Source organism: Salmonella sp. 32070601201500089SM (assembly GCF_017573605.1).
In the GTDB taxonomy this organism is placed as follows: domain Bacteria; phylum Pseudomonadota; class Gammaproteobacteria; order Enterobacterales; family Enterobacteriaceae; genus Salmonella; species Salmonella enterica.
Map to the genome: position 1 here is coordinate 342,551 of NZ_JAGETK010000002.1, position 57,671 is coordinate 400,221.

The window sequence follows — 57,671 nt, forward strand, 5'->3', positions numbered from 1 at the left end:
TGAAAATCATGAAGATTGTCGGTTTGATCGCGTTGATTGTCTGCGCGTTAAATCGATTCTCCCATTTTTTCTGAACAGGGGTAGTGAAAGCGCCGTTACGGCGCTTTCGGCTCGTCAATACCCAGATATTCGCAGGCGCGACGGCGCACGTCATCGACGCGCTGCATATCATTAGACAGCAGCGCCGCGTCGAAATCGGTAATAATCTCCCCCAGCATTTCGCGCTCATCGCCTAACGCGCGTGACCACTGCTCCTCTAACTGTGCTTTAAACGTCCGGTTAATCAGCATATCGCGGGGATAAATTTTCAGCGCCAGCAGCCGCTCGCGGCTGGCGTCGATTTGCTGCGTCGTCAGTGAGGTGGCATTGTGACTGATGATTCTGGATTCACTCTTGCCGTCTTCCAGCAGCACGTCAACTTCCAGCAGACCATTAATATCGTAGCTAAAACGAATATCAATGGCCTGAATGTGCCCGTTCGGCTTCAGCATGACGTCAAAAGAATCAATCAGGATATTATTTTTCACCTTATGGCTTTCGCCCTGGTATACCCTGACGCAAATAGAGTCCTGCTCAGGGTGCATGGTGGAGTACGTTTCCACTTTTGACACCGGAACGGTGGTATTGCGTTCAATGATGGGCGAGAAAATACCAGGCACTCCCTGTCGGTTGACTTCCACGCCCAGCGAGTAGGGGCAGATATCCGTGAGGATCACCTCTTCAACGTCTTCATGGCGCAGGCGACAGGCGGCCTGAGTTGCGGCGCCAAGCGCCACGATGGTGCTGGGATCGTAACTTTGATAGGGCAATTTACCGAATAAGCGCACCGCGATGCGTTGCACCAGCGGCATCTGTGACGCGCCGCCGACCAGCACCAGGCTGTCAATTTGCTCCGGTTTGAGTCGGGAGTCGCGCAGCGCCTGCTCAATGGGCGTGCGCAGCCGGTTGAGCAACGGTAGCCACAGGGCTTCCAGCTCATCGTCATAAAACGTGCTTTCCAGAACGCTCTCCTGATAAAGCCAGCTCATGCGCAGCGGGGAGCTGCTGGCGCATTTTGCGGCTTCAACACAGGCATACAGCGCAGCCAGATCGCTATCCGTCAGCGCTGATTTATCGAGGTTCCAGCGTTTCAGCACTTCATCAAGCAACAAATGCGTGAAATCTTCGCCGCCGAGGTAGTTATCGCCAGCGGAGGCGTGAACTTCGATAATCGGCGTAGCGTATTCCAGAACGGTCACATCAAAGGTTCCGCCCCCCAGATCGAAAACCAGCGAACGGCTATTTTGCTGCGTATGCAGGCCATAAGCCATTGCCGCCGCCGTGGGTTCATTGATCAAGCGCACGGCGTTTAACCCCGCAAGCTCAGCGGCAAGGCGTGTATGCTTACGCTGCTCATCGCTGAAATAAGCCGGAACCGAGATCACGACATCCTTGATTGGCTGCTGAAGGTAGTCTTCCGCATCTTCTTTCAGCGAGCGTAAAACCAGCGAAGATAATTCCGGCGCATTAAACGACTCTTCACCCAAATGCCAGTGAGTATTACTGCCCATTGTGCGTTTAAATAAGGCAGCGGTTTTATCTGGATGAGATGTTTTACGGGCTGCGGCAGGTTTTCCCACCAGAATTTGTTTATTTTCATCCATACTAATTATGGATGGTGTTAAATATTCACCAAATTTATTAGGTATTAATTGTGCGGCTCCGTCTTGCCAGACGGCGATTAAACTATTAGTGGTGCCGAGATCGATACCAATCGCTAACGTTGCATTATCCATTGCGTTTAATTTATCGGGAAAGAGAGTTTATAGAATAAAGAACACCAGCCTCTGGCGTGGTGATCTTTATCAATGTCACGCCTGGCGAAAGTATTCATCCATAATGTTCGTCAACTCCGGGCGCTCGCCGTCATCATTGATGGCGAAATCGAGGAAAAAAGCATCGGCTTGTGGCGTGCGTTTTTGGGCCAGTAAACGAAACGCCAGCGGGTAGTGGCAGGCATAACCGGGTGCGCGAGTCAGAAAACGGACAAAATCAATCAACAAGGGAGAATGGGTATAAAACAGCGCGCGTAACAGTACGGCGGGAAATCCCTCTTCGGTGATCCCTTGCGCCATGATTTTATTGAGGCCGGCTTCGCTCAGATCGCCTGCGGCAATAATATCTGCACAGGCCGCAAGATCGGGATAATGCGTTGCGCAGTTAGCCAATGCGTTCGGCCAGTTGACGCGGGTATAACGTCCGTCATGGCGAGTAAAGTAATCCTCCCAAAGGGATGGCGGTAGTTTTTCGTACTGTATTTTCAGGGGGATGCGGCGCTGAAACTGGGCTTCTTCCAGGCGCGCGCCGTCATAAAATCGCAGATATTGCTGTCGCGTCTCGTAGCATGACATCGCCACCGGCTGGCTGATGACCCAGGTTTTCACGGGCCGGCCTTCCAGCGCGGCGGCGGTGGCTTTATGGTGACCATCAAGCAGGACGCAAAGCCAGGTGTCATTCATATACCAGGCCAGCGCGTGGCTCTCTGGCTTATCGCGGTAATACCCGGCGCGTTGTGGGTTAAATCGCGATGGGGGCTGGCCTGGCAGTAAAAAACAGGGTTCGCCGGACTGGTAGTGATAGTCCACGTCAGCAATCCACTGCCCTGTGGTCGCGGGATTCGGTTGTTTTTCGTTACCCACCGCCCAGAAAAAATGTCCGTTGCCATCTGTGGGATAAAGTTCGCGTTCCTCCAGTCGGTAATAGCCATCGGCAAAGAGTGAAAACAGCGGCGTCAGGGCGGTAAATGCTTCGTTCAACCCGACTCCTGGCTGATTCCACTCGGCAAGTGAGGATAAAAACTCCGCGGCGCCTTCATCATCATTGCTAAAACCAGCATAAACAAATTCTGCGCAGGTTGGGCACCAGGCTTCAGTGTAAAAACGAATCAGCGGCGAGCCATGCCAGGAGAGCGTATGAATACCGGCGTCAGAGTCGGGATCGTGGATAACGCAGGGACGAAGCAATGCTTTTCCGTTACGTACTGAAAACGTAATATGGGCTACGTCGTGCTGTAGCAGGCTGATTTCAGGTCTATTGTTACGCCAAAACATCGCTGTTCATCCCTGGATTCTACTTTGCGCTTTATGCGTAGTATTGCAGCCGTTCCGCCAGCAAATCGACAAATCCCTGGCGGTCTACATCGACCATCACCGTCGCATTCGGCTTATTCCCCGTCAGGAAATAATAATCCACCACCGTCATCCCCTGGGTGTATTTCCCCTGGGTTTCCACGCCAACCCAACGCTCAACGGTGGTGAAAATCTCGGGTTTCAGCAGCCAGGCGATAGTGCACGGGTCGTGCAGCGGCGCGCCGATAAATCCCCATTTTTCGTCTTTGTGATATTCAAAGAAGAAGTCGAGTAGTTCAGCCACGATCGTCGAAATTGGATTGCCGATGTCGCGGAAACGCTCGATATCGGCGGCGTGAATCTGCGCCTTATGGGTGACGTCCAGCCCGGCCATCACCACCGGAATGCCTGACTGGAAGACAATTTCTGCCGCTTCCGGGTCGACGTAAATATTAAATTCCGCAGCGGGCGTCCAGTTACCCAATCCCATTGCGCCGCCCATGATCACAATGCGGGCGATTTTCGTATGCAGTTCCGGATGGCTATTCAGCAGCAGCGCCACGTTGGTCTGTGGGCCAGTAGAGACGATGGTGACCGGCTGTGAGCTCTCGCGCAGTGTTTTTGCTATCAGCTCAACGGCAGTGCCGCTTTGCGGGGCGAATGACGGCTCGGGCAGCGCCGGGCCGTCGAGGCCGCTTTCGCCGTGAACGTTATCGGCGATAATCAGTCCGCGCATGAGAGGTTTCACCGCGCCGCCCGCCACCGGAATATCCGGGCGTTTGAGCAGTGTCAGCATCCGCAGCACGTTGCGCAGGGTCTTCTCCGGCGTCTGGTTACCGGCGGAAGAGGTGATCGCTTTCACTTCCAGTTCAGGGGAGGCGAGGGCGAGAACGAGGGCGATCGCGTCATCATGACCCGGATCGCAATCAATAATAATGGGCAGTGCCATTGTGGCTCCTTGTAAGCGGTACTTTGTGACAAGGTTAACGCCCGGCTGGATACGTTTCGAGAAGCGAAGAAGTAAAGCGTGAGATAGCGCGCACTCTGACGTGCGCGCCGGGAAGATTAGTGCAGGATTTTCGCAAGGAAGTCTTTTGCGCGATCGGAACTGGGGTTAGCGAAGAACTCCTCTTTTGGCGAATCTTCGACGATTTTACCTTCATCCATAAAGATCACCCGGTTAGCCACTTTACGGGCAAAGCCCATTTCGTGCGTCACCACCATCATGGTCATCCCTTCGTTCGCCAGCTCGACCATTACGTCCAGTACCTCGTTGATCATTTCCGGATCGAGCGCGGAAGTCGGTTCATCGAATAACATGGCGATAGGGTCCATACATAGCGCACGGGCTATCGCCACGCGCTGCTGCTGACCGCCGGAAAGCTGCGCCGGGAACTTGTTGGCATGTGCAGACAGGCCAACGCGCTCCAGCAGCTTCAGGCCTTTATCGCGGGCGGCGGCCTTATCGCGTTTCAGTACTTTCACCTGCGCCAGCGTCAGGTTTTCGATGATCGACAGGTGGGGAAACAGCTCGAAGTGCTGGAATACCATGCCCACGCGGGAACGCAGTTTCGCCAGATCGGTTTTTTTGTCGTTCACAATAATGCCGTTAACGGTAATTTCGCCTTTTTGCACCGGCTCCAGACCATTGACGGTCTTAATCAGCGTGGATTTACCGGAACCCGATGGCCCGCAGACTACCACCACCTCACCTTTTTTCACTTCTGTTGAACAATCGGTCAGCACCTGAAAGTGACCATACCATTTTGAAACATTTTTCAGGGTAATCATTAAACTGTCCTTTTCTTCAAATAGCTGACCAGCAACGACGCGCTCAGGCTGATAACAAAATAAACGGCGCCGGCGAACAGAATCATTTCGACCTGAGTACCGTCACGCTCGCCGATAGTCGACGCGGTGCGGAAGAAGTCCGCCAGGCTGAGTACATAAACTAAAGAGGTGTCCTGAAATAGCACGATGCCCTGCGTAAGCAACAGCGGCACCATCGCCCGAAACGCCTGCGGCAGAATAATGAGCTTCATCGACTGCCAGTGGGTCATCCCCAGCGCCAGCGCGGCGCTGGACTGCCCGCGGGAAATACTTTGAATACCGGCGCGAATAATCTCGGAATAGTAGGCCGCTTCAAACATGGAGAATGCCACCATCGCGGAGATCAGGCGGATATCGGTTTTCGGCGATAGTCCCAGCACGTTTTGCAGAAAGCCGGGTACAATCAGATAGAACCACAGCAAGACCATCACCAACGGGATGGAACGGAAAACGTTAACATACGCTTTAGCAAACCAGGCGATAGGGGCAAAGCTTGAGAGGCGCATGACGGCCAGAATGGTTCCCCAGACTATCCCCACGATAACGGCGGTGACGGTGATCTTCAGCGTGATGACCAACCCGGCCAGTAGGTAAGGCAGTGAGGGGATAATCGAACTCCAGTCAAATTCGTACATTATTTGCTCCCCACGTTGCCCGGCAGGCGGACTTTGCGTTCAACCAGGCTCATGACCAGCATGATAACGGCGTTAATCAGCACATAGGCCAGCGTAATGGCGGTGAAGGATTCCCAGGCGTGCGCCGAGTAATCCAACAGTTTGCCTGCCTGCGCCGCCATATCCACCAGGCCGATGGTTGAGGCAATAGCCGAGTTTTTCACCAGGTTCATCATCTCTGACGTCATTGGCGGTACGATAACGCGATAGGCATTCGGCAGCAGGACATAGCGATAAGCCTGCGGCAGCGTTAGCCCCATCGCCAGCGCCGCGTTCTTCTGCCCGCGAGGCAGAGACTGAATCGCGGCGCGCACCTGTTCGCAAACGCGGGCGGCGGTAAACAGTCCCAGACAGATCATTGAGGAGAGGAAAAACTGAATATTGGGATCGAGTTCCGCCTTAAACCACATGCCAAGATCTTCCGGCAACAGTTCAGGCACCACCAGGTACCAGGTGAAGAATTGCACGATCAGCGGCACATTACGGAACAGTTCTACGTACAACGTGCCCAGTCCGGAGAGGAAACGGTTGGGAACGGTACGTAAAATGCCGAAAATAGATCCTACCAGGAAAGCGATAATCCAGGCGGTAATCGAAAGGGCGACGGTGACCTGAAAACCACTCCATAGCCAGCCGAGATAGGTGGTATTGCCGAAGGGGGCTTCCTGTAAAAAAATACCCCAGTTCCAGTCTATTGACATACATCTACTCCGAAAAAAAAGGGTAGCAGCGCTACCCTCGAAGATTGTTGCCCGGCGATTTGCGGCTTCAGGCCCGATGGGGAACGACCATCAGGCTTATAGTCTGTCCGTGCTGAGCGACAATCGAGAGGACAGGAGTCCCGTCCCATTTAGTTTTAGTTAGTTAAGCGCTTTATCATTCGGTGCTTTGAACAGGGCTTTCATCTCGTCAGACAACTCGAAATTCATGTTCAGGTTTTTCGGTGGGATCGGATTTTTAAACCACTTATCAAACCACTTTTCCGCTTCGCCGGAGGTTTGCGCCTGGGCGATGGTATCGTCCATCAGCTTTTTAAACTCAGGGTCGTTTTTACGCAGCATACAGCCGTAGGCTTCCTGGGACTGCGGTTTACCGACAATCTCCCAGTTATCCGGTTTCTTGGCTTTGGCGCGCTCGCCGGCCAGCAGCGCGTCATCCATCATAAAGGCGACGGCGCGACCGCTTTCCAGGGTGCGGAACGAGTCACCGTGGTCTTTCGCGCTAATAATACGCATCCCCATCTTTTGCTCTTCGTTAAGCTTATGCAGCAGAATTTCAGAGGTCGTCCCGGAGGTGACGACGACCGCTTTGCCTTTCAGATCCGGGAAATCTTTAATATCGCCGCCTTTTTTAGTCAGCAGTCGCGTCCCGACGACGAAAATCGTATCGGAGAAGGCGGCCTGTTTCTGGCGCTCAAGGTTGTTAGTCGTTGAACCACATTCAAAATCGAAGGTTCCGTTTTGCAACAGCGGAATACGGTTTTGCGAGGTGATCGGGATCAGCTTCACCTGCAGATCGGGCTTGTTAAGTTTCTTTTTTACCGCTTCCACAATGGCGTTGGAGTAGTCCTGGGAATAGCCGACCACTTTCTGCTGGTTGTCGTAATAAGAAAAGGGCACAGAAGATTCGCGATGCCCGACGACGATCACGCCATTTTTAGCGATCTTGTCCAGGGTGCTACCAGCGGCAGGCGCGCCATCTTCTGCGTGCGCAAGGCCCGCAGACAGTCCCATGACCAGCATTGCTGTGGTTAGCTTACGTAATTGCATATCCAACTCCTTTATCATCTGCGCCGTCGACGCATTGATAGCTATTGTGATGTTGTTATTGCCTGCAACTTGCGCGTGCAGTGTTATGTGTGTTTGTTAACATTTAGTGTGGCTTGTTGTAAATATTTTGCTGCGATATTGTTTATTTTTGCGAAGTGCGCCGCACCGTTCAGAGGCAAAAATCCTACATTGCACCGTTCAGGTGCTACCGATGATCGATTTTGGTGCGACCAGGTTGCACAAGCAGCCAGAACAGGTTTGCCATGTTTAACAAAGCAATAGACGTGCCAGAATGGGGGAAAAAGGAGGATTTTCAGGCCGGATAAATGAAGCGCTATCCGGCCTGGGGAGAGATTATTTCCGTCGTTGTCGCAGACTCATCACTACCGCGCCAAAAGCAAACAGCGCGGTCAGTACCCATAGCGGCCAGTTGCCGGTACGGGCATAGGGAGTTAACCCCGTGGTTGGCGTGACATTGGTGGTCAGTACCTGGCGTGTGAACTGCGGGATCATCGCCTGAATTTCGCCCTGCGGGCCAATCACCGCCGTAATACCGTTATTAGTACTGCGCAGCAACGGACGCGCCAGCTCCAGCGAACGCATCCGCGCCATCTGGAAATGTTGCCACGGGCCAATGGACTTACCAAACCAGGCGTCGTTAGAAATCGTCAGCAGATAGTCGGTGTCCGGGCGGAAGTTATCCCGCACCTGTTCGCCAAGAATAATTTCATAGCAGATTGCCGCCGTCAGCTTATAGTCGTGCGCATGTAACTGCGGCTGGATATAAGGGCCGCGGCTAAAGGAGGACATGGGCAGATCGAAGAACGGCGCCAGCGGACGCAGGATAGACTCCAGCGGAACGAACTCGCCAAAGGGCACAAGGTGATTTTTATTGTAGCGATTGGGCGAGTCATAACTGTATGGATTATCCTTGCCCAACGTAATAATCGTATTGTAGGTGTCGTATCGATTCTGTTTATTGAGACGCGCATCGACAATACCGGTGATCAGCGTGCTATTTTTTTCGCGTAACATCTCGTCCAGCGAACGAAGGAAAGGCTGCTGATTGATTTCGAGATCCGGAATCGCCGACTCAGGCCAGATAATAATCTGTGATTTGCCTAACTCTGGGCGAGTTTCGTTGAGATAAATTTTTAGCGTATTCAGTAGCTGGTTTTCGTCCCACTTCAGCGACTGCGGAATATCGCCCTGCACCAGCGATACCTGGGTCGCTTTGGTAGGTTCCAGCGTAAACCACTGGATATAACGTAGCGGAAAGGGCAAAGCAAACAGAATCACGGCGACAGCCAGCGGACGCCAGTTCCGCGTCGCCAGTGCCAGCGCTAACAGGCCGCTGACCATCATCAGCAGGAAGTTGATCGCTTCGACGCCCATTACCGGCGCCAGGCCTTTTAGCGGGCCATCGACCTGACTATAGCCAAATTGCAGCCAGGGGAAGCCGGTCAGCACCCAGCCGCGTAAAAATTCGGTGATTTGCCATATTGCAGGCGCGGCGATAGCGACGCGCAGCCAGTTGGTTTTTGGCCACAGGCGCGACAAAATCCCGGCAAACAGTCCGGTATACAGCGAGAGATAAGCTGCAAGCAGCACCACCAGAAAAACGTTAACCGGGCCCGGCATGCCGCCAAACTGCGCGATACTGACATAAACCCAGTTAATCCCGCTACCGAAAAGTCCGAGTCCCCAGCAATAGCCGATGGCGGCAGACTGGAGCGGGCGGCGATTAAACGTTAAGGCCTGCAGCCCGATAAGCGACACTATCGCTGCGGGCCAGACGTCATACGGAGAGAAAGCCAGTGTTCCGCAGGCGCCGAATAATAACGCCAGCAGCAGGCGAATACGCTGGCGTTCAATTAACGAGGCAAATGCCATTTTTAGTCCACTATTGCTGTTATTCGTCCAGTTTTGGCTGGGGCGAGTCATCCGGGATCCTGACATGCACCTGAATAATACGACGACTATCGGCCATCGCCACTTTGAACTGGTAACCATCAATGTCAATGGTTTCGCCGCGGGCCGGTAAATGGCCGAACGCCTGCATCACCAGCCCGCCGATGGTATCGACCTCTTCATCGCTGAAGTGGGTGCCGAAAGCGTCATTGAAGTCTTCAATCGACGCCAGCGCGCGAATCGTCCAGGTATGGCGGCTAAGCTGACGGAAGTCGATATCGTCTTCTTCGTCATACTCATCTTCAATTTCACCGACAATCAGTTCGAGGATGTCTTCGATAGTCACAAGGCCGGAAACGCCGCCAAACTCATCGATAACGATGGCCATATGGTAGCGCTGGGAGCGGAATTCCTTGAGCATACGGTCAACCCGTTTGCTTTCCGGTACGACAACCGCGGTGCGTAACACTTTGTCCATGCTGAAGGCTTCGGCATCGCTGCGCATAAACGGCAGCAAATCTTTGGCCATCAGAATCCCTTCAATGTGATCTTTATCTTCGCTGATCACCGGAAAACGCGAGTGGGCGGACTCGATGATAACATCGAGACATTCGTCCAGCGTCTGGTTGCGTTTCAGGGTAATCATCTGGGAGCGCGGGATCATAATATCGCGAACGCGCTGGTCGGCGATGTCCATTACGCCTTCGAGCATATCGCGCGTATCTTCATCGATAAGCTCGTTCTGCCCGGAATCACGGATCAGCGCCAGCAACTCATCACGGTTTTTAGGTTCACCGTGGAAAAGCTGGCTGAGTAGCAGGGAAAAAAATCCCTTTTTACTGTTTACTGTGTCACTACTGTGTGAATTGTCGTCGCTCATGGCGTCGTATGGGTTCTCATGTTAGTTAATACAAAGCTCGTCATGCGTATACTCAGCTGTGACGGCATGTTTTGCCTGATGGCGCTACGCTTATCAGGGCTACAAAAGGCATGAATGTAGGCCGGATAAGGCGCAAGCGCCGCCATCCGGCAAGCTACTATTCTGCAATCTTCTCGGCAATGTACGGATCCTCATAGCCCATAGCAAGCATAATCTCCGTTTCGAGAGACTCCATCTCTTCCGCTTCGTCATCGTCGATATGATCGTAACCCAGCAAATGCAGGCTACCGTGCACGACCATGTGCGCCCAGTGCGCTTCCAGCGGCTTGCTCTGTTCCTGCGCTTCCTGCTCCACGACCTGACGGCAAATAATCAGATCGCCCAGTAGCGGCATTTCAATACCGGGGGGCGCTTCAAACGGGAAGGAGAGAACATTAGTGGGTTTATCTTTCCCGCGGTACGTCAGATTAAGGTCGTGGCTTTCGGTCTCATCCACCAGACGGATTGTGACTTCCGCCTCTTCCTGAAACTGCGGAATAACGCCGTCCAGCCAGCGTTGAAACTGAGCTTCATCCGGCAGGCCCGCGTGGTTTTCACAGGCCAACTGTAAATCGAGGATCACCTGGCTCATTTCTGTTCCTGCTCCTGGGCTTCACGCTTACGCTCTGCCGCCAACGCCGCTTTGCGTTTTTGTTCGGCCTCTTCCCAGGCTTCATAGGCGTTAACAATGCGGGCAACGACCGGATGGCGCACCACGTCTTCGCTGTGGAAGAAGTTGAAACTGATTTCATCGACTTCCGCCAGCACTTCAATGGCATGACGCAAGCCGGATTTGGTGTTGCGTGGCAGGTCAATCTGCGTCACGTCGCCGGTGATCACCGCTTTCGAGTTAAAGCCGATACGCGTCAGGAACATCTTCATCTGTTCGATAGTGGTGTTCTGGCTTTCATCCAGAATGATAAAGGCGTCGTTTAATGTGCGTCCGCGCATATAGGCCAGCGGCGCGACTTCAATCACATTGCGTTCAATCAGCTTCTCGACTTTTTCAAAGCCGAGCATTTCGAACAGCGCGTCATACAGCGGACGCAGGTACGGGTCCACCTTCTGACTTAAATCGCCTGGCAGAAAGCCGAGTTTTTCGCCCGCTTCCACCGCCGGACGGGTCAGTAGAATACGGCGAATCTCCTGGCGCTCCAGGGCGTCTACCGCAGCGGCGACCGCAAGATACGTTTTACCGGTACCCGCCGGGCCGACGCCAAAGGTAATATCATGATCGAGAATATTGGCGATGTACTGCGCCTGGTTCGGGGTACGCGGTTTAATCACGCCGCGCTTGGTTTTGATATTAATAGCTTTGCCATAGTCAGGCACGCTTTCCGCGCTCTGTTCCAGCACCCGCGCTTCTTTGATCGCCAGATGAATTTGTTCCGGTTCGATATCCTGAGTCTGGCCGCGCATCGGTGCGGTATCGACATACAGACTTCGCAAAATATCTGTCGCCGCGGTCACGCAAATCGGACGACCGGTCAGTTTAAAGTGATTGTCACGGCGGTTGATTTCAATACCGAGACGACGTTCGAGCTGTTTAATATTGTCATCAAACGGCCCGCAAAGGCTCAACAGACGGGCGTTGTCTGCGGGCTCAAGGGTAATTTCGCGAGTGTCTATATTCAAACTGTTCCTCTTGTGTCTGTATCGCCGGACGCTGAACATTTACCGGCATCTAAGGAAATTATTCACGCCATAGGGAAAAGGCGCAAGCATTGCAATGAAGATGGGGATGAAGAGAGAAAATTGCAAGGCCCGTCGGGCGACAGGCCATGACCAGGAAGCCCGACAGGCGTAGCGCCATCGGGCATTATTGCCTTTTCAGCAGGGTTAAGGCTGGTAGAATCCTACGCCCAGCTCATTTTCTTTACGGGTACGGGCAATGACGGACTCCGGCGTTTCGGCGACGCGCAGCCCCATTTCATCTTCGGTACGCACCACTTTTCCGCGCAGGGAGTTCGGATAGACGTCAGTAATTTCCACATCGACAAACTTACCAATCATCTCCGGCGTGCCTTCAAAGTTCACCACCCGATTGTTTTCGGTACGGCCAGACAGTTCCATAATGTTTTTACGTGACGTGCCTTCCACCAGAATGCGCTGTGTCGTGCCGAGCATACGGCGGCTCCATGCCATCGCCTGCTGATTGATACGCTCTTGCAGAATATACAGACGCTGCTTCTTCTCTTCTTCCGGTACGTCATCAACCATATCGGCAGCCGGCGTTCCCGGACGCGCAGAGAAGATAAAGCTGTAGCTCATATCAAAGTTGACGTCAGCGATAAGCTTCATGGTTTTTTCGAAATCATCGGTAGTTTCGCCAGGGAATCCGACGATAAAGTCAGAGCTTATCTGAATGTCCGGCCGCGCCGCGCGCAGTTTACGGATGATTGCTTTATATTCCAGCGCAGTGTGGGTGCGCCCCATCAGATTCAACACGCGATCGGAACCGCTCTGTACCGGCAGATGCAGGAAACTGACCAGTTCCGGCGTATCGCGGTACACCTCGATAATATCGTCGGTGAACTCAATCGGATGGCTGGTGGTAAAGCGAATACGGTCAATGCCGTCGATGGCGGCAACCAGACGCAGCAGATCGGCAAAGGTACCGGTGGTGCCGTCGTAGTTTTCTCCGCGCCAGGCGTTAACGTTCTGGCCCAGCAGGTTGACCTCACGCACGCCCTGCGCCGCTAACTGGGCGATTTCGAACAGGATATCGTCTGAGGGACGGCTGACTTCTTCACCGCGGGTATACGGTACCACGCAGTAAGTACAATATTTATTGCAGCCTTCCATGATAGAAACGAAAGCGGTCGGGCCTTCGGCGCGCGGTTCCGGCAAACGGTCGAACTTCTCGATTTCCGGGAAGCTGATATCGACCACCGGGCTGCGGTCGCCACGCACGGAGTTAATCATCTCCGGTAGGCGGTGTAAGGTTTGCGGGCCAAAAATAATGTCGACGTAATGGGCGCGTTGACGAATGTGCTCGCCTTCCTGGGAAGCCACGCAGCCGCCGACGCCGATAATCAGATCGGGATTTTTCTCTTTTAACAGTCTCCAGCGACCTAATTGATGGAAGACTTTTTCCTGAGCCTTCTCGCGGATTGAGCAGGTATTCAACAGCAGCACATCCGCCTCTTCCGCCACGTCGGTCAGTTGATAGCCGTGGGTGGCGTCCAGCAGATCGGCCATCTTCGATGAATCGTACTCGTTCATCTGACAGCCCCAGGTTTTAATATGGAGTTTTTTAGTCATCGACTTGCTCTTGCGAAATAGTGGCTGAAAAGCAGGGCGCATAGTGTAATGCTTTGGCGCGGTTGTGACCAGTATGACTGACGTCAGCCCTAATGGGTAAAAAATCCTGTAAACTTGTCTAAAACGTAACAGGATGAATGACCATGACAAATCAACCAACGGAAATTGCCATTGTCGGCGGGGGAATGGTCGGCGGCGCGCTGGCGCTGGGTCTGGCGCAGCAAGGGTTTACGGTGATGGTAATAGAACATGCCGCGCCTGCGCCGTTTGTGGCGGACAGCCAGCCTGACGTGCGGATTTCGGCCATTAGCGCGGCATCCGTGGCGCTGCTCAAGGGACTGGGCGTTTGGGAGGCGGTGCAGGGGATGCGTAGCCATCCTTATCGGCGACTGGAGACCTGGGAGTGGGAAAACGCCCATGTGGTGTTCGACGCCGCTGAACTCAAGCTGCCGCTGTTAGGCTATATGGTAGAGAACAACGTCCTGCAACAGGCGCTATGGCAGGCGCTGGAAGCGCACCCCGGCGTGACGCTGCGCGTTCCGGCTTCACTGGCGGCATTGCAACGCCGCCACGATGGTTATGCGCTGGAACTGGCCGACGGCGAATGTATCACGCCGAAGTTAGTGATTGGCGCCGACGGCGCGAATTCGCAGGTTCGGCAAATGGCGGGAATTGGCATTCATGCCTGGCAATATGCGCAGTCGTGTATGCTTATCACCGTCAAGTGTGAAAATGCGCCAGGCGACAGCACCTGGCAGCAGTTTACGCCAACGGGGCCGCGCGCTTTTTTGCCGCTGTTCGACGATTGGGCGTCGCTGGTGTGGTATGACGCTCCGGCACGTATTCGCCAGCTGCAGGGTTTATCGATGACGCAATTGCAGGTGGAAATTAACCAGCACTTTCCGGCGCGTCTGGGGGCGGTGATGCCTGTCGCGGCGGGCGCGTTTCCGCTAACCCGTCGTCACGCGTTGCAGTATGCGCAACCGGGGCTGGCGCTGGTAGGCGACGCGGCGCATACCATTCATCCGCTGGCCGGGCAGGGCGTCAACCTGGGGTATCGGGATGTTGATGCGTTGATTGATGTGCTGGCGAGTGCCCGTAGCTATGGCGAGTCCTGGGCCAGCCATTCGGTGTTGAAACGCTATCAGACGCGGCGCATGGCAGATAATTTTATGATGCAAAGTGGAATGGATCTGTTCTATGCCGGGTTCAGCAATGAACTGCCGCCGCTGCGTATTTTACGCAATATGGGGCTGATGGCGGCGCAGCGCGCAGGCGTGCTAAAACGTCAGGCGCTGAAGTATGCGTTGGGATTGTAACCCGCTGAATGCCTTACCCGGTTTGTAAAAACGCTCAATTGCAGGTCGGGTAAGCGTATTGACATCTTACTTTACTGCAAATAAAGCACATAAACCTAATTTCCCTTTGAAATCAATTTCATACCAAGGTGATGCCATTTCAATTGTGCATACGTTGTATTGGCAACGTACTACTTTATGTAGCATCAGTAATGTGGAACTCATTGATTTTACAAGAATCGCCAGAGTGATTAATGCGGCGAGAATCCGATACCACGTCAGTGTTGCATGTTGGACATCAAACCACAGAATATAAAAAGTGATGATGTGAAGAATGACTTTGCTGGACAGGGCGCGAATATAGAATCCACGCAGCGCCGTTTTCGAGGAAAACGCGACATTAATCAGCGCGCTTTGTTTTTCTTGCACAGGGATCCCTGGCAGATACACTATCCATTCCGCACTATTCTGGCGTAGCATGACCGCCTTTTTCTGGTGCAGTATATGTAGCCTCATTGACACTGCCACGGGGTAAACCAGACCCAAAATAATCAACCAGGCGGCGCTGGCCGTGATATCAATGAAGGTGAAAGCGCAGAGCAAGACGACCATAAAAAATGTTAATGGCTGCAAAAAGAGATACCAACAAAACTGGTAATTCATTGTGAGGTTACCGAACGCTCCCTGTAAGGCTTTATCATAGCGTTTTACTGATAGCAGGGCATTGAGGGGGAAACCTCTTTCGGAATTTATAAACGCAGAAAAGCAAAAAGCTCGCCGAAGCGAGCTTTTTAAAAGTGGCTGGGGTACGAGGATTCGAACCTCGGAATGCCGGAATCAGAATCCGGTGCCTTACCGCTTGGCGATACCCCAATTGTCGTACTTCTTGCGCTCATTAGCAGAGCGTCTTTAAAACTGGCTGGGGTACGAGGATTCGAACCTCGGAATGCCGGAATCAGAATCCGGTGCCTTACCGCTTGGCGATACCCCAACAAATTATTTTCGAACCGGTCGAATACCTCGACGCGTTCTGAATATGGTGGCTACGACGGGATTCGAACCTGTGACCCCATCATTATGAGTGATGTGCTCTAACCAACTGAGCTACGTAGCCAGATGATTTCTTCGATGGCTGGGGTACCTGGATTCGAACCAGGGAATGCCGGTATCAAAAACCGGTGCCTTACCGCTTGGCGATACCCCAATACCGTCGCGGTGAACTGCAAACTCGAAGAAATATGGCTGGGGTACCTGGATTCGAACCAGGGAATGCCGGTATCAAAAACCGGTGCCTTACCGCTTGGCGATACCCCATCCGTACAACGCTTATCGGTGAATGGTGCGGGAGGCGAGACTTGAACTCGCACACCTTGCGGCGCCAGAACCTAAATCTGGTGCGTCTACCAATTTCGCCACTCCCGCAAAAAAGATGGTGGCTACGACGGGATTCGAACCTGTGACCCCATCATTATGAGTGATGTGCTCTAACCAACTGAGCTACGTAGCCATCTTTTTTTCGCGTTACCTTATCGGCGTTGCGGGGCGCATTATGCGTATTGAGCCTTGAAGCGTCAACCTCTTTTTCATCGAAAAACGTCGGAAAGTGTCTGTTTGGTTAGGTTGCGAACAGCGTGGCGCAATATTCGGCAATTATTGGTTATTAATCGTTTTTCCGAAAGTGGGTTGCTATAAAAAAAGAGCCCCTAAGGGCTCTTTCGTCATCGTTAATTTACTGGTACGCCGACTGATGCACGCCGACCGCGCGGCCTGACGGGTCATCCATCGTTTTGAATGCTTCATCCCACTCAATGGCTTTGGCGGAAGAACAGGCCACGGACGGGCCGCCGGGTACGCATTCCGCGGCGCTCGGCACCGGGAACAATTCTTCAAAAATTTCCCGGTACAAGTACGCCTCTTTAGACGACGGCGTGTTGTATGGAAAGCGGAAGCGGGCGGTTTCCAGTTGTTGATCGGAAATCTGTTTCGCCGCCACCTCTTTCAGCGTATCAATCCAGCTGTAACCTACGCCGTCAGAGAATTGCTCTTTCTGACGCCACGCGACGCTTGCTGGCAGATAAGACTCGAAGCACTCGCGCAGCACGTGTTTTTCCATCTTGCCGTTGCCGCACATTTTATCCTGTGGGTTGATACGCATCGCCACGTCGAGGAATTTTTTATCCAGGAACGGTACGCGCGCTTCCACGCCCCAGGCGGACATCGCTTTGTTGGCGCGGGCGCAGTCATACATATGCAGCGCCTGTAGCTTACGGACCGTCTCTTCATGTAACTCTTTGGCGTTCGGCGCTTTATGGAAGTACAGGTAGCCGCCAAACACCTCATCGGAACCTTCGCCGGAGAGCACCATTTTGATGCCCATCGCTTTGATCTTACGCGACATCAGATACATCGGCGTTGAGGCGCGGATAGTGGTCACGTCATAGGTTTCAATGTGGTAGATAACATCACGAATGGCATCAAGGCCTTCCTGCACGGTGAAGTGAATTTCATGGTGCACGGTGCCGAGGTGGTTAGCCACTTCCTGGGCCGCCTTCAGGTCAGGCGAACCTTCCAGACCGACCGCAAAAGAGTGCAACTGTGGCCACCAGGCTTCGGAGCGCTCCTGATCTTCGACGCGACGGGCGGCGAATTTTTTGGTGATTGCCGAAATAACCGACGAGTCCAGACCGCCGGAGAGCAGCACGCCATAAGGGACGTCGGACATCAGGTGGCTTTTCACGGATTCTTCCAGCGCCTGGCGCAGCGCGTTTTTGTCGGTAACGTTGTCTTTTACCGCATCGAACTCAAACCAGTCGCGCTGATAGTACTGACGAATTTCGCCGTCTTTGCTCCACAGGTAGCTGCCCGCCGGGAACTCTTTAATGGTGCGGCAGACCGGGGTCAGCGCTTTCATTTCTGACGCTACGTAGAAGTTGCCGAATTCGTCATAGCCCATATAGAGCGGAATAATACCGATATGGTCACGACCAATCAGATAAGCGTCTTTTTCGCTGTCATACAGGGCGAAGGCGAACATCCCCTGTAAATCGTCAAGGAAATCCGGCCCTTTTTCCTGATACAGCGCGAGAATAACTTCGCAGTCGGAGCCTGTCTGGAACGCGTAACGATCGCCATACTCCGCGCGTAACGTTTGATGGTTATAAATTTCACCGTTCACCGCCAGCACGTGGGTTTTTCTGGCGTTATACAGGGGCTGGGCGCCGGCGTTAACATCAACAATCGACAAACGTTCATGTGCGAGAATCGCGTTATCGCAAGCGTAGATGCCGGACCAGTCCGGGCCGCGATGGCGCATCAGGCGTGACAGTTCAAGGGCTTTTTTACGCAGTTCCGCTGCATCTGTTTTGATATCGAATACGCCGAAAATAGAACACATAGCCTTCTCCGTTAATCTGTTGCGTCGTACTTTTTGTGTTTGCTTGACTAAAAAATGCCGCAAAGGCGTGGAAGGCGCAAGGGGATTACGGTCTGAAAAATGAAAAATGCAATCGTCATTGTTGATTAGTGAAAAATGATTACATATTGCGCGGATTTATTGATGGATCTTCAGTTTTATCGTGGATTAATTGAATTATGTTTTTCCTGATGGCGTTTCGCTTATCAGACCTACAATGTTGTTCGAACCGTAGGCCTGAAAGCTATGCGTCATCAGGCAGGGGACAGGTTTAGATAACGTCGATCTCAGCGACGGAAGGGTAAATCCAGCTTGGGCGGAACGGCATACTGTCAATATCATTGATTGTTGATACGCCTGAAAGCACCAGAATGGTCTCCAGACCGGCCTGGAATCCTGCCAGAATGTCGGTGCGCAGGTTGTCGCCGACGATAACGGTCTCTTCCGAGTGCGCCTGCATTTTGTTTAACGCCGCGCGGATGATCCACGGGCTGGGTTTGCCGACATAAAACGGCTTCCGGCCGGAAATTTTTTCAATGCCTGCGCACAGCGCGCCGCAGGCCGGATAAAAGCCGCGACCGTGGGTATCCGGGTTGGTGGCGATAAAGCGCGCGCCATTGGCGACGAAAAATGCCGCTTTATGCATCATGTCCCAGTTGTAGGAGCGGGTCTCTCCAACGATGACAAAATCAGGGTTCACATCGGTAATGGTAAAACCCGCTTTATAGAGCTCGTGAATAAGCGCGCCTTCGCCCACGACATACGCTTTCTTACCTTCCTGACGGCGCAGAAAATCGGCTGTCGCCATTGCTGACGTATAAAACACGCTGTCCGGCACGTTAACGCCAGCGGTAGCAAAACGGTTCGCCAGATCCTGGCCGGTTTGCGACGGGTAATTGGTCAGCAGCACCAGCGGCAGACCTTTTTCCAGAATCCCCGTCAGAAATTCCGCCGCACCGGGTACGGCTACGTTGTCGTGCATCAGCACGCCGTCGATATCGCAGATTACATTCTTGATGGTCATGAACTACCCAGGGAATTTGTGAATAATCCGATACTATAAGAGCGCATCAACTTTCCAGCAAACGTTGCAGCAATGTTCCGTTGAGCATGGCGCGTTTAACTAAGGCAAATGCGCCGATAGCAGAACGGTGATCCAGCGTGGAGCGTACCACCGGCAAATTTTTGCGAAATGCCTTTAACGCCTGAGTATTGATACAGCTTTCGATAGCGGGCAACAGGACTTTATCGGCTTCAATGATCTCGCCGGCAATGACGATTTTTTGCGGATTAAACAGGTTGATAGCAATGGCGATCGTTTTGCCCAAATGGCGACCAACATGCTCAATGACTTCCGAGGCTAGGCTGTCACCCCGGTTTGCCGCCTTACAGATGGTTTTAATCGTGCAGTCGTCAAGCGGAACACGGCTTTGATACCCTTGTTTAAGCAAATTCAGCACCCGTTGTTCAATCGCCGCATTGGCGGCAATGGTTTCCAGACAGCCGAAATTACCGCAGTGGCAGCGCTCGCCCAACGGCTCCACCTGAATATGCCCAATTTCGCCGACGTTGCCGTTACGGCCAATGAAGATGCGTCCGTTGGAGATAATCCCGGCGCCTGTACCACGATGAACGCGCACCAGAATCGAGTCCTCGCAATCCTGACTGGCGCCGAAGTAGTGTTCCGCCAGCGCCAGGCTACGGATATCGTGTCCCACGAAACAGGTAACGTGAAACCGTTTTTCCAGCGCTTCGACCAGTCCCCAGTTTTCAACCTGAATGTGCGGCATGTAACGAATCACGCCGCTTTCCGGATCGACAAGCCCTGGCAGGATCACCGAGATAGCGATCAATTCACGAATTTTACGCTGACAGCTATCAATAAAGACGGCGATGGTGTTGAGCAGCGCATGTTCCAGCGTCTCCTGGGTGCGCTCCGGTAGCGGATAATGCTCCTCAGCGACCACTTTACTGCTCAGATCGTAGAGCGTTAAAGTGGTGTCATGACGGCCCAGGCGAACGCCAATGGCATGGAAGTTACGGGTTTCCGTGACGATAGAGATAGCGCGGCGGCCTCCGGTAGAGGCCTGCTGATCGACTTCTTTGATCAGCCCGCGTTCAATGAGTTGACGCGTAATTTTCGTTACGCTGGCGGGAGCAAGCTGGCTTTGCTCGGCAATTTGTATGCGCGAGATAGGACCATGTTGGTCAATCAGGCGGTAAACGGCCGCGCTGTTAAGCTGTTTTACGAGATCAACGTTACCTATCTGAGCTTGTCCGCCTGGTGTCATATTCTCACTTACTCAAGTCAACGACCTCGTCACCATTAACGATGGTCTTGATAATTTTAAAATCGTGGGTGAACGCGGTCAGGTTGGCGACTTTACCCGGCGCAATGCTACCGAGATGTTTATCAACGCCGATAGCGCGAGCCGGATAGAGCGTTGCCATGCGCAGCACTTCATCCAGCGCGATGCCGCAATGCGCGACCAGGTTGCGTACGCCTTCAATCATGGTTAAGGACGAACCGCTCAACGTACCGTTTTCATCCACACACAGTCCATTGCGGTAGTATATTGTTTTACCTGCGAAAATGAACTGCTCAATATTGGCCCCCGCCGGTGCGGTGGCGTCTGTCACCAGACAAAGTTTGTCGCCTTTAAGGCGTTTGGCATTGCGAATGTTGGCGTAGTCGACATGCAGACCATCGGCGATAACGCCGCAATAAATATCCGCTTCGTCCAGAACAGCGCCAGCAAGGCCCGGCTCACGCCCTGTAATGTACGGCATCGCGTTAAACAGGTGAGTCGCAAAAGTAATCCCGGCGCGGAAGCCTGCTTTCGCCTCTTTTAACGTCGCGTTGGAGTGACCTGCGGAAACCACAATGCCCGCATTCGCCAGTTTAGCGATTACGTCAGCAGGCACCATTTCCGGCGCGAGAGTGACTTTGGTGATGACGTCGGCATTATCGCATAAGAAATCGACCAGCGCAGCGTCTGGTTTACGCACGAAATCAGGATTATGGGTGCCTTTTTTTACCAGATTAAGCCAGGGGCCTTCCAGGTGGAGACCCAGCGCCTGGTGCGGATGTTTTTCCAGGTATTCGCGCATGACGCGAATGCCCTGTTTCATCAATTCGTCGCTGGTAGTGATAAGCGTTGGCAGAAAGTTAGTACAGCCCGATTTTTCATTGGCTTTCTGCATAATTTCCAGCGTTTCAACGCTGACGGCTTCTGCGGTATCGTTAAACTGCACGCCGCCGCAGCCGTTTAGCTGCACATCAATAAAACCGGGGGAGAGAATGGCCCCATTCAATGAGCGTTGTTCTATTCCCGGCGGCAGTTCGGCCATCGGACAAACGCGGTCAATCAGGCCATTAGCGACAACAAGCGCATGGTCATCAAGAATTTCGTGACCGGTAAAGATCCGGCCCTGGGTTAAAGCATACATTCCGACCCCCGATATCAAAAATTTACCGCCCCGCATTGACTGGCGGGGCGGAGACAACATTACAGACCTTTAATATTTTCTGCTTCTAATTCATTGAAATATTTCAATGTTTTAACTTTAAGTTCCATTGTGGACGGCTCATCGCATACCACAACCGCTTTCGGATGGAGTTGCAGGCAGCTAATGGTCCACATGTGGTTGACGTTGCCTTCAACCGCCGCCTGCAGCGCCTGGGCTTTCTGATGGCCCAGCACCAGAATCATCACTTCTTCCGCATCCAGCAGCGTGCCTACGCCTACCGTCAGCGCGTATTTCGGCACCTGGTTTACGTCACCGTCAAAGAAGCGGGAGTTCGCTACGCGAGTATCATGGGTTAACGTTTTGATACGGGTACGGGAAGCCAGGGAAGACGCCGGTTCGTTAAAGGCGATGTGACCGTCGTTGCCGACGCCGCCCATAAACAGATGGATTTTACCGTAAGAACGAATTTTTTCTTCATATTGACGGCATTCCGCATCGATATCCGGTGCGTTACCGTTGAGAAGATTGATGTTTTCTGCTGGAATATCAACGTGATCGAAAAAGTTACGATGCATAAAGCTGTGGTAGCTTTCCGGGTGCTCTTTCGGCAGGCCAACATATTCGTCCATATTAAAGGTGACCACATGCTTAAAGCTGACCTCGCCCGCTTTGTGCATCTCAACCAGCGCTTTGTACGCCGTTAGCGGCGTGCCGCCGGTAGGCAGTCCAAGGACAAACGGACGATCGGCGGTCGGTTTGAACGCATTAATACGGTTAACGATATGGCGAGCGGCCCATTTGCCAACCTGTTCTGCGGTACTCAGGGGGATCAGTCTCATTCTTCACCTCGATAATCAATGTCAAAATTTGGCGGATCGTATTAAGCGTAACCTGGATATCCAGGGTTCGTGTTCAATCCGTCCTGATTTTTTGAATCATAAAATAAGTTTTCCGTGTTAGCCAGTGGATGGTGGGGGTGATTACGATATTTAGTGATTATAATCACAAAAAACACCCGTTTAATTTGCGAGGCGAATTAATTTTCCACACACTCTGCAGAAGATGATCTCACCGTTCGATTACAGAACATCACGTTTTTAACGTTTGCAGCACAATAAAAAACGGCTTCAAAGAAGCCATATCGGCGTCTCGTAGGGGGAATAAGATGAATATTTTAGGTTTTTTCCAGCGGCTGGGTAGGGCGTTGCAGCTCCCTATCGCCGTGTTGCCGGTGGCAGCGTTGTTGCTGCGATTCGGCCAACCAGATTTGCTGAATATGCCGTTTATCGCGCAAGCGGGCGGGTCTATTTTCGATAACCTGGCGCTGGTTTTCGCTATCGGCGTGGCCTCCAGTTGGTCTAAAGATAGCGCGGGCGCGGCAGCACTGGCGGGAGCCGTGGGTTACTTCGTCATGACCAAAGCGATGGTGACGATTAACCCGGAAATCAACATGGGCGTGCTGGCGGGGATTATTACCGGTCTGGTCGGCGGCGCGGTTTATAATCGTTGGTCTGGTATCAAACTGCCTGATTTTCTCAGTTTCTTCGGTGGAAAACGTTTTGTGCCGATCGCAACGGGCTTTTTCTGTCTGGTGCTGGCCGCTATTTTCGGTTACGTCTGGCCGCCGGTACAGCATGGCATCCATGCGGGCGGTGAATGGATCGTTTCCGCAGGCGCGCTGGGTTCCGGTATCTTTGGCTTCATCAACCGTCTGCTGATCCCCACCGGTCTGCATCAGGTACTGAACACCATCGCCTGGTTCCAGATTGGCGAATTCACCAATGCCGCAGGCACTGTATTCCACGGCGACATCAACCGCTTCTATGCTGGCGACGGCACGGCGGGGATGTTTATGTCCGGCTTCTTCCCGATCATGATGTTTGGTCTGCCGGGCGCCGCTCTGGCGATGTATTTCGCCGCGCCGAAAGAACGTCGTCCGATGGTGGGCGGTATGCTGCTGTCTGTCGCGATCACCGCGTTTCTGACCGGCGTAACCGAGCCGCTGGAATTCCTGTTTATGTTCCTGGCGCCGCTGCTGTACCTCCTGCACGCCATTTTGACTGGTATCAGCCTGTTCGTCGCGACGTTGCTGGGTATCCATGCGGGCTTCTCTTTCTCGGCAGGCGCGATCGACTATGTTCTGATGTATAACCTGCCAGCGGCCAGCAATAACGTCTGGATGTTGCTGGTGATGGGCGTTGTATTCTTTATCATCTACTTCCTGCTGTTCAGCGCGGTTATTCGTATGTTTAACCTGAAAACGCCGGGCCGCGAAGATAAAGTTGATGAGATGGTAACGGAAGAAGCCAACAGCAACACCGAAGAAGGGTTAACGCAACTGGCGACCAGCTATATTGCTGCGGTTGGCGGTACGGACAACCTGAAAGCGATCGATGCGTGTATTACCCGTCTGCGCCTGACCGTGAATGACTCTGCTCGCGTTAACGATGCGGCCTGCAAACGCCTCGGCGCTTCCGGGGTGGTTAAACTGAACAAACAGACCATTCAGGTTATTGTCGGCGCGAAAGCAGAATCGATTGGCGATGAAATGAAGAAAGTGGTGGCGCGGGGGCCGGTCGCGGCAGCGTCTGCTGATGCGGCTCACGTTGCAACACCTGCTCCGGCGGCCAAACCCCAGGCGGTGCCGAATGCGGTGACTATCGCTGAACTGGTCTCTCCGATTACCGGTGAGGTAGTGGCGCTGGATCAGGTACCGGATGAAGCTTTCGCCAGCAAAGCGGTCGGCGACGGCGTGGCGGTGAAACCCACCGATAAAACCGTGGTTTCTCCGGCGGCGGGTACTATCGTGAAAATCTTCAACACTAACCACGCGTTCTGTCTGGAAACCGAAAAAGGCGCGGAGATCGTTGTCCATATGGGTATCGATACCGTCGCGCTGAACGGTCAGGGCTTTAAGCGTCTGGTAGAAGAGGGTGCGGAAGTCACGGCGGGTCAGCCGGTGCTGGAACTGGATCTGGACTTCCTGAATGCCAATGCGCGTTCCATGATAAGCCCGGTTGTTTGCAGCAACAGCGATGACTTCAGCGCTCTGGTCATCAAAGCGGATGGTCACGTGGTGGCGGGTCAAACGCCACTGTACGAGATCAAGAGCAAATAATCGCTTCTTGGCCGGATAAGGCGTAAGACGCCATCCGGCGATATCACAGAAAACATAAGCGGCAGAGGGGAACCTTCGCCGCTTTTTTTTACCGCAATTAGCCCCAATATTTTCTGCAAAGCCACTTTTTAAGTAACTAAAGGTTGTCAGTCTGTCCGGCTTATAAGATCATATGCCGTTATACGTTGTTTACGCTTTGAGGAATCCACGATGAGTGAGGCTGAAGCCCGCCCGACTAACTTTATTCGTCAGATTATTGATGAAGATCTGGCGAGTGGTAAACATACCACTGTCCATACCCGTTTTCCGCCGGAGCCGAATGGCTATCTGCACATCGGCCACGCGAAATCTATCTGCCTGAACTTTGGCATCGCGCAAGATTATCAGGGCCAGTGCAACCTGCGTTTCGATGACACCAACCCGGTAAAAGAAGATATCGAGTACGTTGATTCGATCAAAAACGACGTCGAGTGGTTAGGCTTTCACTGGTCTGGCGATATTCGCTACTCCTCCGATTACTTTGACCAACTGCACGCCTATGCGGTCGAGCTAATCAATAAAGGCCTGGCCTACGTTGATGAGCTGACGCCGGAGCAGATCCGTGAATACCGCGGTACGCTGACCGCGCCGGGTAAAAACAGCCCGTTCCGCGATCGCAGCGTGGAAGAGAACCTCGCGCTATTTGAAAAAATGCGTACCGGCGGTTTTGAAGAGGGTAAAGCCTGTCTGCGCGCTAAAATCGACATGGCGTCGCCGTTTATCGTGATGCGCGATCCGGTGCTGTACCGCATTAAATTTGCTGAACACCACCAGACCGGCAACAAGTGGTGCATCTACCCGATGTACGACTTTACTCACTGCATCAGCGATGCGCTGGAAGGCATTACTCATTCTCTGTGTACGCTGGAGTTCCAGGATAACCGTCGTCTGTACGACTGGGTGCTGGACAACATCACCATTCCGGTTCACCCGCGCCAGTACGAATTCTCGCGCCTGAATCTGGAATACACCGTGATGTCCAAGCGTAAGCTGAACCTGCTGGTGACCGACAAACACGTCGAAGGTTGGGACGATCCGCGTATGCCGACTATTTCCGGTCTGCGCCGTCGCGGCTATACCGCAGCTTCTATTCGTGAGTTCTGCAAACGCATCGGCGTCACCAAGCAGGACAACACCATTGAGATGGCGTCGCTGGAATCCTGCATTCGCGAAGATCTGAACGAAAACGCGCCGCGCGCGATGGCGGTAATCGATCCGGTAAAACTGGTTATCGAAAACTACCCGCAGGGCGAGAGCGAAATGGTTACCATGCCTAACCATCCGAATAAACCGGAGATGGGCAGCCGTGAAGTGCCGTTTAGCGGTGAGATCTGGATCGATCGCGCAGATTTCCGCGAAGAAGCGAACAAACAGTACAAGCGTCTGGTGATGGGCAAAGAAGTGCGTCTGCGTAATGCCTACGTCATTAAAGCGGAGCGCGTAGAGAAGGATGCCGAAGGGAATATCACCACCATCTTCTGTACCTATGATGCCGATACGCTGAGTAAAGATCCGGCTGACGGGCGTAAAGTGAAAGGCGTAATCCACTGGGTTAGCGCAGCACATGCGCTGCCGATTGAAATTCGTCTCTACGACCGTCTGTTCAGCGTGCCGAATCCGGGCGCCGCGGAGGACTTCCTGTCTGTTATCAACCCCGAATCATTAGTGATTAAGCTGGGGTATGGCGAGCCGTCGCTGAAAGCGGCGGTAGCAGGAAAAGCTTTCCAGTTTGAACGTGAAGGCTACTTCTGCCTCGACAGCCGCTATGCAACGGCCGATAAGCTGGTCTTTAACCACACCGTGGGCCTGCGTGATACCTGGGCGAAAGCGGGCGAATAAGCACTGCGCCAACAGGCGAATGCTGTAAAAATACCTTGTCAACGCCGCGTTTTGCGGCGTTTTTTCTCTGCATTTCCAAGAGCCTATCCCATTAGGGCTATTTTACTTGCCATTTTGGACCTGGGCAGTGCTCGCCAAAACGCGTTAGCGTTTTGAACGCCGCTAGCGGCGGCCCGAAGGGCGAGCGTAGCGAGTCAAACCTCACGTACTACGTGTACGCTCCGGTTTTTGCGCGCTGTCCGTGTCCAAACTGGCTGCGCCAATAACGCCTGGTGGGATAGGCTCTAAGTCGATTCTCTTTTTTGCGAGGCGAATTAATTATTCTCTGAAAATTATTGATCTGATAAATGATTATTAATCTAAATGTTATAAGCGTCAGGTCAACAGGAGACAATTATTTTCATGCCTATGGAAAACAAGTCAATTTTCTTTCTGGCGGTCTGCTTCCCCCACCAGCAGTCGAATGTAACAGAAAGCAATTAAATATGTGCGGTTGCTCATATTATTACATACTGGTTACAGAAAGAGATTGATAATTCGCATCGCGAAAAATAGTCTATTTAACGTAGTAAATGAGGTTTCTCAGCGCTACTTTTTATTTTTATTTTTTCGCTGTTCGCTTTTGTCGGCAGCAATTTATACGTCAAAGAGGATTAACTTATGCGTACGTTTAGTGGCAAACGTAGTACGCTGGCTCTGGCTATCGCCGGTATCACAGCAATGTCGGGGTGGATCGTTGTTCCGCAGGCGCAAGCCTCCGGCTTTTTCGACGACTCCACGTTAACGGGCGGCATCTATTATTGGCAGCGTGAACGCGATCGCAAAGATGTGACCGACGGCGACAAATATAAAACTAACCTTTCTCATGCGACCTGGAATGCTAACCTGGATTTTCAGTCTGGTTACGCTGCGGATATGTTCGGTCTGGATATCGCGGCGTTTACCGCGATTGAAATGGCAGAAAACGGCGACAGCGGTCATCCAAACGAAATTGCCTTCTCGAAAAAGAATAAAGGCTACGACGAAGACTATTCCGGCGATAAGAGCGGTATCAGTCTTTATAAAGCCGCAGCGAAATTTAAATATGGCCCGGTCTGGGCGCGCGCCGGTTATATTCAGCCTACCGGTCAGACGCTGTTAGCACCGCACTGGAGTTTTATGCCGGGTACCTATCAGGGTGCGGAAGCCGGCGCCAGTTTTGACTATGGCGATGCGGGCGCGTTAAGTTTTTCCTACATGTGGACTAACGAATATAAAGCGCCGTGGCATACCGAAATGGATAAGTTTTATCAGGCGGATAAAAAAACCAATGTGGACTACCTCCACTCCATCGGCGCGAAGTACGACTTCAAAAATGATCTGGTGCTGGAAGCGGCGTTTGGTCAGTCCGAAGGCTATGTCGATCAATATTTCGCAAAGGCCAGCTATAAATTTGATTTAGGCGGCAATCCGTTCACCACCAGTTACCAGTTCTACGGCGCGCGCGACAAAGTAGACGATCGCAGCGTGAATGATATTTACGACGGTACGGCCTGGCTGCAGGCGTTGACCTTCGGCTACAAAGTCGCGGAAGTGGTTGACCTGCGTCTGGAAGGCACCTGGGTGAAAGCGGACGGTCAGCAGGGCTATTTTCTGCAACGTATGACGCCAACCTACGCCTCTTCAAACGGTCGTCTGGATATCTGGTGGGATAACCGCTCCGACTTTAACGCTAACGGTGAAAAGGCGGTTTTCTTCGGCGCGATGTATGACCTGAAAAACTGGAATCTGCCGGGCTGGGCTGTGGGTGCGTCTTACGTTTACGCCTGGGATGCTAAACCGGCAACCTGGCAAAGTAACCCGGATGCTTACTACGACAAAAACCGCACTATCGAAGAGTCCTCATACAGTCTGGATGCGGTTTATACCCTGCAGGAGGGGCGTGCCAAAGGCACCATGTTCAAACTGCACTTTACCGAATATGACAACCACTCCAATATTCCAAGCTGGGGCGGTGGTTACGGCAACATCTTCCAGGATGAGCGTGACGTGAAATTTATCGTTATTGCTCCATTCACTATTTTCTGATGTCAGATGCGGCAGGCTGCCGGCCTGCCGCGCTGTTGAGGAACGACCTATGAAAAAAATTTTACTCATCGCCAGCATGACCGCCGGTTTGACGGCCTGCGCGTCATCACCCGCGCCGGAAGAAGATAGCCGGCTGAAAGAGGCGTACAGCGCCTGTATCAATACCGCACAGGGCTCGCCTGAGAAGATAGAGGCCTGCCAAAGCGTACTGAATGTCCTTAAAAAAGACCGCAAACATCAGCAATTTGCTAACGAAGAAAGCGTGCGGGTACTGGACTATCAGCAGTGCATTCAGGCGACGCGCACGGGTAAAGATCAGGCGGTCAAGGCTGACTGCGACAAGGTCTGGCAGGAAATTCGCAGTCATAATAACGTGCAATAAAAACCTGCCTTGCCACCCACGGGCGAATGTTTTCCGCCCGTGGTTTTTTCAGGCTTTATTTTCTGCCGCGATATAGCCGCGACTCAGACGTACAAACAGCATCGCCGTCGCGGCAAGTCCACATAATGCCGCGCACATCAGCCACCAGCCGGGCGAGCTTTTGTCGCCGGTTAACTTTACCAGCGCGGTAGAGATGGCCGGCGTCAGGCCGCCAAAAATCGCCGTCGCCAGGCTAAAGGCCAGCGAGAAACCAACGGTACGCACATAGACTGGCATCACTTCGGTTAACGCCGCGACCATTGCGCCGTTATACATGCCAAAAAAGAAAGAGAACCACAGCAGTACCAGCGTCATGCGGGTAAAGTCGGGCGCGGCGGTCAGCCATTGCATGACGGGCCAGGTGGTGATCAGCGCCAGCAACGTAATGCCCATTAATACGGCGCGACGGCCAATCCGGTCGGAAATCGCGCCGCCAATGGGTAACCAGATAAAATTGGACACCCCCACCAACATGGTGACGATCAAACTGTCCCGCGCGCTGAGATTAAGCACGGTTCTGCCATAGGTCGGCGTATAAACGGTGATAAAATAAAACGTTGTGGTGGTCATCGCCACCAGCAGCGTTCCGGCCGTAATAATGCGCCAGTTTTTGGCGATAGTTGCAAAAATTTCCCTGGTGTCGGGGCGATGCTTGCGTTGTAAAAACGCCTCTGTTTCTTGTAATGAACGACGTAAAACAAAAATCAGCGGAATGATCATACAGCCGATAAAGAACGGAATTCGCCAGCCCCACTCCGATATCGCGTCGTGTCCCAGCGTGATATTCAGGCTATAACCAATCAACGCGGCAACAACGATCGCGACCTGCTGACTGGCGGATTGCCAGCTGGTATAAAACCCTTTATTGCCTGGCGTTGCGATTTCGGACAGATAGACCGAGACGCCGCCTAACTCAACGCCCGCAGAAAATCCTTGTAATAACCGGCCCAACAGCACCAACGCAGGCGCTGCCAGGCCGATCGTTTGGTAGCCGGGGACGAGGGCGATGAGCAACGTACCGCAGCCCATAATCGCCAGTGTCACCATCAGCCCTTTACGGCGTCCGATTCTGTCAATATAGGCGCCAAGCACAATCGCGCCGACGGGGCGCATTAAAAAACCGGAGCCAAAGACGGCAAAGGTCAACATTAATGAGGCAAATTCGCTTTCCGCCGGAAAAAACGTTCTGGCGATATAGGTGGCGTAAAATCCGAACAAGAAAAAATCAAACTGTTCAAGAAAATTGCCGCTTGTCACGCGCAGTATTGCGCCGAACGTGCCGGCGCGCGATGTTGCAGGTGTGTGTTGTGCCATAGGGTTTGCTCTCCACTGTCTTTATTGTTTTATGGGTAAGATGTTGCGGGTCAGTTGCCTGTATCCCCCGCATGTTTTCCGCGTCGCTTCTCAACTGCCCATTTGAGTAAGGCCGCGCAGCGGAAAAATCCGTGGGCGAATTTTCCGTAGGGAAGGGTGAGAAAGAGCGCCATCACCACGCCTAAATGGAGCGCCAGCAGTATGCCCATTCCGCTGGTGTCTCTGCCTGCCAGCAGCGCCAGCCCGGTCAGACTGGTTAAGAACAGCAGCAGAATAAAGCCGCGATCCATGGGTTTCTGGCGCGCATCGCCATGTAACGGCGACCGCCGCAGATTGAGCCACAGTAGCCCGGCCGGGCCGATAAGCAGACCGATACCGCCCAGCGTGCCGAGCATGACCGGCAGGCTAAAAAACGGGTAGGGCGCTTCCCAACCGGCGACGTAGTGATAGCCCGTCGCCACGACCGTGGCGGCAAAACAGAGCATAAAACCGTAAAAGGTAAAGTGATGAAAGCGACGGCGCAGCAGCGTGAACGCATCGTCCGCTTCGTTACAGCCTTTGCCGTGACCGCCGTCGAGATATTTCAGCGTTAACGCATTGTGCGACGCTTCCGCAATCTCTGCCGAACGCGGTACGCCCGGCGAGATCTCACGCCAGAAGCGGATTACGCCCGCCATAAGCAAACCGATTGCCAGCACAAAAACTGAGCCGAACATCCATGCCAGCAGGCTATGCGGAAAAATTTGATAGAAGTCACCGGCCAGCGGCGGATGAATCAGCGACCCTTTCAGCGCCATCGCCAGTAATAAAAAGAGCGTCAGACCGACTATCAGCGCCAGCGCGACGGTGATCCCCGCCCGACGGTATAACGCGCCAAAAGCGGCGGGCTGGGCATACTGTTGATACGTCTCCAGGCGGGCTTGCGCCATCGCTTTCGGCACGTTAATGGCAAATTCATGGGGCGGCGCGTACTGGCACGCGTGCAGGCAGGCGCCGCAGTTATGACATAAATTCGCCAGATAATGAATATCGGCTTTACCGAATTCGAGCCGCTGGGTCATCGCCGGAAATACCGCGCAAAAACCTTCGCAGTAGCGACACGCGTTACACACTTGCATGACGCGTTCGACCTCGGCTTCCGGTTCGGTAAGCACGGTGGCCTCAATGATTAATTTTTCAAGCTGTTTCATGCTGCGCCTCCTTGTGCGCCGCGCGGGCGGCTTCTATTCCCGCAATGCGGCCAAAGGTTGTGCCGATAGACATGCCTACGCCTGCGGTATACCCCTTGCCCAGAACATTTCCTGCCATCATCTCGCCGGCAACAAACAGGTTGCGGCTTGGATGACCGGCAAAATGCACCGCGGCACGTTCATTGACTTTCAGGCCCAGGTAGGTAAACGTGATGCCGGGTCGCAGCGCATAACCGTAGTAGGGCGGCGCATCAAGCGGGCGCGCCCAGTGGGTTTTCGCCGGCGTCAGGTTTTTAGTGGCGCAGTCATCAAGCAAGGTATGATCAAAATGACCGGGCTGGCAGGCCTGGTTATACTGCGTGACGGTATGGGTAAATTTTTCCGCGTCCAGCCCCAACTGGCAGGCCAGCTCAGCCAGCGTATTGGCCTGCGCGCCAGGAAAAACCGGCGGCATAAAGTGGCCGATGGCTTTACTGTCAATAATCGAATAGCCAATTTGTCCTGGCTGTTGAGCCACCAGCCGCCCCCAAATGGCGTAACGTTTCGGCCAGAAATCTTCGCCTTCATCATAAAAACGTTCGGCGTCGCGATTCACGACAATACCCAGCGATACGCAATCCACGCGAGTACAAATACCGCCGTCGTACAGCGGTGCCCTGGCATCAATCGCTACGCAGTGCGACTGGGACGGATCGCCAATGATATCCGCGCCGGCATCCATCATAAATTTGAGTAATACGCCCTGGTTAAAACGCGTGCCGCGAATCAGGAAATTATCCGCGGGCCATTCGCCGCGGGCGTTTTCTCCCCAGGCCTCCCGCAGCCATTCACGGTTTGATTCGAAACCGCCAGCCGCTAATACGCAGGCTTTGGCGGTAATACGTTCGCTACCCGCCAGCGCCGCCACGAATTCGCCGTCATGAAGTTCAAGCGCGTGAACCGGCGTGTTATAGCGAACCTGTACGCCCAGCCGTTCGGCGCTACGGTAATAGGCATTGACGAGCGCTTTCCCGCCGCCCATAAAAAACGCATTGGTGCGCGCAACGTGGAGCGCCCCAGATAGCGGCGGTTGAAAGTTAACGCCATGTTTGCGCATCCAGTCGCGGCATTGCGAAGAGGTGCGAATGACCAGTCGCGCCAGCGCTTCGTTGGTGTTGCCGTCGGTGACTCGCCACAGATCCTGCCAGAATTCCTCTTCAGGATAGCTTTCTACCAGCACATCCTGCGGCGCATCATGCATACAGCGCAGGTTTCGTGTGTGCTGAGAATTTCCGCCGCGCCATTCCCGCGGGGCTGCCTCCAGCAGCAGAACCGATGCGCCCGCTTCCCGTGCGGTCAGGGCGGCGCATAATGCGGCATTGCCTCCGCCTATCACCAGTACATCAACCATCTTATACTCCCGTACCATTTAACTATTTGTTAAATTTGTAATTGAAATGTATACGGATAAATAAGCGGCGCGCTATCAGGTAGCGCTAAACAGGGGTTTAGTAAGCGTAAAGAGTTGCGCCTGGCCATTCGCCGGCGTCGACTAACTGACGCATAACTTTGGTAAGGACTACTCTGGCGGCAAGGCCGGCGGGCGTCAGTTCATCATCCGACAGGCTGACTAAAAAATTGGGGCGGCTGAGTACCGGATTATGGACGCCGATCACGCGTAGCGCGTCGTTATCCAGATGAGAAATCGCCGCGCCGGGCTGCAACGTGGCGCCAAGACCGTCGCGCACGGCGCGCATCAACAACGCCAGGCCGTCAATTTCCGCGACGATTTCAACGTTAAGCGCATGTTCCTGGCAGACAGCGTCCAGCCTGCCGCGCAGCCCATGTCCCTGGCTTGGCATAATGAGCGGAATGCCTGCCAAGTGTTCAGGTGTGATCGGGTTATCAGGAAGCGCCGCCAGCAGGGCATGGGAGCCAATCAGAAAAAGCTGTTCTTCAAGGATCGGTCTGGCGCTCCAGCGCAGGATTTTATCTTTTTGAAAGACAACGGCTAAATCAATCTGGCGGGTATTGATCATTCTTTCCAGATTACCGGACAAGCTTTCCACCACATGCAGTCGGACATCGGCATAGTTTTCCTGCATGGCATGGATAAACGGTATACCCAGTATGGAGGCGGTACTGGGGGCCATTCCTACGCTCACATGACCGGAAAGGCGCGCTTCTCTGGCGGCGAGAATTGCGTCGTCGGCATGACGCAGGGCGAGTTGCGCCTGCGAATAAAAGGCCAGCCCGGCGTTGGTTGGCGTTACGCCGCGCGAAGTGCGCTGCAGCAGACGGATGGCAAGCTCGTTTTCCAGACGGGACATCTGTTGACTTAATGCTGAAACGCCAATATCAAGATCCTGTGCGGCGCTGCCCATACTGCCGGTTTCAATAATACGCACGAAATAGCGTAACTGGCGAAGCTCCATTCCTGCTCTCCTGAGATGCGATAGCGTTTTTTACATTAAATCAACATCAAGCGGCAGGAAAGAGGAGGATATAAAAAAGCCAACCGGGCGGTTGGCTCTTCGAAAGATTTACACTTATTTAGTCGCGTCATCGTGCGCGTGCTCGTCTTCGCGGCAGTCGCCTTCAGCGCAGTGGCCGTAAAGATAGAGGCTGTGATTAGTTAAACGAATACCGTGTTTCGCCGCAATTTCACGCTGGCGCGCTTCAATAGAGTCATCACTAAATTCAATCACTTTTCCGCAGTCAAGGCAGATAAGATGGTCGTGATGATGCTGTTGCGTCAGTTCAAAAACGGATTTACCGCCTTCAAAATTATGGCGGGTCACGATACCGGCATCGTCAAACTGGTTCAGCACACGGTATACGGTTGCCAGACCGATTTCTTCACCCATGTCGATCAGGCGTTTGTATAAATCTTCCGCACTGACGTGATGGTTATCTGGTTCCTGAAGAACTTCCAGAATTTTTAAACGAGGAAGCGTTACTTTCAGGCCAGCCTTCTTTAATGCGGTATTGTTGTCAGTCATGCGGAATCTGTCCTGTTGCTAAACGATTCACTTCATTAGAGAAGTGACAGAAATTGCACTCAAGATAATGCGTATCATTATAGGACTGCCATGCCGAAATGAAAACCGCAAGTCTCTCGCAGATGTTAATAAAACTGTGGTTTTGCCTGCAAATTCTGGCGCCACCTGATTACACCCGGACATTGTACAGGGATGGGTGCGAAAGTTACAAATTTGTAGCAATTATTTTGATTGGTCTTGTCTATTGATGCGGCGCAGATATAACGCTGCGCCGCATAAGATTAGGCGTTGAGGATGTCGTCGAGGTGCAATTCAGCCGAAACTTGCTTAACCCATTTTTCAACACGCTCGGCGGTCAGTTCAGGCTGACGGTCTTCGTCAATCGCCAGACCGACAAAATGATCGTCGTCAGCCAGACCTTTAGAGGCTTCAAAATGATAGCCTGCAGTTGGCCAGTGACCCACAATCGTGGCGCCGCGCGGCTCAATAATGTCGCGAATCGTGCCCAGCGCATCACAGAAGTATTCCGCGTAGTCTTCCTGATCGCCACAGCCAAACAGCGCCACCAGCTTACCGTTAAAGTCAATCTCTTCGAGAGTCGGGAAGAAGTCATCCCAGTCACATTGCGCTTCGCCATAGTACCAAGTTGGGATGCCCAGCAGCAGAATGTCGTACCCTTCCAGGTCTTCTTTACTGCTTTTTGCAATGTCATGCACATCGGCAACGTCTTTACCAAGCTGTTTTTGAATCATTTTTGCGATATTTTCGGTATTACCGGTGTCGCTGCCGAAAAAGATGCCAGTGATTGCCATGAGTAAAATAACCTCTTGAAACTTATTGAAATGGTGGTGGCGAATTGCCCACGGATAAGGGCAATCATAGCAGAACAGGCAGATATGCGGAAACAGCAATCACGCGGGACTGCACGCTCTGCTACACGAAATATGAAACAAAACTTATTTTCAGACTAAACCCTGGCCGCGCAGCGCTATAAGCTGCTTCATTAATATTTCTTCAATGAGCTCGCTGCGGCTAATGTTGCGCGCTTCGGCCAGCTCATTCAGCGCGTCAACCGCTTGTGCGTTGAGTTTTAATTCGACACGCTTGAGGCCACGAACTTTGTCGCGTTTTAACTGGTTGCGCTTGTTGATGCGTAACTGTTCATCGCGCGAAAGCGGATTCGTTTTAGGTCGTCCCGGGCGACGCTCGTGCGCGAACAGATCTAATGTCGTACGGTCCGTTTGTTCTTTGGCCATGATTTTGGTGACTTCGGGGGAAACAATCAGCCAGGCTTATGCCCGGATGGATAGCGCGCCATCATACATCAGCGAGGAAGCGACGCCAACGCCCGCGCGCGTAATCGCGCACAGGCGATGAGTTTTTAATCAGTTAGCGTTTATCGTGCAGATAACGGCGGATGGCGCGCAGAACCGCCTCTGGTTTTTCGGCATGTACCCAGTGGCCCGCGCCGGCGATCACATGCGCGCGCGCCAGAGGGAATTGCGCCAACAACGCGTCGCGGTACGCTTCGGTCACGTACGGCGAGTTACCGCCTGGAATAAACAGCGCCGGATGTTCCCAGGGCGGAATGGTTTCCCAGCCGACGATATGCGGATACTGCTCCCATAATACCGGAACATTAAAACGCCATTCGCCTTCAGCCCAGGATTTTAACAGAAACTGGATTACGCCTTCTTCGTTGAGGTGTTGGCGCATAATCCCTGCCGCCTGTTGGCGGGATGTCGCGTCGGATTCGCTGACGGCGTTAATGGCCGCGAAAATGCGATCGTGGCGGCGAACGTGATAATCCACGGGGGCGATATCAATCGCGACCAGACGATCGATGCGATCGGGCGCCAGCGCCGTCAGCGCCATTACCGCTTTCCCACCCATGGAATGACCAATAAACGTCGCTTTTTCAATCTGCTGCGCGTCAAGCGTATCCAGAAGATCCTGGGCCATTGCCGGATAATCCATGACCGGATCGCGCGGCGATAAACCATGATTGCGCATATCGACCTGAATAATGTCGTGATCGGTCACCAGATCCCGCGCCAGTACGCCGAGGTTGTCCAGGCTGCCAAACAGACCATGAACGAGAACGATGGGGGAATTATTGTGCAGGTTTTGTGCAGATTGCGCTCGGATGTTTAATTTCATGGCAAAGTTCTTTTTTTCGCTCTGTCGGGTTAGGGTATTATGTTGACCATTCTGCCACTGGGCTGCAACCTCTAAGGTTTACTCCGAGTTTTTTTGTCAGCCGGGCTTAACGCTATCCGCTGTTGGGATTTGTTCCTATAATCCCAATGACTTGTATTCAGCAAAGACATCGCACTGGATTAAGATGAAAACGATTGAAGTTGATGATGAACTCTATAGCTATATTGCCAGCCACACCAAGCATATCGGCGAGAGCGCATCCGACATTTTACGGCGTATGTTGAAGTTTTCCGCCACGACACAGCCAACGGCTTCAGCGGTGAAGGGGACGCCTGCGGCGCAACCCGTTGCCGAAGCGAAACCAGTTAACCCGGTAAAAGACAAAGTTCGCGCGATGCGTGAGCTGTTGTTGTCTGACGAATATGCCGAGCAGAAAAAAGCGGTCAACCGCTTTATGCTGATTCTGACTACACTCTATTCACTGGATCACCACGCGTTTGCGGAGGCGACGGAGTCGTTGCATGGCCGTACGCGCGTCTATTTTGCGGCGGATGAACAAACGCTGCTGAAAAATGGGAATCAAACTAAACCTAAGCACGTTCCCGGCACGCCGTACTGGGTGATCACCAACACCAACACCGGCCGTAAATGCAGCATGATCGAACACATCATGCAGTCAATGCAATTCCCGGCGGAATTGATTGAAAAGGTTTGCGGAACAATTTAATCCTTGCATTAGAAGGACCAGGCAATGGCAATCCACAACCGCGCAGGACAACCCGCGCAACAGAGTGATTTGATTAACGTCGCCCAACTGACGGCGCAGTATTATGTACTGAAACCGGAGGCAGGGAATGCAGAACATGCCGTGAAATTTGGCACTTCCGGCCATCGCGGCAGCGCAGGTCGTCACAGTTTCAACGAACCGCATATTCTGGCGATCGCCCAGGCGATTGCTGAAGAGCGGGCGAAAAACGGCATTACCGGCCCCTGCTATGTGGGGAAAGATACCCATGCGCTCTCGGAACCGGCCTTCATTTCCGTGCTGGAAGTGCTGGCGGCAAACGGCGTAGACGTTATCGTGCAGGAAAATAATGGCTTCACGCCAACGCCTGCCGTGTCAAATGCTATCCTGGTCCATAACAAAAAAGGCGGCCCGCTGGCAGATGGTATTGTCATTACGCCGTCGCACAACCCGCCGGAAGATGGCGGTATTAAATATAATCCGCCCAATGGCGGCCCGGCGGATACCAACGTCACTAAAGTGGTAGAAGATCGCGCCAATGCGCTGCTGGCGGGCGGCCTGCAAGGCGTTAAGCGCATCTCTCTGGATGCGGCAATGGCCTCGGGCCACGTTAAAGCGGTAGATCTGGTACAGCCATTTGTCGAAGGGCTGGCGGATATCGTTGATATGGCGGCGATTCAGAAAGCCGGTCTGACGCTGGGTGTCGATCCGCTGGGCGGCTCCGGTATTGAATACTGGAAACGTATCGCTGAGCATTACAAACTTAACCTGACGTTAGTTAACGATCAGGTTGATCAAACCTTCCGCTTTATGCACCTTGATAAAGATGGCGCGATCCGTATGGATTGCTCCTCCGAATGTGCGATGGCGGGTTTGCTGGCGCTGCGTGACAAGTTTGACCTGGCCTTCGCCAACGACCCGGACTACGACCGTCATGGCATCGTGACGCCTGCAGGGCTGATGAACCCGAACCATTATCTGGCGGTCGCCATTAACTATCTGTTCCAGCATCGTCCGCTGTGGGGCAAAGACGTGGCTGTCGGTAAAACGCTGGTCTCTTCCGCGATGATTGACCGCGTGGTGAATGACTTGGGACGCAAGCTGGTAGAAGTGCCGGTTGGCTTCAAATGGTTTGTTGACGGTTTGTTCGACGGCAGCTTTGGTTTCGGCGGGGAAGAGAGCGCGGGCGCTTCGTTCCTGCGTTTCGACGGTACGCCGTGGTCTACCGATAAAGACGGTATCATCATGTGCCTGCTGGCGGCGGAAATCACCGCCGTTACCGGGAAAAACCCGCAAGAGCATTACAATGAACTGGCAGCGCGTTTTGGCGCGCCGAGCTATAACCGTCTGCAGGCGGCAGCGACCTCGGCCCAGAAAGCGGCATTGTCTAAACTGTCTCCGGAAATGGTGAGCGCCAGCACGCTGGCAGGCGACCCGATCACCGCGCGTCTTACCGCAGCGCCGGGTAATGGCGCATCGATTGGCGGCCTGAAGGTAATGACCGATAACGGCTGGTTCGCCGCGCGTCCATCCGGTACGGAAGACGCTTACAAGATCTATTGCGAAAGCTTCCTGGGGGAAGAACATCGCAAGCAGATTGAGAAAGAAGCCGTTGAAATCGTTAGCGAAGTATTGAAAAACGCCTGATGGGCGATATGGAAGAAAAAGGAGCCGTAAGGCTCCTTTTTTATATTAACGGCGCTGCGCTTATCAGGCCTGTAAATCGCCTCCAGGCCGGATAAGGCGCTTGTGATATCTGACTTATTCGCTCTGAGTCGCCAGATGTCGGCGGCAGGTGAGGGCGTCGCATTCGATACGCACCACGCAAACCGCTTTCATCATATCTTCCCGATAATTGAAGGTTTTTCCCGGATCGGTCTGGCACATAATGACGTCCAGGCCGTGGCGCATCTCCTCGCGCGTTTGCAATATCGATGCCAGTCCGGTGGCGAAAACGCTGGTGTAGGCGTAGCTATAATCACAGGGGTCATCGGCACGTAGTAATGCATGGTCGCCGTCCATTTCAATGCATACTGCCGGGTTCTTACGTAACAGACGCATCTTTTTCCCGGTGCGTGCGCCGTGAAAATAAAATATCCAGCGTCCGTTCTGATACTCGTAGCCAAAATTTACGGGGACAACATACGGGCAGAGATTGTCGTTAAACCCTATCCGACACACTTCGTGTTTACTGAGAATAGCCAGTATTTCTGCTATATCAGTGACTTCCCGCTCTGGATTACTCATTTCTATTATCTTATTCAAAGAGTGAAAATGCCCGGACTACCGTTACCGCAGCCCGGGCGCGCCATCAGCCGTGTTTATTTTTCAATTCAAAACGCGGTGAGACCAGGCCGTATAACGTCCAGCCGAGGAAGGTCACAATTGAGCCGTACAGCATGGCTTCTTCACCGGAGGAATAGAGCGCGTAGAAGCTATACATGGCGCCAACGAAGGCCACGAAGTTAGCGACTTTCGCTTTTGATGACGGCACATTCGCCATTTTCTGAATGATAACCAGCGCGGCCATCGACAGAATATACGGAATAATGTTCGTCACCACCGCCAGGTTAACCAGGACGTTAAACTGACTATTCAGCGACGGGCTAATGGTCATCAGCGACAGGCCAGTCTGAATAATCACAATAATCAGCATCCCCTGTACCGGCGCGTCGACTTTCGTTACACGAGAGAAGACTTTCGGGAAATAGCCTTCGTCAGCGGAGGATTTAAAGACCTGAGCGATAGTGAACTGCCAGCCCAGCAGCGAGCCGCAGCAGGACATTACCATCAGCGCCATGATCACTTTACCTACCGCAGGCGTGAACATCTGTGCAAACGCCAGACCAAACGGCGCCGTGGAGTTCGCCAGATCCATGTTCGGCACAATCCCGGCAATCACGTTAGTCGAAACGATATAGATGACCGCCGCGCCCAGCGTACCGCCCAGTACCGCAATGGGGACGTTCTTTTCTGGATTCTCGACCACGTCTGCGTTGGCGCAGGCGGATTCCAGTCCAAGAAATGCCCACAACGTCATGGCGATGGAAGAACCGACCGCGCTAAAGAACGGAACATGGTGCGGGTTCCATGACGCTACGTACATGCTGGGGCTAAACCAGAACCAGCCAATGATGCACAGGCCGACAACCGGAATGATGACGCCCCAAACGGTAACGCTACTGATCTGTCCGGTAATACGCGCGCCGCCAAAGTTTGCGATGGTACAAACCCACAATACGGCGATAGTCGCCAGACCGATCTGGAGCGGCGTCAGCGCGGCGCCGAACAGTTCGGTGCCATAGCCGACAGCGGAGATGGCGATAGCCACGTTGGCGATCAGCAGCGAGACGCCGTAGGTATAGTTCGCCATAAAGTTGCCGGATTTACCGAAGGCATATTCGGCGTAACCGCCCATGCCGCCGGATTTACGGCTAAACATACCGCATTTCGCAAACGCCCAGGCCAGCGCCATCGAGCCGACGGCGGTGACCAGCCAGGAGATAATGGATATCGTGCCGACTTCAGACAGTTTGGTCGGTAGCATGATGATCCCGGAGCCCATCATGTTGACCATAGTCAGAATTGTGAGCTGCACGACACCCATTTTATTGGATTTAGGTTTACTCATAATTTTTCCTCCTTCAGCAGGGAGCGCTGTGCGTCACGAGGTTTAATGACGTAGCACCAGACCTGCTTACGGCCGTCGTGTTCTTCGATATAAACGCCCTGCAGTTCAGGCGCAAAGCCCGGCAGCAGGTTGATCCCTTCTTCCAGGGCGCTGAAGTAACGCAGGACAGAACCGCCCCAGATTTCACCCGGAACTACACACAGCACTCCCGGCGGGTAAGGCAGAGCGCCTTCAGCCGCGATACGACCTTCCGCTTCCGGCAGGCGAACCAGTTCGACCTCGCCGCGCAGATAGGCATAGTTGGCCTCTTGCGGATTCATACTGACTTTCGGGAAATGCGATTTACGGAACATCTCTTTTTGCAGCTGTTTCACGTTGTGCCGCGCATAGAGATCGTGCATCTCCTGGCAAAGCTGACGCAGGGTGTAGCCGGCATAACGCGCTTCATGCTGTTTGTAGATGGACGGTAATACTTCCGCTAACGGCGCATCAGCTTCCAGCAGTTTTTCGAAACGAGCCAGCAGGGCGACAAGCTGTTGTAACTTCGCCATGTCTTCTGCCGGCGTCAGCAGGAACAGAATGGAGTTGAGGTCGCATTTTTCCGGCACAACGCCGTTCTCGCGCAGGAAGTTGGCGAGGATCGTGGCAGGAACGCCAAAGTCTTCATATTCGCCGCTCGCTGCATTAATGCCCGGTGTGGTGAGCAGCAGTTTGCAAGGGTCGACAAAGTACTGATGTTCGGCATAGCCTTCAAACGCATGCCAGTGTTCTCCCGGAACGAAGTGGAAGAAGCGCAGATCGCTGGCGATCTCTGACGTCGGGTATGACTGCCACGGCTTACCATCAATCAGTTCCGGTACGAACGGACGGATGTGATGACAGTTTTCGAGGATCAATTTACGGGCATCGATGCCGTTAACCACGCAATCCATCCACATATTGCGACCGCTGACGCCTTCGTGCATTTTGGCGTTAACGTCCAGCGCGGCGAACAGCGGATAGAACGGGCTGGTGGAGGCGTGCATCATAAAGGCGTTGTTCATGCGCTTATGCGGAACGTAGCGCGATTGCCCTTTGATATGGCTATCTTTTTTATGGATCTGCGAGGTCTGGGAGAAACCGGCTTGTTGTTTATGAACGGACTGCGTCACCAGAATACCCGGATCGTTTTCGTTCAGTTCCAGCAGCAGCGGCGAACAATCGGCCATCATCGGAATAAATTGTTCATAGCCGACCCAGGCGGAGTCAAACAGGATGTAGTCGCACAGATGACCAATTTTATCAACGACCTGACGGGCGTTATAAATGGTACCGTCGTAGGTGCCTAACTGGATGACGGCCAGACGGAATGGACGTGCTTCGTGGGCACGCTGCGGCGCGACTTCGCTAATCAGCTCGCGCAGGTAATCTTCTTCGAAGCAGTGAGCGTCGATCCCGCCGATAAAACCATACGGGTTACGCGCGGTTTCCAGATAAACTGGCGTTGCGCCCGCCTGCAATAATGCGCCGTGGTGGTTAGATTTGTGGTTGTTACGGTCAAACAGTACCAGATCGCCCGGCGTTAACAGCGCGTTGAGTACGACTTTGTTAGAGGAGGAGGTCCCGTTCAGCACAAAGTAGGTCTTATCGGCGTTAAAGACTTTCGCCGCATGTTGCTGCGCAATGCAAGGCGCGCCTTCGTGAATCAGCAGATCGCCCATCGCCACGTCCGCGTTGCATAGGTCGGAGCGGAAGAGCGTTTCGCCAAAGTATTCCACGAACTGATTACCGGCAGGATGACGGCGGAAGAATTCGCCGCCCTGATGCCCCGGGCAGTCAAATGCGCTGTTGCCCTGGTTGACATAATCCACCAGCGCGCGGAAAAACGGCGGGCGTAACTGCGTTTCGTAGTGGCTTGCTGCGGTTTCCAACTGGCGACCATAGAAGGCAGTACGGGATTCATTATATTCGAATACACCAGAGATACGCGGCAAATACTCAGGCGGTACGCGCCCTTCGTCATGAGTCGCGACAAACACGGGAATACCGTAACCCGTTGCGTCGATTTCATCGAGTTTTCCGTGTTCAATGTCGTCGATGGATAACACGATGGCAGCCACGTCGATGAAACGACTCTCATCAACATTTACAATATTACGGTGTGTAGAAAAACAATCCGGGCAATGACGGCTAACGGCAATTTTTAATTCTGACATTTTTCATCTCTTTATTTCAGGTAATAGCAGGCCCTCAATTTCTCGCATGAGAAACTGATTCTTCCGGAAAAAATCAAAGCTATCCCGCTGATAAAAAATCAGTAAATTAGCTTTATTTTAGATGTAATAAATCCCAACCCGTCCGGTTGCAGGAAATTCAGGATTTAAGGAGTTGAGTACTACGATATACAGGCAGAAACCGCGATAACTAAAATTGCGCTGAGTCGGAATTTCTTCTGTCAAACCACATAGTTAGCTGGCTTGGCGTAAAGGAATTACCGTACTGTCGCTTTTAACAATTCGAGTTATTTAGGCAATAGACCTGAATGACATAAGGGTCGGAAAGACCTGTATGCTGAAGTACCCGTAGCAGAAAAACTACCGGGCATTAAAGAAATGAAAGTCGAAACTATTACGGTGGGCAAACATCATAATATGCGTTGTCCGCCTTATATGGGGCATAAAACGATTATTATTTTCCATTTTGAGGTCCTTTCATTGATTTATTGAAAGCATGGATATTTTATCCAGGAAGCGCCAGCAATCTGTGAACCAGATCAACAAAAAACGATCATTTGAAAAATAATTAGTCGGCGATTATGCATATCGTGCTGTGAAATAACGGATTGTTTCTTAAATGTTAATTATATGTTTTTTATATTCTCCATAAAATATAATATCGCCGCGAAAATAATTATTCGCGACGCCGAAAATAAATGACATAAAAATTAGAAGTTATTTAAAAAAAATGAATAGCTATTCACGGCATAAAGCGATAGCCAATTCCGGTTTCGGTAATAAAATGGCGTGGGCGGGTGGGATCTTGTTCCAGTTTCTGGCGTAAATGTCCCATATAGATGCGCAAATAGTGGCTATGCTCCACGGCGTTAGGGCCCCAGACCTGGTTTAATAACTGCCGTTGGGTTAATACCTTGCCGGCATTATTGAGTAATACCGCCAGCAGGCGGAACTCAATCGGCGTCAGATGGATTTCTTCGTCGCCACGGTGGATCAACCGTGCGGCGAGATCGACCGTCACGCCGGAAAAGCGGACGATCGGATCGGCGCAAGGGCTGGCGGCGTGCCGTCGCAGCGCGACGCGCAAACGCGCCTGCAGCTCGCCAATGCCGAATGGCTTGCTCAGGTAATCATCAGCTCCGGCGTCAAGCGCGGCAATCTTATCGCTTTCTTCGCTGCGGGCGGAAAGGACAATCACCGGTATTGCGCTCCACTGACGCAGGTCGCGAATGAAATCGATTCCGTCGCCGTCCGGCAGGCCGAGATCGAGAATAATCAGATCGGGCTTTCGCGTGGCGGCTTCCAGTAAACCACGTTGTAATGTTTCAGCTTCATACACGCGCAGGCCGTCGCCTTCCAGCGCGGCGCGCAGAAAGCGGCGGATGGCCTGTTCATCTTCAACAATCAGAACGTTTGTCACATATCCTCATGAAAATCGTCAAGTTCAGGTGGTTTTCCTTGCGGCAGCGTAACACGGAAACAGGCGCCGCCCTGCGGTCGATTATAGGCGGTAAGCGTGCCGCCGTGTACCTCTACGATAGCATGGCAAATCGCCAGCCCCAGCCCCACGCCGGGGACGGCGGACTCTTTGTTGCCGCGGGCGAACTTATCGAAAATCTTCTGTTCTTGCCCCGCAGGAATACCCGGCCCGTTATCCCAGACATCCAGTTGTAAACGATCGTCCTTAACCGCAGCATCAATGCCGATACTGGCCTGCGGCCCGGCGTACTTAACGGCGTTTTCCAGCAAGTTGATCAGGACGCGCTCAAATAAAGGGCCATCGACATGGATAAGCGTTAACTGTTGCGGCAGCGACAATGTAATCGGATGCAATAAACCCGGCTCTAACATCTGTAACGCGCTACCGACGACCTCTTCCAGCGTCAGCCACTCTTTTTTAAGATTAAACCCGCCGGACTGAATACGCGCCATATCCAGCAAATTATTCACCAGCCGGGTGGTGTTGAGAATATGCTGGCGGATTTCACTGGCCTGACGCGCGTGGGGCGATCCTGCGCTGGCTAAATCCAGCGTCAAAATTTCCGCCTGGCCGAACAATACCGTCAGCGGCGTGCGTAAATCATGCGACAGCGCCGCCAGCAGAGCGTTGCGAATACTTTCGCGCTCGCTGGCGAGACGCGCCTGTTCTTCGCTGGCGGTCAGCGTCAGTCGTTCCAGCGCGTTGGCGACAAGCAGAGTAAATGTTTCCAGCAGGCGTTGCTGCTCCGGCACCATTAACTGACGCAAATTACCCGGTTCGACGATAGCCAGACCGTACGTTTTATCGGCGCTTTTCAGCGGCAGGATTTGATAAGGCACGCCAGGGAGGGTATCGGTGCCTGCGCCGGCAGGCTGGCCTTTATCAAAACTCCAGCGCGCAATTGCGTCGTCCCACGGCGTCATGCCTTGCTGGTGGGTGAGAGGCAGCAACTTACCGTTAGCATCAGGTAATAAAATTTGGCTGCGCGCCTGAAACGTCGAGGCGATAAACCGCTCGCTGGTCGCGGCGATATCATGTTCGCTACGCCCGACGGCCAGCGCTTTAGACATTTCATATAAATGACGGGTACGCTGTTCCCGATAACGGGCGACGCGCGCCTGATAGCGCACCCCGGCAGTAAGATTGCCAATCACCAGACCAACCGTCAGCATCACGGCAAAGGTCAGCAAATACTGCACGTCCGAAACGGCGAGCGTACCGCGTGGCGCGATAAAAAAGAGATCGAAACTCGCCACGTTAATCACCGTCGCCACCACCGACGGCCAGCGTCCGTAAAGCAGCGCAATCACCACTACGCCCAGCAAATAAAGCATCACCAGATTGGCGGCGTCGAAGGTGACAAGCCACTGCATAGCGATAAGCGTGGTGATGGCGCAAAGCGCCACGGCGACCAGACAGCCCTGAATCTGCCCACGCCATTTCTCTTTAAAAGGTCGGTTATCAGGCGTTTGCGCCAATGCGCGGGCTGGCGGCTCTTCCAGCGCGACGATCACCTGATCGAGATCCGGCGCGCGCCTGGCAAGACGGTCGGCGAAAGCGTCACGTCGCCACCAGCGTCGCGACGCCGGGCGGCCCATGACGATTTTCCCCAGATTATGCTCGCGGGCATAGCGCACGACCGCTTTCTCTTCGGCGGGATCGGACAGGGTGGCGGTTTCCGCGCCAAGCTCCTGCGCCAGGCGCAGCGCGCTTAAAATAGCCCGCCGTTGTTTTTCCGGTAAGCGGTGTAACGTTGGCGTTTCGACATAGACGGCGTGCCAGACGCTGCCGAGCCGGGAGGCCAGACGCGCCGCGGTACGCACCAGTTTTTCGCTGCCGGTGTTATGCCCGATACACAGTAAAATAGCATCGCGGGTATGCCATACTTTTTCTTCGCCCGGATGCGCGCGCCAGGCGCGCATCTGATCGTCCACGCGATCGGCTGTCCGGCGTAGCGCCAGCTCGCGGAGGGCGATCAGATTGCCCTTGCGGAAAAAATGTTCAATAGCGCGTTCCGCCTGGCCGGCGATATACACTTTACCTTCGTTGAGCCGTTGGCGCAGATCGTCGGGCGGCAGATCGACCAGTACGACTTCATCAGCGGCATCAAAAAAGGGATCGGGGACGGTTTCGCGCACCTGAATTCCCGTGACGCCGCTCACCACATCATTCAGACTTTCCAGATGTTGTACGTTCACGGTGGTGAAAACGTCGATTCCCGCTTCCAGCAGCTCTTCAATATCCTGCCAGCGCTTAGGATGGCGTGAGCCAGGCGCGTTACTGTGCGCCAGCTCATCCATTAAAATCAGCGCCGGACGCCGGGCGAGGGCGGCATCCAGGTCAAATTCGCGGATTTGCCGCCCCCGGTGCGAGTGACGTTTTGGCGGCAGAATGGTCAGCCCGTCAAGTAGTGCGGCGGTCTCTTTACGGCCATGCGTCTCTACCACGCCGATCACCACATCCAGCCCCTGCGCTCGCAGCCGCTGCGCTTGCGCCAGCATCGCCCAGGTTTTTCCGACACCTGCGCAGGCGCCGAAGAAAATTTTCAACTTCCCCCGGTGGGGCGGGGGCGTTTGTTCCAACAAGCGATCCGGATCAGGACGCAAGGGTTCGTCGTTCATTTCGCTCTGTGTCCCTGTAGCGCATCCAGCGCCAGATTAAGCTCAACAATATTCACCACCGGTTGCCCAAGAAAGCGCGCCAGCGGCCTGTGCGTATATTCTGCAACCAGTTGCGCGACCTGTTCAACGGGAAGCTGGCGAGCCGCCGCTACGCGGGGGATTTGCCATGCCGCGGCGCCGGGCGTCAGATTATTATCCAGCCCGCTTGCCGAGGCCGTCGCCAGCTCAACCGGAACCGCGGAACTCGCCTGGGGGTTAGCGGCGCGTAGCGCGGCGACGCGGGCCTGTATTTGCGCATCCAGTTCGGGATTGCTGGCGGCCAGGTTGCTTCCGCCCGACGCCAGTGGATTATAAGGCGTATCGGCGGTGGCGGAGGGCCGGCCATGAAAATAGCCCGCGGCGGTAAACGATTGTCCGATAAGCGCTGAGCCGCGTATCACATTGTCTTTATGAATCAGCGAGCCATTAGCCTGCCAGGGAAACCACCACTGCCCCAGCGCCGTGGTCAGAAGCGGATACACGCCGCCAGTCAATAACAGCAGAAATAACATTGTCGAAAAAGCAGGACGTAAACCGATCATCATACACCTCACGCCAGACCCAGCAGGGTCAGCAGCACATCAATCACTTTGATACCAATAAACGGCACCACCAGACCACCCAGACCATAGATCCATAAATTACGGCGCAGCATGGCCGATGCGGAAAGCGGCTTATAACTCACGCCTTTTAATGCCAGCGGGATCAGAAAAATAATAATCAGGGCGTTAAAGATCACCGCGCTCAGAATGGCGGAGTTCGGCGAATGCAGCCCCATCACGTTGAGCGCGTTTAGCTGCGGATAGGTAGCGGCAAACGCGGCGGGAATAATGGCGAAATATTTCGCTACATCATTCGCGATACTGAAGGTGGTGAGCGAGCCGCGCGTCATCAGCATCTGCTTACCGATATGCACCACTTCAATCAACTTGGTTGGGTTAGAGTCCAGATCCACCATATTACCGGCTTCTTTCGCCGCCTGGGTGCCGGAGTTCATCGCCACCGCGACGTCAGCCTGCGCCAGCGCCGGGGCATCGTTAGTGCCGTCGCCGGTCATGGCGACCAGCCGTCCTTCCGCCTGATATTGACGGATCAGCGCCAGCTTGGCTTCCGGCGTGGCTTCGGCAAGAAAATCGTCCACACCGGCTTCGGCGGCAATCGCTGCCGCCGTCAGGCGGTTATCGCCAGTGATCATCACCGTTTTAATACCCATCTTTCGCAGCTGGGCGAAACGTTCTTTAATACCGCCTTTAACGATATCCTTGAGGGCGATAACACCCAGTACGCGCGCGCCCTCCACGACCACCAGCGGCGTCGCGCCCAGGCGCGCCACGTTCTCGACGTTTTGCTCGACATCGGCGGGAAAATGGCCGCCATTGCTCTCGACATGACGCCGAATCGCGTCCACCGAGCCTTTACGGATCATCCGGTTATCGATATTAATCCCGCTCATGCGGCTTTGCGCGGTAAACGGAACAAAGGTGGCATGAAGCGACTGCACATCGCGTTCACGCAGGTTAAAGCGCTGTTTGGCGAGGATCACAATGCTGCGACCTTCCGGCGTTTCGTCGGCCAGCGAAGCGAGCTGCGCGGCGTCAGCCAGCGTGCGTTCGTCCACCCCTCGGGCGGGTATAAAATCGGACGCCTGGCGGTTGCCGAGCGTGATAGTGCCGGTTTTATCCAGCAGCAGCACGTCGACATCGCCCGCGGCTTCTACGGCGCGGCCGCTGGTGGCGATGACGTTCGCGCCCAACATTCGGCTCATTCCGGCTACGCCAATGGCGGAGAGTAGCCCGCCGATGGTGGTGGGGATCAGGCACACCAGCAACGCCACCAACACGGTGACGCTGACCGCGTTACCGCCCCAGGCGGAGAAGGGCCACAGGGTGGCGGTCGCCAGTAAAAAGACAATGGTCAGGGCGATGAGCAAAATCGTCAGGGCAATCTCGTTAGGCGTTTTCCGCCGCTGCGCGCCTTCCACCATCGCGATCATCCGGTCAAGAAAGGTTTCGCCAGGATTGACGCTACAGGCAATCACCAGCCAGTCGGAAAGAATTCGCGTGCCGCCGGTGACAGAGGCGAAATCGCCGCCGGACTCGCGGATCACGGGCGCGGATTCGCCGGTAATCGCACTTTCATCCACCGAGGCGCCGCCTTCGATGACCTCGCCGTCGCAGGGAATAATATCGCCCGCTTTGACCAGGACAATGTCGCCTTTCCGCAGTTCAGCGGCGGGCACGTTATCGGCCTGCGCATCATGGCGCGGGGCGCGCAGGCGGCGAGCGAACGCGGTCTTTTTCACCCCTTTCAGACTGTTTGCCTGGGCTTTGCTGCGGCCTTCCGCCAGCGCTTCGGCAAAATTGGCGAACAGTACGGTGAACCATAACCACAGGCTGATCACCCCTGTAAACAAGGCGCTTCCCGCTATTTGTCCTGTTACCATAGCGAGCGTTAACAGAGTGGTTAGCACGCTGCCGGCCCAGACCACAAACATCACCGGGTTACGCCACTGGGCGCGTGGGCTTAATTTTTTTACGGCATCCGTTAGCGCCTGTACGAGTAAAACAGGTTCAAACAGCGCCAGTTGCTTGCGACTCATATCAATGTACTCCGCATCGCTCAAGGTAAAGAGAAATGTTCCGCTACCGGGCCAAGCGCCAGGGCAGGAATAAACGTCAGCGCGCCGACCAGCAGTACCGTGCCGATGAGCAGCCCAATAAATAGCGCGCCGTGGGTCGCCAGCGTTCCCTGACTGGCCGGCTGTACTTTTTTACTGACCAGCGATCCGGCGATGGCCATGACAGGAATAATCACGCCGAAACGTCCGACGAACATGCAGAACGCCAGCAAACAGTTCCAGAAAGGCGAGTTAGCGCTCAGACCCGCAAAGGCGCTACCGTTGTTGTTGGCGGCAGAGGAGACGGCATATAGCACTTCGCTAAAACCGTGCGGGCCAGGGTTCAGCATTGCGCTGCGTCCGGCATCCGTCATCATCGCCAGCGCCGAACCCAACAAGACCAACATCGGCGTGACCAGAATCGCCAGCGCGGTCATTTTCATTTCGCGCACGTCGATTTTTTTCCCCAGATATTCCGGCGTGCGACCGATCATCAGCCCCGCGATAAACACCGCCAGCAGGACAAACAGCAACATGCCATACAGGCCTGAACCGACGCCGCCAAAGACCACTTCGCCAATTTGCATCAGCCACATCGGCACCATACCGCCCAGAGCGGTAAACGAGTCGTGCATGGCATTTACCGCCCCGCAGGACGCCGCGGTCGTGACGACGGCAAACAGGCTGCTGGCCAGCACGCCAAAGCGTGTTTCTTTACCCTCCATGTTGACGCTACTGTCCGCGCCCGCCGCCAACAGATGTGGATTTCCCTGAACTTCCGCCCACATCACTACCGTTACGCAGACCACAAAAATGAATGACATTGCCCACAGTAGCGCGCGTCCCTGACGGCGATCGCCCGCCGCTTCGCCAAAGGCGAAACAGAGCGCGGCTGGAATCAAAAATATCGCCAGCATCTGCGCCAGATTAGTGAGCGCGGTGGGGTTTTCGAACGGATGCGAAGAGTTGGCGTTAAAGAAACCGCCGCCGTTGGTGCCAAGCATTTTGATCGCCTCCTGCGAAGCAACCGGCCCCATCGGCAAGAGTTGTTTAGCGCCTTCAAGGGTGGTGATGGGCTGATAAGCCGACAGGTTTTGCGGTACGCCTTGTTGGATAAAAAACAGCGCGATAATTAACGCGACAGGAAATAATATCCATAGCGTAATGCGTACCAGATCCTGCCAGGCATTACCCAGCGTGTGCACATTCTGGCGCGTAAAGGCGCGGATAAGCGCAAAAACCACCGCAATCCCAGTCGCCGCCGACAGGAAATTTTGCACCGTCAGCCCGGCCATCTGGCTAAAGTAGCTCAGCGTGCTTTCGCCGCTGTAGGCTTGCCAGTTGGTATTGGTGACAAAGCTGACGGCGGTATTCAGCGCCAGATCCCAGGACAGCCCCGGTAGCCGCTGCGGATTTAAGGGCAACCACTCCTGCCAGAATAGCAGGCAAAACAGGATGCCCAGTCCCAGCAGATTGAGCGTCAGTAGCGCCAGTAAATACTGACGCCAGTTCATTTCGTGGTCGGTAATGCCAAGAGTCCGCCAGAGGATACGCTCAACGCCAGCCACGCCCGGCAACGGAACGGCGGCGATGAGCCTTGCCAGGCCCGAACCCAACGGTTTCGCCAGTACCAATAAAATCAGTAAAAAACTGGCGATCAGTAAAAATCCTTGCGCGGCCATCAGAACGCCTCCGCATTAATCAGGGCATAGACCAGATAACCTAAAAGTAAGAAAACCAGCACGATGCCGGTTATCACGCCTGCACTCACAGAGCACCTCCAGTGGCATTGTTTTACTCCTGAGAAAGGTAATTTTTTGGCTGCAAAGATTTCGCAAAAATTGGCGGGCGGAGTGTAAAAAAAGTATAAAAATGGCAAAGACCATTATTTAACTAATGATTAGTATTAATTTAACCTTTTCGTAACTAATTTACACTTTGAATGTAAATCTGCTGGAAAAGCGTGAAAATAAGTGGTCGGATGAGTAGTAAAATTACACCGAAAGCGGTACTATTTTAATCAGGTAACGAGGTTCAATTTTTCGGTGCTATTCACCGATTCAATCTATACCGGGGCGGATAGCGTCGGTATAAAGGGGGGAAACGTATGGAACACTATAAAGACTATCCGGCGCATGTCATTTTTGCCCGTCGTGCTTTCGCGGTGACCGCAGGCGTGCTGGCGTTGCCGGTGATGCTCTTCTGGAAAGACCGCGCGCGTTTTTATAGTTATCTGCACCGTGTCTGGTCGAAAACCAGTGATAAACCGGTATGGATGGCGCAGGCTGAAAAAGCCACCTGCGACTTTTATTAATCGCGACCAGCCTGAAAAAACCGTCAGCCGCCACGCTGGCGGTTTTTTTATGCGCCAGGGTCTACACTGTTTAACGCTATTCGCCGTGACGTTTTATCTTTCAGGAGTTGTATGCCCACCCATTTAGTCTGGTTCAGGCGCGATCTGCGTTTACAGGATAACCTTGCGCTGGCCGCCGCCTGCCGCGATGCATCCGCGCGGGTGCTGGCGCTTTATATTTCCACCCCCGCGCAGTGGCAGGCCCATGATATGGCGCCGCGGCAGGCGGCATTCATCAGCGCGCAGCTCAATGCGCTACAGACGGCCCTTGCAGAGAAAGGGATTCCGCTGCTGTTTCATGAAGTGGCGGATTTTAACGCCAGTATTGAGACGGTTAAAAACGTTTGCCGACAGCATGACGTCAGCCATCTGTTTTATAACTATCAGTATGAGTTTAACGAGCGTCAGCGTGATGCGGCGGTGGAAAAAACGCTGCCCTCTGTCATCTGCGAAGGCTTTGACGATAGCGTGATTCTGGCGCCCGGCGCGGTGATGACCGGCAATCATGAAATGTATAAAGTTTTTACGCCGTTTAAAAATGCCTGGTTGAAACGGCTAAAAGAGGATATTCCGCCATGCGTTCCGGCCCCGAAGATCCGGGTGAGCGGCGCGCTTTCTACACCCTTAACGCCAGTCTCGCTTAACTACCCGCAACAGGCGTTTGACGCCGCGCTTTTCCCGGTGGAAGAAAACGCGGTCATCGCGCAGCTACGTCAGTTTTGCGCGCAGGGCGCAGACGAGTACGCGTTACGGCGCGATTTCCCTGCGGTTGACGGCACCAGTCGGCTTTCCGCCAGCCTGGCGACGGGCGGCCTGTCGCCGCGACAGTGCCTGCACCGATTACTGGCGGAGCAGCCGCAGGCGCTGGACGGCGGGCCGGGAAGCGTCTGGTTGAATGAGCTCATCTGGCGGGAATTTTACCGTCATTTAATGACCTGGTATCCGGCATTATGCAAACACCAGCCGTTTATCCGCTGGACAAAACGCGTCGCGTGGCAGGAAAACCCGCACTATTTTCAGGCATGGCAGAAAGGCGAAACCGGTTATCCCATTGTCGATGCGGCGATGCGCCAGCTTAACGCGACGGGCTGGATGCATAACCGTTTACGCATGATTACCGCCAGCTTTCTGGTAAAAGATCTGTTGATTGACTGGCGGTTGGGGGAGCGCTATTTCATGTCGCAGCTTATTGACGGCGATCTTGCCGCCAATAATGGCGGCTGGCAGTGGGCCGCCTCAACCGGTACTGACGCCGCGCCTTATTTTCGTATTTTTAATCCCACGACTCAGGGAGAGAGGTTCGATCGCGACGGCGAATTTATCCGCCAGTGGCTACCGGCATTACGCGATATCCCTGGAAAAGCGATTCACGAGCCGTGGCGGTGGGCGGAAAAAGCGGGAGTCGTGCTTGATTATCCTCGGCCTATTGTGGAGCACAAACAGGCGAGAATCGCAACGCTTTCCGCCTATGAGGCGGCGAGAAAAGGGGCGTGATACAGGCCCGGTAGCGCAAACTACCGGGCATTCTGCTATCAGGATTCGACGGCCAGCGCGCGGCTTTTGAATTTGAAGGACTGATACAGCCAAATCAGCAGGACAACCCCTACGCAGGCTAACGCGCCCCAGGTGATCTGTTCAAAAACATCCACATAGGCGTTGATGGCGTAATTAACCGCGCCGCTGGCGTCGAAGGCGCTTTGCGAGGTCTGGTCAGCGATGACGCCTGCCAGATAGTTAGCTATCGCGCCGGACAGCAGCATATAAATTCCGGTTAATACGCCGGTGACGCCGGGGATATCAATGCGCGTAATTTGCGACATGGCGACCGGGTCGATAAACAGCTCGGCAAAGCCCATCACCGCCAGTCCCAGCACCATTAGCGGCATTGAAGAGTGTCCGTAAGCGGCGGACCAGCGTGCGCTCAGGGTCAGAATACAGAATCCGGCGCTCATCAGACCGAGACCCAGCGCGAATTTGCCCCAGATACGCACGGTGCGATTACCGCTTACGCTCTCTTTAACCAGCCAGGCCAGGACGACCCCACACAGCATCACGGCAAAGGCGTTCACCGACTGGAACATGGCGGTAGGAACGGAATAGCCCAGAATATCGCGGTTCACAAAGCGGTCGATATACAGGCTGATAGAACTGCCGCCCTGCTGGGCAAACGCCCAGAACAGCATACTGAACAGGGTCAGGGTGACAATCAGCCCCAGTTCTTTGCGCTGTTTGGCCGTTTGCGCCTGGCGATAAATTTTTGCCAGCACGACCAGGCCGATCGCGGTCGCCACGATTAAGGCATAGACAGACCATTCTTTCCAGAACAGAACGGTAATCAGCAACGGCGCCGCTACCAGCAAAATTAACAGCCAGCCCCAGTTCGGCAGCAGGTAGTTTCTGGCGCACAACACGGCTTTATTCACGCCGGTGGTGTGGGTGAAATGACGATTTCCACACAGGAAGATCACTAACCCCGCAAGCATACCAATGGCGGCGAGCGCAAAGCCCATCGCCCAACTGTACTCCTCTTGCACATAGCCGCAGGCGATAGGCGCCACGATCGAACCAATATTGCCCGCTGCGTAAAGCAGCGAGAACCCGCCGTCGCGGCGCGGATCTTCCGGCTGGTACAGTTCGCCCAGCAGGCAGCTAATATTCGATTTAAACAGGCCGTAGCCGCAGACAATGATCGCCAGCGACAGATAAAGGAATGTCGGCGCGATCTCACTGGCGCCCAGCACTAAATGACCTATAGCCATTAAAAATGCGCCCAGCATGACTGCCATTCGGTTGCCAAGCACCTTATCCGCCAGATAGCCGCCAAGAATCGGCGTTACGTAGACCAGCGAACAATAAGCGCTGAATAACTCATAGGCGTGGTTATCGTCGTATTTTAGCTGATTGGTGAGATAAAGAATCAGTAGGGCGCGCATACCATAAAAGCTGAAGTACTCCCAAATTTGCAGGGCGACAACGTAGTAAATAGCGCGGGGTTGAGATGCTTGTTTATTCATCGTATTTCCGGGATAGAGGCACTGCGGCAAGAAAGCGGGCATCTCAGATAATGCCTTTCTTTGTGGGCTTATTAAGCCTGCCGCATCGCCGTGTTTCCTTAAAGTTACCAACATGATACAGAACTGATTTTTTCTGCAATATGCGTTCTGATTGCATAAATATACATGAAATCGATCGTGTTTTGCTAAGTAATTTGCGCCAAACCCGGGGGTGATTGTTTCTTGATGTGTCAAACAAATGTTTATCGACGAACGGCTAACGGGAGGCTATGTTAACGGAGGCTGAACCCGTAACGGGAAAGTAGAACGTGGGTTAAAGGGAGCGATGATGAAAAACACCGAGCTGGAACAACTGATTAACGACAAGCTGAACAGTGCGGCAATAAGCGATTATGCGCCGAATGGTTTACAGGTCGAAGGAAAAGAGACGGTACAGAAAATCGTTACCGGCGTGACCGCAAGTCAGGCGCTGCTCGATGAGGCGGTGCGTTTGCAGGCCGATGCGGTCATTGTTCATCATGGTTACTTCTGGAAAGGCGAGTCTCCGGTTATTCGCGGCATGAAACGCCGTCGCTTAAAAACGTTACTGGCAAATGATATTAACCTTTACGGTTGGCATCTGCCGCTGGATGCGCACCCTGAGCTGGGCAACAATGCGCAGTTGGCGGCGCTATTGGGCATTACCGTGAAAGGAGAAATTGAGCCGCTGGTGCCGTGGGGAGAGCTCTCAATGCCGGTGCCGGGGCTGGAACTGGCCTCATGGATTGAAGCGCGTCTGGGGCGTAAACCGCTATGGTGCGGCGATACCGGGCCAGAGAATGTGCAGCGTGTCGCCTGGTGTACCGGCGGCGGGCAAAGTTTTATTGATAGCGCCGCCCGCTTCGGCGTGGATGCTTTCATTACCGGCGAGGTGTCTGAACAGACCATTCATTCCGCGCGCGAACAGGGGCTGCATTTTTATGCCGCCGGGCACCATGCCACTGAACGCGGCGGTATTCGCGCCCTGAGCGAATGGTTGAACGAAAACACGGCGTTGGATGTGACGTTTATTGATATCCCTAACCCGGCATAACTGAGAGGTAATAAAGTGCAGCGAGCGCGTTGTTATCTGTTAGGCGAAACGGCGGTCGTCCTGGAACTTGAACCGCCGATTACGCTGGCGAGCCAGAAACGCATCTGGCGTCTGACGCAGCGTCTGGTCGATATGCCGAACGTGGTGGAAGCCATTCCCGGGATGAACAATATCACCGTGATCTTGCGGGAACCGCAAACCCTGGCGCTGGATGCGATTGAGCGTCTGCAGCGCTGGTGGGAAGAGAGCGAGGCGCTGGAACCGGACTCGCGTTCGGTTGAGATCCCGGTGATCTATGGCGGCGCAGGCGGGCCGGATCTGGCGGCGGTGGCACGGCACAGCGGTTTGAGTGAAAAGCAGGTCGTGGAGCTACATGCCTCCGTTGAGTATGTCGTCTGGTTTTTAGGCTTTCAGCCTGGCTTTCCCTATCTTGGGAATTTACCAGAACCGCTCCATATGCCCAGACGCGCGGAGCCGCGCCTGCAGGTTCCGGCCGGTTCTGTCGGCATCGGCGGCGCGCAGACGGGGATTTATCCATTATCCACGCCGGGCGGCTGGCAGCTGATCGGCCTCACGCCGTTGAAGTTATTCGATCCGATGCGGGAGCCCCCGGTTCTGCTACGCCCTGGCGATAGCGTACGCTTTGTGCCGCAAAAGGAGGGAATATGCTGAATATTATTCGCGCGGGGATTTACACCTCCGTGCAGGATAGCGGGCGTCACGGCTTTCGTCAGTCGGGGCTGAGTCACTGCGGTGCGCTGGATAAACCCGCCTTTCAGACCGCTAATCTCCTGGTCGGGAACGATGCGAATGCCCCGGCGCTGGAAATCACTCTCGGTCAACTGGTTGTCGAATTTGAAAATGAGACCTGGTTCGCTCTTACCGGCGCAGGCTGCGAAGCGCTGTTGGATGATCAACCGGTCTGGACAGGCTGGCGATTGCCGGTAAAAGCGGGTCAACGTCTTACGCTGCATCGACCGCTTCACGGGATGCGTAGCTATCTGGCGGTGGCGGGCGGTATTGCTGTGCCGGAGGTGATGGGATCGTGTAGTACCGATCTGAAGTCCGGTATCGGTGGGTTGGAAGGACGGCTGCTAAAAGA

General features: G+C 53.8%; 50 protein-coding genes, 7 tRNA genes and 1 pseudogene (2 of these 58 running past the window's edge). 13 read left to right on the forward strand and 45 right to left on the reverse strand.

What is annotated here, in order from left to right; translation table 11 throughout:
- On the forward strand, positions 1-74 hold the final stretch of the coding sequence (locus tag J4728_RS05215) for a J domain-containing protein (protein ID WP_208211372.1). It extends 1,390 nt beyond the left edge of the window; only the last 74 of its 1,464 coding nucleotides appear in the window; its start codon lies beyond the left edge, outside the window; its stop codon occupies positions 72-74.
- A gap of 21 nt (positions 75-95) precedes the next feature.
- Here the strand turns inward: J4728_RS05215 and hscC are convergent, their stop codons facing one another.
- The 12 genes from hscC to miaB all read right to left on the reverse strand — a co-directional run bounded on the left by hscC (position 96) and on the right by miaB (position 13,474).
- Positions 96-1,775, reverse strand: a complete 1,680-nt coding sequence (hscC, locus tag J4728_RS05220; RefSeq protein WP_208211374.1) for a molecular chaperone HscC — start codon at positions 1,773-1,775, stop codon at positions 96-98.
- Positions 1,776-1,850: 75 nt separating this feature from the next.
- Positions 1,851-3,089 carry a hypothetical protein gene (locus J4728_RS05225; RefSeq protein WP_000498881.1) on the reverse strand — a complete coding sequence of 413 codons (1,239 nt, stop codon included), beginning with the start codon at positions 3,087-3,089 and terminating at the stop codon, positions 1,851-1,853.
- Between the two features lie 31 nt (positions 3,090-3,120).
- Positions 3,121-4,056 (reverse strand): pyrimidine-specific ribonucleoside hydrolase RihA, encoded by a 936-nt coding sequence (gene rihA / locus J4728_RS05230; RefSeq protein WP_208211376.1) that lies wholly within the window; start codon positions 4,054-4,056, stop codon positions 3,121-3,123.
- A gap of 116 nt (positions 4,057-4,172) precedes the next feature.
- A complete protein-coding gene (gltL, locus tag J4728_RS05235; RefSeq protein WP_000631369.1) occupies positions 4,173-4,898 on the reverse strand; it encodes a glutamate/aspartate ABC transporter ATP-binding protein GltL in 726 nt (241 codons plus the stop codon).
- Positions 4,898-5,572 carry a glutamate/aspartate ABC transporter permease GltK gene (gene gltK / locus J4728_RS05240; RefSeq protein ID WP_000272794.1) on the reverse strand — a complete coding sequence of 225 codons (675 nt, stop codon included), beginning with the start codon at positions 5,570-5,572 and terminating at the stop codon, positions 4,898-4,900. Before gltK ends, gltL begins: the two co-directional genes overlap by 1 nt.
- Positions 5,572-6,312: a glutamate/aspartate ABC transporter permease GltJ gene (gene gltJ, locus J4728_RS05245; protein ID WP_000020930.1), complete on the reverse strand. Its 741-nt coding sequence runs from the start codon at positions 6,310-6,312 to the stop codon at positions 5,572-5,574. Before gltJ ends, gltK begins: the two co-directional genes overlap by 1 nt.
- A gap of 159 nt (positions 6,313-6,471) precedes the next feature.
- A complete protein-coding gene (locus tag J4728_RS05250) occupies positions 6,472-7,380 on the reverse strand; it encodes an amino acid ABC transporter substrate-binding protein (protein ID WP_001518176.1) in 909 nt (302 codons plus the stop codon).
- Between the two features lie 354 nt (positions 7,381-7,734).
- Positions 7,735-9,273 (reverse strand): apolipoprotein N-acyltransferase, encoded by a 1,539-nt coding sequence (lnt, locus tag J4728_RS05255; protein WP_001623116.1) that lies wholly within the window; start codon positions 9,271-9,273, stop codon positions 7,735-7,737.
- A gap of 19 nt (positions 9,274-9,292) precedes the next feature.
- Positions 9,293-10,171, reverse strand: coding sequence for a CNNM family magnesium/cobalt transport protein CorC (gene corC / locus J4728_RS05260; RefSeq protein WP_001278615.1), 879 nt, complete (start codon positions 10,169-10,171; stop codon positions 9,293-9,295).
- A 157-nt stretch (positions 10,172-10,328) separates the two neighbouring features.
- Positions 10,329-10,802, reverse strand: coding sequence for an rRNA maturation RNase YbeY (gene ybeY / locus J4728_RS05265; protein WP_000084480.1), 474 nt, complete (start codon positions 10,800-10,802; stop codon positions 10,329-10,331).
- Positions 10,799-11,845 (reverse strand): PhoH family protein, encoded by a 1,047-nt coding sequence (locus J4728_RS05270; RefSeq protein ID WP_001018045.1) that lies wholly within the window; start codon positions 11,843-11,845, stop codon positions 10,799-10,801. Before J4728_RS05270 ends, ybeY begins: the two co-directional genes overlap by 4 nt.
- 204 nt (positions 11,846-12,049) lie before the next feature.
- Positions 12,050-13,474, reverse strand: coding sequence for a tRNA (N6-isopentenyl adenosine(37)-C2)-methylthiotransferase MiaB (gene miaB, locus J4728_RS05275; protein ID WP_001519200.1), 1,425 nt, complete (start codon positions 13,472-13,474; stop codon positions 12,050-12,052).
- A gap of 143 nt (positions 13,475-13,617) precedes the next feature.
- Here miaB and ubiF point away from each other — a divergent pair, with 143 nt between their 5' ends.
- A complete protein-coding gene (ubiF, locus tag J4728_RS05280) occupies positions 13,618-14,793 on the forward strand; it encodes a 3-demethoxyubiquinol 3-hydroxylase (RefSeq protein ID WP_000184633.1) in 1,176 nt (391 codons plus the stop codon).
- A 66-nt stretch (positions 14,794-14,859) separates the two neighbouring features.
- Here the strand turns inward: ubiF and J4728_RS05285 are convergent, their stop codons facing one another.
- The 13 genes from J4728_RS05285 to nagB form a co-directional block, all read right to left on the reverse strand.
- Positions 14,860-15,435, reverse strand: coding sequence for a membrane protein (locus J4728_RS05285; protein WP_001109072.1), 576 nt, complete (start codon positions 15,433-15,435; stop codon positions 14,860-14,862).
- Between the two features lie 135 nt (positions 15,436-15,570).
- A tRNA-Gln gene (locus tag J4728_RS05290) sits at positions 15,571-15,645 on the reverse strand.
- 43 nt (positions 15,646-15,688) lie between these two features.
- A tRNA-Gln gene (locus tag J4728_RS05295) sits at positions 15,689-15,763 on the reverse strand.
- Positions 15,764-15,809: 46 nt separating this feature from the next.
- Positions 15,810-15,886 (reverse strand) — tRNA-Met (locus J4728_RS05300).
- A 15-nt stretch (positions 15,887-15,901) separates the two neighbouring features.
- Positions 15,902-15,976 (reverse strand) — tRNA-Gln (locus J4728_RS05305).
- A 35-nt stretch (positions 15,977-16,011) separates the two neighbouring features.
- Positions 16,012-16,086, reverse strand: a tRNA-Gln gene (locus J4728_RS05310).
- Between the two features lie 23 nt (positions 16,087-16,109).
- Positions 16,110-16,194, reverse strand: a tRNA-Leu gene (locus J4728_RS05315).
- Positions 16,195-16,202: 8 nt separating this feature from the next.
- Positions 16,203-16,279, reverse strand: a tRNA-Met gene (locus tag J4728_RS05320).
- A gap of 222 nt (positions 16,280-16,501) precedes the next feature.
- Positions 16,502-18,166 (reverse strand): asparagine synthase B, encoded by a 1,665-nt coding sequence (asnB, locus tag J4728_RS05325; protein ID WP_000337041.1) that lies wholly within the window; start codon positions 18,164-18,166, stop codon positions 16,502-16,504.
- A 289-nt stretch (positions 18,167-18,455) separates the two neighbouring features.
- Complete coding sequence (gene nagD / locus J4728_RS05330) at positions 18,456-19,208, reverse strand: ribonucleotide monophosphatase NagD (RefSeq protein WP_000153143.1); 753 nt, start codon at positions 19,206-19,208, stop codon at positions 18,456-18,458.
- A 46-nt stretch (positions 19,209-19,254) separates the two neighbouring features.
- The gene (gene nagC, locus J4728_RS05335) at positions 19,255-20,475 is read right to left on the reverse strand and encodes a DNA-binding transcriptional regulator NagC (RefSeq protein ID WP_000187578.1); all 1,221 of its coding nucleotides are present in this window, start codon (positions 20,473-20,475) and stop codon (positions 19,255-19,257) included.
- Positions 20,476-20,479: 4 nt separating this feature from the next.
- A complete protein-coding gene (nagA, locus tag J4728_RS05340; RefSeq protein WP_000271186.1) occupies positions 20,480-21,634 on the reverse strand; it encodes an N-acetylglucosamine-6-phosphate deacetylase in 1,155 nt (384 codons plus the stop codon).
- A 59-nt stretch (positions 21,635-21,693) separates the two neighbouring features.
- Positions 21,694-22,494: a glucosamine-6-phosphate deaminase gene (nagB, locus tag J4728_RS05345; RefSeq protein ID WP_001237059.1), complete on the reverse strand. Its 801-nt coding sequence runs from the start codon at positions 22,492-22,494 to the stop codon at positions 21,694-21,696.
- A 326-nt stretch (positions 22,495-22,820) separates the two neighbouring features.
- Between nagB and nagE the strand changes: the two genes are divergently transcribed.
- The 4 genes from nagE to chiQ all read left to right on the forward strand — a co-directional run bounded on the left by nagE (position 22,821) and on the right by chiQ (position 29,100).
- Positions 22,821-24,773 carry a PTS N-acetyl glucosamine transporter subunit IIABC gene (nagE, locus tag J4728_RS05350; protein WP_001023069.1) on the forward strand — a complete coding sequence of 651 codons (1,953 nt, stop codon included), beginning with the start codon at positions 22,821-22,823 and terminating at the stop codon, positions 24,771-24,773.
- Positions 24,774-24,983: 210 nt separating this feature from the next.
- The gene (gene glnS / locus J4728_RS05355; RefSeq protein WP_208211378.1) at positions 24,984-26,651 is read left to right on the forward strand and encodes a glutamine--tRNA ligase; all 1,668 of its coding nucleotides are present in this window, start codon (positions 24,984-24,986) and stop codon (positions 26,649-26,651) included.
- Positions 26,652-27,311: 660 nt separating this feature from the next.
- Positions 27,312-28,718 carry a chitoporin ChiP gene (gene chiP / locus J4728_RS05360; RefSeq protein ID WP_001258803.1) on the forward strand — a complete coding sequence of 469 codons (1,407 nt, stop codon included), beginning with the start codon at positions 27,312-27,314 and terminating at the stop codon, positions 28,716-28,718.
- A gap of 49 nt (positions 28,719-28,767) precedes the next feature.
- Positions 28,768-29,100 (forward strand): ChiQ/YbfN family lipoprotein, encoded by a 333-nt coding sequence (chiQ, locus tag J4728_RS05365; protein ID WP_208211380.1) that lies wholly within the window; start codon positions 28,768-28,770, stop codon positions 29,098-29,100.
- Between the two features lie 48 nt (positions 29,101-29,148).
- Here chiQ and tcuC read toward each other — a convergent pair whose 3' ends face one another.
- From tcuC to ybfF, 9 genes and pseudogenes are all read right to left on the reverse strand, one after another.
- Positions 29,149-30,453 (reverse strand): tricarballylate/proton symporter TcuC, encoded by a 1,305-nt coding sequence (tcuC, locus tag J4728_RS05370; protein ID WP_000057014.1) that lies wholly within the window; start codon positions 30,451-30,453, stop codon positions 29,149-29,151.
- A gap of 50 nt (positions 30,454-30,503) precedes the next feature.
- Positions 30,504-31,643 (reverse strand): tricarballylate utilization protein TcuB, encoded by a 1,140-nt coding sequence (gene tcuB, locus J4728_RS05375; protein WP_000811134.1) that lies wholly within the window; start codon positions 31,641-31,643, stop codon positions 30,504-30,506.
- Positions 31,630-33,033 carry an FAD-dependent tricarballylate dehydrogenase TcuA gene (tcuA, locus tag J4728_RS05380; RefSeq protein WP_000228709.1) on the reverse strand — a complete coding sequence of 468 codons (1,404 nt, stop codon included), beginning with the start codon at positions 33,031-33,033 and terminating at the stop codon, positions 31,630-31,632. Before tcuA ends, tcuB begins: the two co-directional genes overlap by 14 nt.
- A 97-nt stretch (positions 33,034-33,130) precedes the next feature.
- Entirely contained in the window at positions 33,131-34,057 is a 927-nt protein-coding gene (tcuR, locus tag J4728_RS05385) for a tricarballylate utilization LysR family transcriptional regulator TcuR (RefSeq protein ID WP_000423365.1), read from the reverse strand.
- 114 nt (positions 34,058-34,171) lie between these two features.
- The gene (gene fur / locus J4728_RS05390; protein ID WP_000131699.1) at positions 34,172-34,624 is read right to left on the reverse strand and encodes a ferric iron uptake transcriptional regulator; all 453 of its coding nucleotides are present in this window, start codon (positions 34,622-34,624) and stop codon (positions 34,172-34,174) included.
- Positions 34,617-34,702 (reverse strand): annotated as a pseudogene (locus J4728_RS05395) (ryhB-regulated fur leader peptide). The gene fur and the pseudogene J4728_RS05395 overlap by 8 nt, the downstream one beginning before the upstream one ends.
- 203 nt (positions 34,703-34,905) lie before the next feature.
- A complete protein-coding gene (gene fldA, locus J4728_RS05400) occupies positions 34,906-35,436 on the reverse strand; it encodes a flavodoxin FldA (RefSeq protein ID WP_001018621.1) in 531 nt (176 codons plus the stop codon).
- A gap of 150 nt (positions 35,437-35,586) precedes the next feature.
- On the reverse strand, positions 35,587-35,880 hold the full coding sequence (gene ybfE, locus J4728_RS05405; protein WP_098064857.1) for a LexA regulated protein: 294 nt from the start codon (positions 35,878-35,880) through the stop codon (positions 35,587-35,589).
- 133 nt (positions 35,881-36,013) lie between these two features.
- Positions 36,014-36,784, reverse strand: coding sequence for an esterase (gene ybfF / locus J4728_RS05410; protein ID WP_000773245.1), 771 nt, complete (start codon positions 36,782-36,784; stop codon positions 36,014-36,016).
- A gap of 184 nt (positions 36,785-36,968) precedes the next feature.
- On the opposite strand from ybfF, the gene seqA reads away from it, so the two are divergent.
- Both seqA and pgm read left to right on the forward strand, forming a co-directional pair.
- Positions 36,969-37,511 (forward strand): replication initiation negative regulator SeqA, encoded by a 543-nt coding sequence (seqA, locus tag J4728_RS05415; protein ID WP_000848395.1) that lies wholly within the window; start codon positions 36,969-36,971, stop codon positions 37,509-37,511.
- A 24-nt stretch (positions 37,512-37,535) separates the two neighbouring features.
- Positions 37,536-39,176: a phosphoglucomutase (alpha-D-glucose-1,6-bisphosphate-dependent) gene (gene pgm, locus J4728_RS05420; protein WP_000974385.1), complete on the forward strand. Its 1,641-nt coding sequence runs from the start codon at positions 37,536-37,538 to the stop codon at positions 39,174-39,176.
- Positions 39,177-39,290: 114 nt separating this feature from the next.
- On the opposite strand, the gene J4728_RS05425 is transcribed toward pgm, so the two are convergent.
- The 10 genes from J4728_RS05425 to kdpF all read right to left on the reverse strand — a co-directional run bounded on the left by J4728_RS05425 (position 39,291) and on the right by kdpF (position 51,901).
- On the reverse strand, positions 39,291-39,776 hold the full coding sequence (locus J4728_RS05425) for a pyridoxamine 5'-phosphate oxidase family protein (RefSeq protein WP_079942214.1): 486 nt from the start codon (positions 39,774-39,776) through the stop codon (positions 39,291-39,293).
- Positions 39,777-39,840: 64 nt separating this feature from the next.
- Positions 39,841-41,160 (reverse strand): putrescine-ornithine antiporter, encoded by a 1,320-nt coding sequence (gene potE / locus J4728_RS05430; protein ID WP_000042658.1) that lies wholly within the window; start codon positions 41,158-41,160, stop codon positions 39,841-39,843.
- Positions 41,157-43,355 carry an ornithine decarboxylase SpeF gene (gene speF / locus J4728_RS05435; protein ID WP_023240726.1) on the reverse strand — a complete coding sequence of 733 codons (2,199 nt, stop codon included), beginning with the start codon at positions 43,353-43,355 and terminating at the stop codon, positions 41,157-41,159. The genes potE and speF overlap by 4 nt, the downstream gene beginning before the upstream one ends.
- A gap of 378 nt (positions 43,356-43,733) precedes the next feature.
- The gene (speFL, locus tag J4728_RS05440) at positions 43,734-43,838 is read right to left on the reverse strand and encodes a leader peptide SpeFL (RefSeq protein WP_015632840.1); all 105 of its coding nucleotides are present in this window, start codon (positions 43,836-43,838) and stop codon (positions 43,734-43,736) included.
- A gap of 277 nt (positions 43,839-44,115) precedes the next feature.
- Positions 44,116-44,793, reverse strand: coding sequence for a two-component system response regulator KdpE (kdpE, locus tag J4728_RS05445; protein ID WP_000186053.1), 678 nt, complete (start codon positions 44,791-44,793; stop codon positions 44,116-44,118).
- On the reverse strand, positions 44,790-47,474 hold the full coding sequence (gene kdpD, locus J4728_RS05450; protein ID WP_000997487.1) for a two-component system sensor histidine kinase KdpD: 2,685 nt from the start codon (positions 47,472-47,474) through the stop codon (positions 44,790-44,792). The genes kdpE and kdpD overlap by 4 nt, the downstream gene beginning before the upstream one ends.
- Positions 47,471-48,055: a potassium-transporting ATPase subunit KdpC gene (gene kdpC / locus J4728_RS05455; protein WP_000579804.1), complete on the reverse strand. Its 585-nt coding sequence runs from the start codon at positions 48,053-48,055 to the stop codon at positions 47,471-47,473. The genes kdpD and kdpC overlap by 4 nt, the downstream gene beginning before the upstream one ends.
- Before the next feature lie 8 nt (positions 48,056-48,063).
- Complete coding sequence (kdpB, locus tag J4728_RS05460; protein ID WP_000088034.1) at positions 48,064-50,112, reverse strand: potassium-transporting ATPase subunit KdpB; 2,049 nt, start codon at positions 50,110-50,112, stop codon at positions 48,064-48,066.
- 20 nt (positions 50,113-50,132) lie between these two features.
- Positions 50,133-51,812 (reverse strand): potassium-transporting ATPase subunit KdpA, encoded by a 1,680-nt coding sequence (kdpA, locus tag J4728_RS05465; protein WP_208211382.1) that lies wholly within the window; start codon positions 51,810-51,812, stop codon positions 50,133-50,135.
- Positions 51,812-51,901, reverse strand: a complete 90-nt coding sequence (kdpF, locus tag J4728_RS05470; RefSeq protein WP_001670793.1) for a K(+)-transporting ATPase subunit F — start codon at positions 51,899-51,901, stop codon at positions 51,812-51,814. Before kdpF ends, kdpA begins: the two co-directional genes overlap by 1 nt.
- A 336-nt stretch (positions 51,902-52,237) precedes the next feature.
- Here kdpF and J4728_RS05475 point away from each other — a divergent pair, with 336 nt between their 5' ends.
- Positions 52,238-52,444, forward strand: coding sequence for a YbfA family protein (locus tag J4728_RS05475; RefSeq protein ID WP_000401435.1), 207 nt, complete (start codon positions 52,238-52,240; stop codon positions 52,442-52,444).
- 111 nt (positions 52,445-52,555) lie between these two features.
- On the forward strand, positions 52,556-53,977 hold the full coding sequence (gene phrB, locus J4728_RS05480) for a deoxyribodipyrimidine photo-lyase (RefSeq protein WP_001142016.1): 1,422 nt from the start codon (positions 52,556-52,558) through the stop codon (positions 53,975-53,977).
- 38 nt (positions 53,978-54,015) lie between these two features.
- Here phrB and J4728_RS05485 read toward each other — a convergent pair whose 3' ends face one another.
- Positions 54,016-55,497 carry an MFS transporter gene (locus J4728_RS05485; RefSeq protein WP_001041123.1) on the reverse strand — a complete coding sequence of 494 codons (1,482 nt, stop codon included), beginning with the start codon at positions 55,495-55,497 and terminating at the stop codon, positions 54,016-54,018.
- A 328-nt stretch (positions 55,498-55,825) separates the two neighbouring features.
- On the opposite strand from J4728_RS05485, the gene ybgI reads away from it, so the two are divergent.
- The 3 genes in view from ybgI to pxpC are tightly spaced (at most 15 nt apart) and all read left to right on the forward strand, a layout consistent with a single transcriptional unit that may run on beyond the window.
- On the forward strand, positions 55,826-56,569 hold the full coding sequence (gene ybgI / locus J4728_RS05490) for a radiation resistance protein YbgI (protein ID WP_000798844.1): 744 nt from the start codon (positions 55,826-55,828) through the stop codon (positions 56,567-56,569).
- Positions 56,570-56,584: 15 nt separating this feature from the next.
- Positions 56,585-57,241: a 5-oxoprolinase subunit PxpB gene (pxpB, locus tag J4728_RS05495; RefSeq protein WP_001188371.1), complete on the forward strand. Its 657-nt coding sequence runs from the start codon at positions 56,585-56,587 to the stop codon at positions 57,239-57,241.
- On the forward strand, positions 57,235-57,671 hold the 5' portion of the coding sequence (gene pxpC / locus J4728_RS05500) for a 5-oxoprolinase subunit PxpC (RefSeq protein WP_023193270.1). It continues 496 nt past the right edge of the window; 437 of the gene's 933 nt are visible here — the first part of the coding sequence; the start codon lies at positions 57,235-57,237; its stop codon lies off the right edge, out of view. The genes pxpB and pxpC overlap by 7 nt, the downstream gene beginning before the upstream one ends.

What these genes read in the sequence shown, in the direction of transcription:
- hscC (WP_208211374.1), bottom strand. Translation starts at nt 1,775, where the DNA reads ATGGATAATGCAACGTTAGCGATTGGTATCGATCTCGGCACCACTAAT.
- J4728_RS05225 (WP_000498881.1), bottom strand. Translation starts at nt 3,089, where the DNA reads ATGTTTTGGCGTAACAATAGACCTGAAATCAGCCTGCTACAGCACGAC.
- rihA (WP_208211376.1), bottom strand. Translation starts at nt 4,056, where the DNA reads ATGGCACTGCCCATTATTATTGATTGCGATCCGGGTCATGATGACGCG.
- gltL (WP_000631369.1), bottom strand. Translation starts at nt 4,898, where the DNA reads ATGATTACCCTGAAAAATGTTTCAAAATGGTATGGTCACTTTCAGGTG.
- gltK (WP_000272794.1), bottom strand. Translation starts at nt 5,572, where the DNA reads ATGTACGAATTTGACTGGAGTTCGATTATCCCCTCACTGCCTTACCTA.
- gltJ (WP_000020930.1), bottom strand. Translation starts at nt 6,312, where the DNA reads ATGTCAATAGACTGGAACTGGGGTATTTTTTTACAGGAAGCCCCCTTC.
- J4728_RS05250 (WP_001518176.1), bottom strand. Translation starts at nt 7,380, where the DNA reads ATGCAATTACGTAAGCTAACCACAGCAATGCTGGTCATGGGACTGTCT.
- lnt (WP_001623116.1), bottom strand. Translation starts at nt 9,273, where the DNA reads ATGGCATTTGCCTCGTTAATTGAACGCCAGCGTATTCGCCTGCTGCTG.
- corC (WP_001278615.1), bottom strand. Translation starts at nt 10,171, where the DNA reads ATGAGCGACGACAATTCACACAGTAGTGACACAGTAAACAGTAAAAAG.
- ybeY (WP_000084480.1), bottom strand. Translation starts at nt 10,802, where the DNA reads ATGAGCCAGGTGATCCTCGATTTACAGTTGGCCTGTGAAAACCACGCG.
- miaB (WP_001519200.1), bottom strand. Translation starts at nt 13,474, where the DNA reads ATGACTAAAAAACTCCATATTAAAACCTGGGGCTGTCAGATGAACGAG.
- ubiF (WP_000184633.1), top strand. Translation starts at nt 13,618, where the DNA reads ATGACAAATCAACCAACGGAAATTGCCATTGTCGGCGGGGGAATGGTC.
- J4728_RS05285 (WP_001109072.1), bottom strand. Translation starts at nt 15,435, where the DNA reads ATGAATTACCAGTTTTGTTGGTATCTCTTTTTGCAGCCATTAACATTT.
- asnB (WP_000337041.1), bottom strand. Translation starts at nt 18,166, where the DNA reads ATGTGTTCTATTTTCGGCGTATTCGATATCAAAACAGATGCAGCGGAA.
- nagD (WP_000153143.1), bottom strand. Translation starts at nt 19,208, where the DNA reads ATGACCATCAAGAATGTAATCTGCGATATCGACGGCGTGCTGATGCAC.
- nagC (WP_000187578.1), bottom strand. Translation starts at nt 20,475, where the DNA reads ATGACACCAGGCGGACAAGCTCAGATAGGTAACGTTGATCTCGTAAAA.
- nagA (WP_000271186.1), bottom strand. Translation starts at nt 21,634, where the DNA reads ATGTATGCTTTAACCCAGGGCCGGATCTTTACCGGTCACGAAATTCTT.
- nagB (WP_001237059.1), bottom strand. Translation starts at nt 22,494, where the DNA reads ATGAGACTGATCCCCCTGAGTACCGCAGAACAGGTTGGCAAATGGGCC.
- nagE (WP_001023069.1), top strand. Translation starts at nt 22,821, where the DNA reads ATGAATATTTTAGGTTTTTTCCAGCGGCTGGGTAGGGCGTTGCAGCTC.
- glnS (WP_208211378.1), top strand. Translation starts at nt 24,984, where the DNA reads ATGAGTGAGGCTGAAGCCCGCCCGACTAACTTTATTCGTCAGATTATT.
- chiP (WP_001258803.1), top strand. Translation starts at nt 27,312, where the DNA reads ATGCGTACGTTTAGTGGCAAACGTAGTACGCTGGCTCTGGCTATCGCC.
- chiQ (WP_208211380.1), top strand. Translation starts at nt 28,768, where the DNA reads ATGAAAAAAATTTTACTCATCGCCAGCATGACCGCCGGTTTGACGGCC.
- tcuC (WP_000057014.1), bottom strand. Translation starts at nt 30,453, where the DNA reads ATGGCACAACACACACCTGCAACATCGCGCGCCGGCACGTTCGGCGCA.
- tcuB (WP_000811134.1), bottom strand. Translation starts at nt 31,643, where the DNA reads ATGAAACAGCTTGAAAAATTAATCATTGAGGCCACCGTGCTTACCGAA.
- tcuA (WP_000228709.1), bottom strand. Translation starts at nt 33,033, where the DNA reads ATGGTTGATGTACTGGTGATAGGCGGAGGCAATGCCGCATTATGCGCC.
- tcuR (WP_000423365.1), bottom strand. Translation starts at nt 34,057, where the DNA reads ATGGAGCTTCGCCAGTTACGCTATTTCGTGCGTATTATTGAAACCGGC.
- fur (WP_000131699.1), bottom strand. Translation starts at nt 34,624, where the DNA reads ATGACTGACAACAATACCGCATTAAAGAAGGCTGGCCTGAAAGTAACG.
- fldA (WP_001018621.1), bottom strand. Translation starts at nt 35,436, where the DNA reads ATGGCAATCACTGGCATCTTTTTCGGCAGCGACACCGGTAATACCGAA.
- ybfE (WP_098064857.1), bottom strand. Translation starts at nt 35,880, where the DNA reads ATGGCCAAAGAACAAACGGACCGTACGACATTAGATCTGTTCGCGCAC.
- ybfF (WP_000773245.1), bottom strand. Translation starts at nt 36,784, where the DNA reads ATGAAATTAAACATCCGAGCGCAATCTGCACAAAACCTGCACAATAAT.
- seqA (WP_000848395.1), top strand. Translation starts at nt 36,969, where the DNA reads ATGAAAACGATTGAAGTTGATGATGAACTCTATAGCTATATTGCCAGC.
- pgm (WP_000974385.1), top strand. Translation starts at nt 37,536, where the DNA reads ATGGCAATCCACAACCGCGCAGGACAACCCGCGCAACAGAGTGATTTG.
- J4728_RS05425 (WP_079942214.1), bottom strand. Translation starts at nt 39,776, where the DNA reads ATGAGTAATCCAGAGCGGGAAGTCACTGATATAGCAGAAATACTGGCT.
- potE (WP_000042658.1), bottom strand. Translation starts at nt 41,160, where the DNA reads ATGAGTAAACCTAAATCCAATAAAATGGGTGTCGTGCAGCTCACAATT.
- speF (WP_023240726.1), bottom strand. Translation starts at nt 43,355, where the DNA reads ATGTCAGAATTAAAAATTGCCGTTAGCCGTCATTGCCCGGATTGTTTT.
- speFL (WP_015632840.1), bottom strand. Translation starts at nt 43,838, where the DNA reads ATGGAAAATAATAATCGTTTTATGCCCCATATAAGGCGGACAACGCAT.
- kdpD (WP_000997487.1), bottom strand. Translation starts at nt 47,474, where the DNA reads ATGAACGACGAACCCTTGCGTCCTGATCCGGATCGCTTGTTGGAACAA.
- kdpC (WP_000579804.1), bottom strand. Translation starts at nt 48,055, where the DNA reads ATGATCGGTTTACGTCCTGCTTTTTCGACAATGTTATTTCTGCTGTTA.
- kdpB (WP_000088034.1), bottom strand. Translation starts at nt 50,112, where the DNA reads ATGAGTCGCAAGCAACTGGCGCTGTTTGAACCTGTTTTACTCGTACAG.
- kdpA (WP_208211382.1), bottom strand. Translation starts at nt 51,812, where the DNA reads ATGGCCGCGCAAGGATTTTTACTGATCGCCAGTTTTTTACTGATTTTA.
- J4728_RS05475 (WP_000401435.1), top strand. Translation starts at nt 52,238, where the DNA reads ATGGAACACTATAAAGACTATCCGGCGCATGTCATTTTTGCCCGTCGT.
- phrB (WP_001142016.1), top strand. Translation starts at nt 52,556, where the DNA reads ATGCCCACCCATTTAGTCTGGTTCAGGCGCGATCTGCGTTTACAGGAT.
- J4728_RS05485 (WP_001041123.1), bottom strand. Translation starts at nt 55,497, where the DNA reads ATGAATAAACAAGCATCTCAACCCCGCGCTATTTACTACGTTGTCGCC.
- ybgI (WP_000798844.1), top strand. Translation starts at nt 55,826, where the DNA reads ATGAAAAACACCGAGCTGGAACAACTGATTAACGACAAGCTGAACAGT.